Genomic DNA, 55,970 nt, shown 5'->3' with positions numbered 1-55,970 from the left:
GGCTCGCCGGTGGCGGGGTCGACGGCGGTGCCCTTGGCCGACGTGTTGCCGCCCGCGTAGTTCGTCACCCGGGGGTCGGCCCCGAGTCGGTTGCTGCGGGCGATGAGGTCGGCCGCGGCGGTGGAGGTGGTCGTGGTCATGGGTCCGTCTTCTGTCTGGGCCCCCGAGGAGGCGCGGGTCGTGTCGAGCGGGTCGGCTGCGGATCGGCTGCTGCCGGGGCGGCGGCTCAGGTCCAGCTGAGCTGCCTGCCGCCGACGCGCTCCTCGGCGAGGCGCTTTGGGGTGCCGCTGGCGAGGTAGGCCGCCATCGGGTCGCGGGGCAGACCCCGGCCCTCGCGCCAGTCGGCCAGGGCGGGGCGGACGTCGGTGTAGAAGGCGTCCATCAGCACGGCGTTGGCGCCGAGCACGTCGTGGGAGGCTCGGGCGGCGTCGAGCGCGGGCCGGTCGACGAGCAGGGCGCGCGCCGTCATCTCCTGCACGTTCAGCACGCTGCGGATCTGGCCGGGGATCTTGTCCTCGACGTTGTGGCACTGGTCGAGCATGAACTGGACGGGAGAGCCCTCGTCGAGTCCGCCGCCGTCGACGACCTCGAACAGGATGCGGAACAGCTGGAACGGGTCGGCCGCGCCGACGATGAGGTCGTCGTCGGCGTAGAAGCGCGAGTTGAAGTCGAACGAGCCGAGCTTGCCGAGGCGCAGCAACTGCATGACGATGAACTCGATGTTCGTGCCGGGCGCGTGGTGCCCGGTGTCGAGGCAGGTCAGCGCCTGGTCGCCGAGCGCCGAGACCTGGGCGTAGCTGGTCCCCCAGTCGGGGACGTCGGTGTGATAGAACGCCGGCTCGAAGAACTTGTACTCGAGCACGAGGCGCTGCTCGGGGTCGAGCCCGGCGTAGATCTCGGCGAGCGACTCGGCGAGGTGGTCCTGACGCTGGCGGAGGCTGTCCTGGCCGGGGTAGTTGGTGCCGTCGGCGAGCCAGATCTTGAGGTCGCGCGACCCGGTCTCGCGCATGATCTCGAGGCAGCGGAGGTGGTGGTCGATCGCCTTGCGTCGCACCGACGCGTCGCTGTGGGCGAGGCTGCCGAACTTGTACGCGTCGTCCTGGAAGGTGTTCGAGTTCACTGTGCCGAGCGCGACGCCGTGATCGGAGGCGAACGAGCGGAGGGCCGTGAAGTCGTCGACCTCGTCCCACGGGATGTGCAGGGCGACGCTCGGGGCGAGGCCCGTGTGCTCGTGGACGGTCGCGGCGTCGGCGATCTTCTCTTCGGCGGTGCGGGGCGTGCCCGGGGTGCCGAAGACCTTGAATCGCGTGCCCGAGTTGCCGAACGCCCAGCTGGGCAGCTCGATGGCCTGACGCTCGAGCGTGGGGGCGATGGACTCGAAGGTGGTCATGAGGTCTCTTCCGTGATCGTGGTCGTGGTGTCGCCGGGCGTCGTCGATGACGCCGGGGTCGGTGGTGTCGCAGCGGTCGGTGGTGTCGCGGTGGGCTTCGGGGCTGCGTAGCGACCGCCGCCCGGCAGGCCGAGCTGCGCCTCGAGGTTGAAGACCTGCGTGAGCGGCTCGAAGCCCTCATCGGGCGGGGTGCCGTCGAGCGAGGTGAAGAACTCGGCCATCGAGGCCTGCCAGCGGGCGTTGACCTCGGTCTCGGACATGGCGACCTGCGCGGCCTCGAGGGATTCGGCCTCGACGTAGCCGATCAGCAGCCCGTCGGGGGCGGCGAAGAGCGAGTACGAGCGCCACCCGCTGTCGTGCAGCGCCTGGAGCATCTCGGGCCAGACCTCGGCGTGCCGGCGGGTGTACTCGGTCAGCCGCTCGGGTGCGACCTGGAGGCGGAACGCGTAGCGCTCGTGCTCGTCGGCGGTCATCTCTGGGTCTCCGGTTCGTCATTGAATCGTTTCAATACAGCGAGCGTAGCAAGTGCCGCCACACCCGGCAAGCGGTCTCAGGGGAGCGTCGACCCGAGACTCCGCTCGAACCCGTCGGCGTCGTCGAAGGGGGCCGACACGTGCCGGTGGTCGATGCCGAGCAGCGACGCCGCCGCCGCGACGTCCCGGGCGACGTGCCCGACGCAGAGCCCCCAGTGGTGCCCGATGCCGGTGCGCGACCACTCGTCGACCCACTCGCCCGGGTCCCCGCCGAAGTCGACGCGCGACGTCGTGTTGCCGATCCGGAGCAGCGGACCGGGCACGACCTCGCCCTCGCTCGTGACGAACGACAGCGCGCCGTCGCGGTCCTGCCCGAGGCCGAAGGTCGTGACGGGCCCGGGCTGCACGTCGAACTCGACGCTCACGCCGTAGCCGCGCTTGCCGTGGAAGACCCCCAGGCCGCGGAGGATCGGCCGCGACGACGAGATCGCCAGGTGCGCCGGCCCGTCGTGCCCCATCTCGACCACGCCGTCGTCGAAGTGGATCGCCTGGATCTCGGTGAACGAGCCGCCGACGCCGAGCGCCTGCGCGGCCAGCATCGCGACCGACGTCCGGAGCTCGTACTCCCCCACCGCCGGCAGACCGCGGGCGTTCAGCAGAGAGGCGCCGAGGATCATGCCGGCACCGAGCCTCTCGTGCTGCTCGCCCTCGAGACCCCGGTGGTAGTAGGCCAGCGAGTCGAGGTCGAAGTCGGCCACGAGCCGGTCGAGCCCGACAGAGACGCGGGCGCCCCAGTCGAAGTCCTCCTGGTCGACCGACGCGTCGACCTCGAACACCTCGCGGGCCAGAGCCACGCGGTCGCGCACCTGGGCGTCGGTGACGGCGTCGACGCGCACCCGCAGGTCGTCGAACTCGAGCACCTCGACATGCGAGCCGAAGTACGTCGACAGCAGCGTCAGGTCGGTCGAGACGTCGAGCATGCCCGGGTAGAGGTGGCCCATGAGGCCGTGCCGCGCCTCCCTCAGTCTCGCCCTGACTCCGGCGGCGTGCACCCAGCGCTCGATGCGCCGCCAGGCGCGCTCGCTTCGCAGGTGCCCCGTGACCGACCGGAACTCGATGCCGGCCCGGCGGAACACGTTGGCGACCTCGGGCACCGGGCACTGGCCGCAGTACGCCAGCCAGAGTCCGGTGTCGAAGCGTTCGTGGTCCATCCTCTCGGTCGGCTGCAGGTCGATCACGAGCACCGGCACCCCCGCGCGCTGCGCGATCGGGAGCACCATCGACGAGGTGAGGTACGTGGTCAGGAAGACGACGATGAGGTCGCAGTCGGCGGTGCGGAGCGTGTCGGCGGCGACCCGCGCCTCCTGGGCGTCCGAGATGAAGCCGGTGTCGATCACCTCGGCGTCGAGACTCCCGAAGCGGTCGGCGACGTAGCGGGTGGACTCCTGCAGCTGGGGCAGCAGCCCGGGGAACTGCGGCCAGTAGGTGCCGAGACCGCCGGCGACGAGACCGACGCGGGTGCGACGGCGGCGCATCGGGGGCAGCTGATCGGACACGGCGGTGCTGATGCTCATGGGGTGACGACTCCGGTGTCGACGGGGCGCTGGCGCGCCGGATGAGACGAGGAGGCGCGAGGCGCGCTCCGAGGGAGGGCGGGGCCGCCGGGGTGGTCGCCCGGCGGCCCCGCGACGGCGACTAGAAGTCGTAGTCGTCGATGTTGTCGGCGTCGAACTCGGTCGGCGGGCCGACGATCACGATGCCGTCGGCGCCCACGGTGCGCTCACCGAGGTCGCCGGCCTCGAAGGTGTCGCCCTCGGCACCCGTGATGGTGCCGTCGACGAGCGCCTGACCCGCGTAGGCGGCGACGTAGCCGAGCTGCGCCGGGTCCCAGAGGGCGAACGCGGTGACGGTGCCGTCCTTCACGAACTCGCGCATCTCGTTCGGCAGACCGAGCCCCGTCAGGGCGACCTTGCCCTTGTACTCGGAGGTCGAGAGGTAGCGGGCCGTCGCGGCGATACCGACCGTGGTGGGCGAGATGATGCCCTTGAGGTCGGGGTTCGCCTGGAGCAGGCCCTGAGCCTCCTGGAACGACTTCGCGTCGTCGTCGTCGCCGTAGACCTTCGAGACGATGTTAATCCCGGCGTAGTCGGGGTTCGTGTCGACCTCCTCCTCGATGTACTTGATCCACTCGTTCTGGTTCGTCGCGTTCGCCGTCGCCGAGAGGATCGCGATGTCGCCCTCGCCGCCGATCTGCTCGCTCATCTGGCGGATCTGGATGAGCGCGACGTCCTTCGCCTCGACCTGGCTGATGAACACGTCGCGGTAGTCGGGGTTCGTGTCGGAGTCGAAGGCGACGATCTTCGCGCCGCCGTCGCGCGCCTCCTGCAGGGCCGGCCCGACCGCGTCGGGGTCGTTCGCGGCGATGACGATGACGTCGGCGCCCTGCTGCGTGAGCGTGTTGATGAAGGTGACCTGCGACGACGCGCTGGCCTCGAGCGGACCCACGACGCTGTAGTCGTAGCCGATCGCCGTCGAGGCGTCCTCTCCGCCGCCGAGGACGACGTCGGTGTAGGGGTTGTTGAGCTGCTTGGGCACGAACGCGATCGACTGCGCGCCGTCGGACCCGGAGCCCGACGACGAGTCGTCGTCGCCCGAGCCGGCCGTCAGGGCGCAGCCGGAGGCGACGAGCGCGACGCCCGCGAGGGCCGCCGCGGTGGCGAGGGCGCGGCGCGCTCCGCGCTTCGTGGAGGTGGTGAACATCATCGTTCCGTCCTTTGCTGGGTGGGGTGGTGCGGGGCGGTGCTGGGTGGGTAGGGGGGGGGTGGCGGGGGCGGTGCCGTCAGGCCGCGGCGGTCTCGGAGGCGGCGAGGACCTCGCGCGCCGAGCGTCTCGCCCTCCGCTTCGCGCCGATGACGGCGATGAGACTCGGCGTGACGACGCTGCCGACCAGCAACAGGCCGGTGACGACGTTGAGCACGACGTCGCTGATGCCGCCGAGGCGGAGCGCGTAGCTGACGCTCGAGATGACCAGCACGCCGGCGACGACGCCGGGGATGCTGCCGCGTCCGCCGAAGATCGAGACGCCGCCGAGCAGCACGGCCGCGATCACCGCGAGCTCGATGCCGGTCGCGTTGTCGCTGCGGGCGCTGGAGTAGCGGAGGGTCCAGTAGATGCCGACGAGGGCCGACACGACGCCGGTCGAGACGAACATCCAGAACTTGGCCCGGCCGACGTGCACGCCGACGAAGCTCGCCGCCTCTCTGCTGAACCCGATCGCCGGCAGGGTGCGGCCGAACGAGCTGAGGTGCAGCAGCACGCCGAAGAACACGACGATGACGGCCACGCCGATCATGGCGGTCGGGATCCCGGTGGCGCCGATCTTCGAGGTGAAGAACGAGGTCAGGGCGGGCGGGAAGTCCGCGACGGCGTTGTCGCCGATCACCACGAGGGCGAGCCCCCGGTAGAGCGCCAGCGTGCCGATGGTGACCGCGAGCGACGGCAGCCCCACGGTCGTGACGAGCATCCCGTTGAGCGCCCCGCAGGCGACGCCGATCAGAACGCAGACCACGAAGATCTCGGGGATCCCCCAGCCCGCCGCCCAGAGCACGCCCATCGCGGCGCTGGTGAGGCCGGCCGTGCTGGCGACCGAGAGGTCGATCTCGCCGGTGATGATGACGAGGGCCATCGGCATGGCGATCATGAGGATGGGGATGGCGTCGAGCAGCAGGAACCCGGTCGTCTGCACGCTCGCGAAGCGCGGCACCGTCAGCGAGCAGACGATCAGCGTGCCGAGCAGGGCGTAGACCATGATCGCCCCGCGTCCGGTCAGGCGGCGTCGACGACGCAGGCGCCTCTCGGACGCGGACTCGGGGTCGACGCGACCGGCGTCGCGGTGATCGGCGTCGACGGCGCCGGTGGCCGAGGAGGCACGGCGCGGGCCGACCCCGGAGGTCGCGGCCGACGGGGTGGTGGTCTGCTCAGGCATTGGTGGCCTCGCTCGTACGGAGTCTCCGGGCCTTGCGGATCGAGGCGATCCGTTCGACGAGGATGGCGGTCAGGATGAGGACGCCGACGATGGCCTGCTGCCAGAACTTGTCGACGTTGAGGGCGGTCAGGCTGCTCGTGATGGTGGTCAGCAGCACGGCGCCGATCGCGGCGCCGACGACGCTGCCCGAGCCGCCGAAGATCGCGATGCCGCCGACGACGGCCGCGGCCACGATGTCGAGCTCGAGGCCGGTGCCCGTGGTGGCCCCGACCGAGTTGAAGCGCGACGCGTAGAGGACGCCGGCGAGACCGGTGAGCGTGCCGTTCAGCACGAACGCGGTGAGCACGCGGCGGCTGACGGGGATGCCGAACAGGCGCGCGGCCTCGTCGTCGGAGCCGATCGCGTAGAGGTCGCGGCCGGGCCGGGTGCGAGCCAGGAAGACCGCGACGAGCACCACGACGACGATCGCGATGACCGTGATGACGGGGACGCCGAGCACGGTGTCGACCGACAGCCGGCCGAACGCGGCCGGCCGGTCGCCGGCGAAGTACTGCTGGCCGCCGGCCCAGGCGTTGTTGACGCCCCGGTAGATGTAGAGCATGCCGAGGGTGATGACCAGCGACGGCACCCGGGCGACCGTCACCAGGAACCCGTTGATCGCGCCGAGCAGGGCGCCGAGCGCGAGCCCGATCAGGAAGACGAGCACGATGGGGATGTCGGGTGCCGCGGCGAAGACCGACCCCGTGCCGAAGGCCACGAGACCGAGGATCGACCCCACCGAGAGATCGATGTTGTTCGTGATGATGACCGTGCCGAGTCCGACGGCCATGATCACCGTGATCGTCGCGTTGAGCATGAGGTCCTTCACGCCCTGCGACGACACGAAGAGCGGATTGGCGATCGTCGTCACGACGACGAGCACCACGAGCGCCGAGGCGACGGGCACCTCGCGCTGACGGACCAGGGACGCGATCGGGCTCCGCCCGGTGCCGGTGCTCGGAGCGAGGGCGTGCGAGGTGGTCATCGGCTGGTCTCCGTCGTCGTGGTGGTGAGCGCCGGCTCGGCGCCCGTGGCGGCGTTCATGACCGTCTCGGGGTCCGCGGCGGAGCGGTCGAGGGAGGCCGTGAGGCGCCCCTCGCGCATGACGAGCACGCGGTCGGCCATGCCCAGCACCTCCGGCAGCTCGGAGGAGATCATCAGCACCGCGATGCCCCGACCCGCGAGATCGCTGATCAGCCGATGCACCTCGCTCTTCGTGCCGACGTCGATGCCGCGCGTCGGCTCGTCGACGATGAGGAACGTCGGGTCGGTCGCCAGCCACTTCGCCAGCACGACCTTCTGCTGGTTGCCGCCCGAGAGGGTCGAGACGGGGAGCTCCTGGCTGCCGGTCTTGACCTGCAGCCGACGCGACCAGTCGGCGGCGGCCTCGCGCTCACGTCGCGCGCTGACGAGACCGAGGCGGCTGAGCGCAGTCCGGAGGGTGAGCGTCGTGTTGCGGCTCACCGACATGTCCATCACGAGGCCCTGCTTGCGGCGGTCCTCCGGGACGAAGCCGATGCCCGCCTTGATCGACGCCATCGGATCGCGGGGCGCGAGTCGGCGACCGCCGATCGTGACGGAGCCGGCGTCGTAGCGGTCGATGCCGAACAGCGCCCGCGCCACCTCGGTGCGACCGGCGCCGACGAGACCCGCGAGACCGACGATCTCGCCGGCCCGCACCTCGAACGACACGTCGTGGAAGACGCCCGCCCGCGTCAGACCGTCGACGCTGACGACGGTGTCGCCGATCCGCGCCTCCTGCTTGGGGAACAGCTGGTCGACGTCGCGGCCGACCATCGCCCGCACGATCTCGGGGGTGGTGACCTCGCTCGTGGTGTGCTCCGAGATGAACGCGCCGTCGCGCATGACGGTGATGCGATCGCTGAGACCGAAGACCTCGTCGAAGCGGTGCGAGATGAACATGATGGCGCTGCCGCGGTCGCGCAGAGCCCGGGCGACGCCGAAGAGGCGCTCGACCTCGACTCCGCTGAGCGCGGCCGTCGGCTCGTCCATGATCAGCACCTTGGCGTCGAGCGAGATGGCCTTCGCGATCTCGATGATCTGCTGGTCGGCGATCGAGAGGCCCTCGGCGACGCGGTCGGGATCGATCGGCACGCCGAGGCGCTCGAACAGCGCGCGGGCGGCGGCCCGCATGGCCGCGCGGTCGATGAAGCCGAAGCGCGTGGTCGGCTGGCGACCGATGAAGATGTTCTCGGCGACGGTCAGGTCGGGGAAGAGCGTGGGCTCCTGGTAGATCACGCTCACGCCCGCCGCCTTGCTCTCGGCCGGGCTGCGGAACACGATCGGGTGGCCGTCGAAGAGGAAGTCGCCACTGTCGGGCTGGTGCACCCCGGCGAGGATCTTGACCATCGTCGACTTGCCGGCGCCGTTCTCGCCGACGAGCGCGTTGATCTCGCCGGCACGCAGCCGGACGCTGCCGCTCGAGAGGGCCACGACGGCCCCGAACGTCTTGCGCGCACCGCGCAGTTCGAGCACGGTCGCCGTCGGGGAGGGCCCGCCCGGTGTGGGGTCGATCGTCACTGATCGTTCTCCTAGTCGTCTCGTCGTCGAGAAAGTGAATCGTTTCAAATTCGATTCGTGCCGACTGTAGAGGCAGACTCGACTCGACGTCAAGAGGCGCCCGCGGTCGGTGGATCACAGCTCGATCACGGGCATGGCACACTCGTCGGAGGCCACGAGAGCACCGGGGAGGCGCGATGAGGCAGGCCAGCATCCGCGACGTCGCCGAGACGGCCGGGGTCTCCGTCGGCACCGTCTCGAACGTGCTGAACAACCCGGGCAAGGTCAGCGAGTCGACCATCGCCCGCGTCAGCGACGCCATCGCCGCCCTCGGCTTCGTGCGCAACGACGCCGCCCGCCAGCTGCGCGGCGGCGACAGCCGCGTGATCGGGCTGATCATCCTCGACGGCGGCAACCCGTTCTTCACCGACGTCGCCCGCGGCGCCGAGGCCGCCGCCGAGGAGTCGGGGCGCATCATCCTGCTCGGCAACAGCGATCAGCTCGTCGAACGCGAGGCGCACTACCTCGATCTCTTCGACGAGCAGCGGGTGATGGGCATCCTCATCTCGCCCGTCGGCGACGTCTCCGACCGCCTGCGGCGCCTGCGCCTCCGCGGAGTGCCGGCCGTGCTGGTCGACCGACGGGCCGACCTGACCGAGTTCTCGTCCGTCAGCGTCGACGACGTGCGCGGCGGGTACCTCGCCACCGAGCACCTCCTCGGCCTCGGACGACGCCGCATCGCCTTCGTCGGCGGCCCCGCCGATCTGCAGCAGGTGGCCGACCGCCTCGCCGGCGCGCGCGACGCCGTCGCGGCCACCCCGGGCGCCACGCTCGAGGTCGTCGAGATCCCCGCGCTCACCGTGCAGAACGGTCGCGAGGCCGCCGGCGCCATCGCCCGGCGCGACGCCGCCGACCGCCCCGACGCCATCTTCGCCGCGAACGACCTCGCCGCCATGGGCGTGCTCCAGGCCCTCGTCATGCAGGGCGACCTGCGCGTGCCCGACGACGTCGCGCTCATCGGCTACGACGACATCGACTTCGCCCGAGCGGCCGTCGTGCCGCTCACCTCGGTCCGTCAGCCGAGCGCGCTGATCGGGCAGACCGCCGTGGAGATCCTGCGCGACGAGGCCGACGACCCCGAGCGCCCACCCCGCCGGATCGTCTTCGAGCCGGAGCTCGTCGTGCGCGAGAGCACGGCCGCCGGGACGACCCCCGCGGGCTGAGGCGCGCCTCCTCGGCGCTCCCGGGGGTCCGGCGGGTTCGTGTCACCCGTGGCGGGTCAGCGCTGAACCGCCACCGAGGACGGGAACCCGCCGCACCGGCAGCGCGGGCCGGGTCAGCCCTCGAGCAGGAGGCGGCAGTCGCCTTCGCCGTAGACGTCGCGCGGGTCGGGGCAGAGGGTCCCCGACCACGAGCCGACGGCTCCCCCGCCGTACGAGTCGAACGCGGTCGTCGTGTACGTCTCGACGCCCTCGACGCCCGGACGCACGAAGGCGAACGAGACGATCGGGTCGCCCTCGGTCGTCGGGTACGCCCAGGCCAGCTCGGCCGACGCCCCCGCGACGGATGCGTCGGCGAGGCAGTCGAGCGCCGCAGGGTCGAGCTCGACGCCCTGCGGCAGGACGAACTCGCCGCAGGTGGCGGTGGCGTCGCCGGACTTCACGACGCCTCCGGCGTCCACGAGCTCTCGCGCGGCGGCGATCGGGTCGTCGGGGTCAGGCGCCGGCGCGGGGCCCGACGCGCAGCCGGCCAGAGCGAGCACCAGCAGGAGGGCGGCGGTGCCGGCGGCGGCGGGGCGGCAGGGGTCGGCGCGGCGGGGGTCGGCGCGGCGTCGGCGGTCGGCGCGGCCGGACCCGCTCACTGTCTCGCTCGACGGCATCTCGCCCCCCTCTCGGCTCAGGGAACCAAGTCGCGGCCGCTGCGGGCAAGACCCGCGGGCCACTCGTGACCCGTTCGTGACGCGGAGCGCCGGGGCGTCAGCTCAGAGAGTGGATGCTGCCCGACCGCTCGCGCAACGACGCACGCGAGGCGCCCGATCGCACGGCGAGCACCTCGGCGAGGATCGACACCGCGGTCTCCTCGGGGGTGCTCGCACCGAGATCGAGGCCGATCGGGGAATGCAGGCCGGCCAGCGCCTCCTCGGGGACTCCCCGCTCGCGCAGCGCGGCGAGCCGCCGGTCGTGCGTCGTCCGCGACCCCATCGCGCCGACGTAGACGGCCGGCGACGCCAGAGCCGCCGCGACGAGATCGGCGTCGAACCGCTCGTCGTGCGAGAGCACCGCGATCACCGTGCGCTCGTCGACCTCGGTGCGGGCGAGGTAGTTCGGCGGCCACTCGACGACGACCTGCTCGGCCGCCGGGAAGCGCTCACGGGTGAGGAACACCGGCCGCGGGTCGCACACGGTCACCCGGTAGCCGAGCACGGCCCCGGCGCCGCAGAGGGCCACGGCGAACTCGACGGCCCCGAAGACGAGGAGGCGCGGCGGCGGAACGGAGCGCTCGCTGAAGACCCGCAGACCCGCGCAGTCGTCGATCGACGCCGCCACCTCGCCGACGCGGACGGGTCCGACCACGACGTGCGCCGTCGCCTCGCGCCCCGCCGCGGCCTCCCGCAGCGCGGCGATCGTGACGGCGTCGGCGGGGGTGACCAGGCGGGCGAGGATCTCGATCCGTCCGCCGCAGCTGAGCCCGACCTCGAACGCCGTCTCGTCGCTGAAGCCGTACACGTCGAGCTGCGCCACCCCGTCGTCGAGCACCTGCCGGCACGTCTCGTACACGGCTCCCTCGACGCAGCCGCCGGAGATGCTGCCGATCACCGCACCGTCGGCGGTCACGGCCATCGACGTGCCCACGGTGCGCGGCGCGCTGCCGTCGATCGAGACGGCCGTCGCGACGGCGAGCCGTTCGCCCGCGTCGAGCAGGGCGAGCAGGCGATCGGCGATCTCGAACACACGGCTCCTCGGGGTGGACGGGTGGCGTCAATCGTAGGGCGTGAGCGCCCTCGTCGACGGCTAGCCTGTGGCCATGGCGCTCGCACGACCCGGCCCGATCGTGGGGCTCCTGCTCGCGGCGGGCGCGGGGTCGCGCCGGGGCGGACCGAAGGCGCTGGCCGCCGACGAGCACGGGCCCTGGCTGACCCGGGGCGTGGCGAACCTGATGGCCGGCGGGTGCGACCGGGTCGTCGTCGTGCTGGGCGCGGAGGCGGACGATGCCGCGGCGGTGCTGGCGGCCGACCCGCGCCTCCTCGGCTCCGCGGTCGGCGTGGTCGTGGCCGACGACTGGGCGACGGGGCTCTCGGCATCGCTTCGGGCCGGACTCGGGGCGATCGACTCGGACCCCGACCTGCAGGAGGCGCGGGTCGCCGTCGTCTCGCTGGTCGACTACCCGACGCTGCCGGCGTCCGCCGTCGCGCGGTCGCTGTCGGGCGGTCCGGCGGCGCTCGGGGTGGACGCGCTGCGGCAGTCGGTGTTCGGCGGGCGTCCGGGCCATCCCGTGGTCGTGGGGCGGGCGCATTGGCGCGATCTGGCCTCGACGCTCGAGGGCGACCGCGGAGCCGGGCGGTACCTGCGCGAGCACGGCGCCGAGCGCATCGACTGCCTCGACCTCTGGGACGGCCGCGACGTCGACGGGCCCATCGGCTGACGCGAGGGCGGCGGTGGCGGCTGCGGCTGCGGTGGTGGCGGTGGCGGCGCGGTGGCGGCGTCGAGTCTGGCACCGGGGGCACGGCGAACGGCAGGATGTCGATGGCGACCGCCGACGGCTGGCCCTAGCGTCATCTCATGCCGATCACGCCCGACACGAAGAACTGGACCTGGGTGCTCGAGCGCCCGTGCGCGGAGTGCGGCTTCGACGCCGCGACCATCGGGTACCGCGACGTGCCCGAGCTCGTCAGGCGCAACGCCGCCGCCTGGCCCGCCGAGCTCGCCCGACCGGGTGCGCGCGACCGCCCCGACGACGCGACCTGGTCGACGCTCGAGTACGCGGCTCACGTGCGAGACGTGTTCCGGGTCTTCGCGGGGCGGCTGGCGCTGATGCGTGCCGACGACTCCCCCGCCTTCGCCGACTGGGATCAGGACGCCACGGCCCTCGCCGACGACTACGCCGCGCAGCGACCCGAGGCCGTGGCCGCCGAGCTGGTGTCCGCCGCCGAGACCGTGGCGAGCGCCTTCGAGGCGGTGCCCGACGACGAGCTCGGCCGGACGGGCCTGCGCAGCGACGGTTCGGCGTTCACGATCGACTCGCTCGCCCGGTACTTCGTGCACGACCCCCTGCATCACCTGCACGACGTGCGCCGCTGACAGCCCACCGCTCCGACGACCCGGACGCCCCGCCCCCGGCGAGCGCGCTCACGACGGTTCGCACCGGGCGCGGAGCGAGGGGGCTCGACGCGGCGGGGCTGGGCGAGGAGACTGACCGTCATGACCCGCGCCTCCGTCGTCTCCGTCGGCCTCGACTCCGCGCACCGCTTCAGCAAGCGGCCGGTCGACTCGATCACCCTTCTTGAGGGCCTCGGCATCGAGGGGGATGCGCACTTCGGCCGGACGGTCCAGCACCGCTCACGGGTGGCTCGCGACCCCGGCCAGCCGAACCTGCGGCAGGTGCATCTGATGCACGCCGAGCTGTTCGACGACCTCGCGGCCCTCGGGTTCGAGGTCGCCCCGTCGGCGCTCGGCGAGAACGTCACGACGCGCGGAGTCGACCTCCTCGGACTCCCGACCGGCACCGTCCTCGCGCTGGGGCAGGAGGCGCGGGTCGAGATCACCGGCCTCCGCAACCCGTGCCTGCAGATCGACCGGTTCGAATCGGGGCTGCTCAAGGCCGTGGTCGGACGGGACGACGCCGGTGAGCTGGTGCGGAAGGCCGGAGTCATGGGCGTGGTGGTGCAGGGAGGGCGGGTCGCGTCGGGCGACGTGGTCGCGGTCGAACGCCCGCCACGGCCGTGGGCCCCGCTCGAACCCGTGTGAGCGCGGTGGCGCGGACCGTCAGGGGCGGTGGCGGCGGATGCGGATCGGGCCCTTGGCGGTCGACGGGTCGACGACCGAGCCGCCCTGCGTGATGTCGACCTCGCCAGCGGCGACGAGGCGTCGGGCCGCCCGACGGACGGGCTCCATCAGGCCGCGCCAGGCGTCTTCGTCGTCGGGGTGAAGCGAGCGCGCCACGTCGGAGGGGCAGATGCTCGACGACGCCGCCCGAGCGGCGAGCAGGTCGCGGATGCGCTGCTCGAGCTCGCGATCCCGAGCGGTCACCTTGTGCTTGCGGCACGCGTCGCTGCAGTAGGCCACGTCGTCCCAGTTCGACGCCCACTTCTTGCGCCATTCGATGCGTCGACCGCACGAGCGGCAGGTCTTCGATTCGGGTGTCGCAGGGCTCATGCTGACAGTCAACGCGGCGGAGGCTGCGAGCGTTCCCGCTCGGCGCCTCCGCCGCGTCGACGAGGTCGTGCCGGTCGTGCCGGTCAGGCGTCGAGGCCGACGGGCTGAGCGGAGCCGTCGTACTCGCAGATCGCCTGCACCTTCTCGGCCGAGGCGCTCGAGGTGTCGAACTCGTAACCCAGCCACTCGCGCGCCATGCGCCGCGCGACCTCGAGTCCGACGACGCGCTGGCCCATGCAGAGCACCTGCGCGTCGTTCGAGAGCACGCTGCGCTCGACCGAGAACGAGTCGTGCGCCGTGACCGCGCGGATGCCGGGCACCTTGTTCGCCGCGATCGCGACGCCGAGACCGGTGCCGCAGATCAGGATCGCCCGGTCGGCCTTCCCGTCGGCGACCATGCGCGCCGCGTCGACCGCGACATGCGGGTAAGCGGTGTGGCCAACGCGGCCGACGCCGGGAACTGCACGACGGCNCGCCGCGATCGCGACGCCGAGACCGGTGCCGCAGATCAGGATCGCCCGGTCGGCCTTCCCGTCGGCGACCATGCGCGCCGCGTCGACCGCGACATGCGGGTAAGCGGTGTGGCCGTCGGCGTCGACCCCGACGTCGGTGACGATCGACACGCGAGGGTCTTTCATCAGGTCGGCCTTGATGGCCTCCTTGTAGTCGAACCCGGCGTCGTCGGATCCGACGACGAGACGGTAGGTGCGGTCGGTGCTCATGATGATGCTCCTTCTCTCGAGACCGACGACGAGGTGAGGACCTCGCCGACCGTCGTGACGATCATTCCCATCGAGGTGGCCCCGGCGTCGGGGGTGCCGACGCTCTTCTCGGCCAGGGGACGGGCCCGGCCGACCTTCGGTCGCAGCCCGGCGGTCGCGGCGGCGGCGGAGACGGCGACCTCGGCCGCCGACCTCCAGGCCTCGTCGAGCTGGGCTCCTGCGTCGACCCTCTCGCGCAGCGACCGAGCGAACGGCAGGAGGGCGTCGAGCATGGTCTTGTCGCCCTCGCTCGCCCGACCGAGGTCGACGATCGACTCGGCGAACGCATCGACCCCGTCGACGATCAGCGCGGCGGGGTACGCGTCGCGCTCGTCGGTCAGCGACGCCGCGAGCGCCTCGAGGGCCGAACCCCAGAGGACGCCGGAGGTGCCGCCCGCGTGCTCCGCCCAGGCCAGACCGGCGCGACCGAGCAGCCACGCGCCTCCGGCACGACCGTCGACGCCTTCGACGCGCTTGACGGCCGCGCCGATGCCCTTGAGCATGCCGCGCCCGTGGTCGCCGTCGCCGGCCACCGCGTCGATGCGCCCGAGGGTCTCTTCTTCACGGCGGAGCAGATCGTGGATCGCGCCGAGGGCCGTGCGGACCGTGTCGCCGAGACGGACGGCTGCGTCGGTCGCGTCGGGCGCGGTGTCGTCGGCGCCGGCAGCGATCTCGTCGGGAGACGGGACGACCAGCGCGTCGAGCGGCGCCCGCAGCTTGCGGTACGCGGGTGTGTAGGCATCAGCGCGCCACAGACGCTCGAGCTCGTCGTCGAGCCACTGCAGCGTGAGCGAGACCCCGCCCATGTCGAGGCTGGTGACCAGCTCGCCCACCTCGGGCTCGACGACCTCGACCCCGGCGTCGGCCAGACGCCGGGCGATGTGCCCCCACAGCAGGAAGAGCTCTTCGTACTTCGTCGTGCCGAGTCCGTTGAGGATCGGAGCGACCCTCGAGGAGGCGCGGGCCGGCCGGTCGACCAGCAGACGGTCGACGAACAGGTCGGCCAGGTCGGTCGCCCGCATCAGCTCGACGTCGCGGATGCCGGGTTCGCCGTGGATGCCGAGACCGAGTCCGAGATGCCCCTCGGGGACCTCGAAGAGCGGCTCGGTCGCACCCGGCATCGTGCAGCCCGAGAACGCGACGCCGAGGGTGCGGGTCGCCTCGTTCGACGCGACGCCGATGCGCTCGACCTCGTCGAGCGACGCCCCCTCGGCTGCTGCGGCACCCATGGCCTTGAACACCGAGAAGTCGCCGGCGATGCCGCGGCGCTTCGAGACCTCGTCGGCCGACGCGATGTCGTCGGTGACGACGACGATGCGCGTGTCGATGCCCTCTTTGCGGAGGCGCTCGGCGGCGATGCCGAAGTTCATCGTGTCTCCGGCGTAGTTGCCGAAGCTGAAGACGACGCCGCGCCCCTGATCGGCGGCCTTCGCCACCGAGTAGGCCTGGGCGGCCGACGGCGAGGTGAAGATGTTGCCGACGACGGCGCCCGTGGCGAGACCGGGGCCGACGGTGCCGCTGAAGGCGGGGTAGTGACCCGAGCCGCCGCCGATGACGACGGCGACCTGCGGTTCAGCCTGACCGCGATGGGAGACGACGCCGCCCGGGACCCCCCGGAGGCGGTCGGCGTAGAGCGCGAGGAACCCGGTCAGCTGATCGTCGGCGAACTCGTCGGGGTCGTCGTAGATCGTGGTCATGCGGTGACGGCGCTCGAGGTGGTGGCCTCGGTCAGACCGGGGACGATGCTGACCTTGACCGAGCCGCCCTGGCTGTCGGCGACGAGGTCGAGCGCGGCCTGGAACTGGTCGAGGGGGAACTGGTGCGTGCAGATCTCGTCCATCGGGAGCTTGTCGGCTTCGAGCAGCTTGATGGCCGCGGGCCAGCAGTGGGGGCCGAGGTGGGCGCCGAGCACGTTGAGCTCTTTGTCGTCGCTGATGATCGACCAGTCGACCGAGGCGTTCGAACCGAAGACGGAGTACTCGACGTACGTGCCGAGCTTGCGGAGGATGTTGAGACCCTGCGACACGGCCGACGGGTGCCCCGTGGCCTCGATGTAGACGTCGGCGCCGTAGCCGTCGGTGAGGCTCTTGACCGTCGCGACGGCGTCCTCCTCGGTGATGTTGATCGTGAGGTCGGCGCCGGCCTTCTTCGCGAGCGCCAGCTTCTCGTCGGACATGTCGAGGGCGATGACCATCTTCGGGTTCTTCTGGCGGGTGCCGGCGATCGCGCCGAGGCCGATGGGGCCCGCGCCGGCGATGACGACGACGTCGTCGAACTGGATGCTGCCGCGCTCGACCGCGTGCATCGCGCACGAGAGCGGCTCGGCGAACGCGGCGACGTGCGGCGCGAGGTCGCGGCTGACCGGGTGGGTCAGAGCGCGGGTGGGGACGAGGACGTACTCGGCCATGGCCCCGTCGAAGCCCTTGAAGCCGAACATGTCGTGGGGGCCGCACATCCAGTACGCACCCATGAGGCAGTAGCGGCACTCCCAGCAGGGGACGATCTGCTCGCACGCGATGCGGTCGCCGAGGGCGACGCCGCGCTTGGCGAGGGCGCCGTCGTCGCCCTGGACGACCGTGCCGACGAACTCGTGACCGGCGACGCGATCGCGCTCGGCCCAGGCCGGGCGGTTCTCGTCGCCCCAGAACTTGGCGGCGCCGTGGTAGCACTTCAGGTCGGAGGCGCAGACGCCGACGGCGTCGACCTTGAGCAGCAGCTCGCCGGGGCCGGGGGTGGGGACGGGGACCGTGTCGAGCCGGTAGTCCTCAGGCCCGTGGACCACGACCGCCTTCATGGTCGTCGGGATGCCGCCCGTGTCGGGAGCGGACGGGGTCGTGGTCTCAGTGGTCGTCGTCGACATGGGGTCCTCCTGAAGGTGATGGGGCCGTGGCGAGACGACCCGGCCGCGTCGATGCGGCCACGGATCGAGATTACAACGTCCAGAACAGAAGTCAAGAACACAATTTCCGCTACCGGTCGGGAGGATAGGATCGATCATCGTCGAGCAGGCGCCGTCGGGCGCGAGGAGGCCCCGTGAGCGACAGCCCCACCACCGACGTCGAGTCGGACGCCGCCGCGTCGGCGAGCGCCGCCGGTCAGCGCTCGGGCCGTTTCTCGATCGACAGCGTCTACCAGGCCGCCCGCATGTACTACGTCGAGGAGGCCACGCAGGTCGAGATCGCCTCGCGCCTGGGCGTCTCGCGACCGACGGTCAGCCGCCTCGTCGCCGAGGCCCGGCGACTGGGTCTCGTCCGCATCGAGGTCACCGACCCGTACCACGACGAGAACATCGAGCTCGGAGCGCAGCTCAAGTCGGCCCTCGGGCTGCAGGACGTCTGGCTGTCGGCGACGACGCATGCCACCACGCTCGGCGACAACCTCTCGGAGGCCGTCGCCGCGGCTCTCGAGAACATGTCGCTGAAGGCCGGCGACGTGCTGCTCGTCTCGTCGGGTCGCACGATGCACGAGGTCGCGCAGGGGGTGCTGCCGCCGCTGCCGGGCGTGCAGCTCGCCCCGACCGTCGGCGGTCTGACGGAGCCCTCGCCCTGGTTCCAGACGAACGAGATCACGCTCCGCGCGGCCGAGCGCAGCGGCGGGTTCCCGTCGTTCCTGTTCGCTCAGGCCCTGCCGAGCGTCGACATGCGGCGCTCGCTCGACGACGACCCGGCCTTCCAGCACGTCGTCGGCCTGTGGGAGACCGCGAAGGGCGCCCTGCTCGGCATCGGCGCCCCGACCGTGACCCGCGACACCATCTCGCGCTTCATCCCCGTCGCCGAGGGCAGCTTCGACGACGCCGTGGGCGACGTCTGCCTCAACTTCTTCGACGCCGCGGGCGAGGCGCTCGAGTTCCCCGGCAGCGATCGCGTCGTCCGCACCTCCCGCGCGGTGCTGCAGCACATCCCGCACGCCGTCGGGGTCGCGGTCGGTCCCGAGAAGGTGCCGAGCATCCTCGGCGCCGTGCGGGCCCGCCTCGTCAACGAGCTCGTCACCGACACCGTGACGGCCCGCGCCCTCCTGGCCGAGTCGACCCGCGCCTCCTGAGTCGGACGCACCCCTCGAGCCGGGCCGCGCCTCCTGAGCCGGGCCGCGCCTCCTGAGCCTGCCCGCGCCTCCTCAGCCCGTCGCCCCCGACGTCAACGCCGCCCGAGCAGGCGGAAGCGCTCGGGCCCCTCGCCGTCCTCGACCAGATCGACGAGGATCTCGCCGACGAGAGGCGTGAACTTGAACCCGTGCCCCGAGAAGCCGGCGCCGATCACGAGCGGGCCGACGCGGTCGAGCACGAAGTCCTCGCTGTCGGTCGACGTCTACGTGCAGCTGATCGGATCGGCCGTCTCGGCGTCGACCCCGGGCAGCCACTCGCGGGCGTACCGGCGGAGGGCCTCGAACTGCTCGGGCTCGGGCGAGTGGCTGCGGGCGTCGGGGTCGGTGACCGGCCCGGTGCCGTGCCAGCCCGCCTTGACCCCCTCGCCCGGCGTGAGCATGCCGTAGACCGGCCCGTACCACCAGCCGTCGGCGCCGCCGTCGGGATCGGGGCGGTGGTTGAAGCCGGGCCAGACCGCGTCGTCGTCGGTCACGCGGAAGTGCGCGGGCTGCTCCTGCGTGACCACGAGACGAGGGAGGCGCGCGAGACCCCCGACGAGACGCTCCGTCCACGCACCGGCCGTGACGACGACCCGGGGTGCGAGGTACTCCTCGTCGGCGGTGACGACGCGGGCGCGGTCGTCGCCTTCGATCTCGATGCGCTCGGCCGGTGTCGACCAGCGGATCTCGGCTCCCACGCCGGTCGCGACCCGTTCGAAGGCGGCGAGGGCGTCGGCGGCGCGGATGCGACCGCTGTCGGGCACCCAGAGCACGTCGGTCTCGAACCGGAGACCCGTCCATCGCCGACCCGCGTCACCGGGCGTGACGAACTCGCTGTCGACGCCCCGCTCGGCGTGCAGCTCGCGCATGCGGCGCAGCATGTCGGGGCGACCGTGGTTGACGACCCCGACGAGGTCGAGCAGCGGGGTGTCCGACACGAGCGCGAGCTCGTCCCACAGGGTTCGGGCGCGCGCGACGAGGTCGACGTACTCGCCGTCGTCGTAGGCGATGTTGAGATTGCGGGTGGAGCCGTGCGAGGCGCCGTGGTGGTGACCGCGCTCGAAGCGCTCGAGCAGGACGACGTCGTGCCCGCGGATCGCGGCCTGCCAGGCGGTCGCGAGCCCCATCGCGCCTCCTCCGACGACGACGAGATCGACGGTGCGTGCCATGGTGCGCCTCCTGGGGGTGGGTGCTGCGGGTGCGGGTGAGCGTGAGCGTGCGGCTGCGGGGTTCGGTGAGGATGCGGGGGTCGAGTGCGGCGGGTCGGCGTCCTCGACGGCGGGTCGGCGCTGACCCACCCCGGATGACGGGGACCCGCCGCAGCCCGGCCGGGCGCTCGGCCGGGTGCTCAGGCGGATCGGGCGCGGGCGGGTCCGGGAGCCGAGGAGGCGCGGGTCGCCTCGGTCAGTCGAGCGCGTCGACCTCGGCCCGGGTCGGGACGGAGCGCGCGGCCCCCTCGCGCCCGACGGCGACGGCCGCCGCCCGGGACGCCGTCTCGAGTGCGTCGACCCAGAGCTCGTCGTCGGCGAGCGACGCGACGACGTAGCCGATGAACGTGTCGCCGGCCGCGGTGGTGTCGACGGCCTCGATGCGGTGGGCCTCCTGCTCGATGGGGGTGCCCTCGCCGATCAGGACGGAGCCGTCGCCGCCGAAGGTGCAGAGCAGTCGGACTCCGAGCCGGTCGGCGAGCTTGGTCGCTGCGACGCGGAGGTCGTCGGCGGCCGTGCCGGCCTGCCCGTCGGCGGCGGCTGCGGTGGCGTCGGCGGTGGCGGTGTCGGCATCGGCATCGGCGGCGATGAGGTCGGCGAGCTCGCTGCGGTTGACGACGAGCAGGTCGAGGTCGTCGACGAGCGACAGCACGCGCGGGTCGGACGGCGCGGAGTTGAGCACGACCAGCGCACCCCGCTCGTGCCCGGCGCGGGCGGCGGCGGCGTTGACCTCGAACGGCACCTCGAGCTGCAGCACGACGATGTCGCCCTGCTGCACCGCGGCGAGGGAGGCGCGCACGGCGTCGACCTCGATCGCCCCGTTCGCGCCGGGGACGACGGTGATGAGGTTCTCGCCCGACGCGTCGACCGAGACGATCGCGCGGCCGGTCAGCTCGTGCTCGATCCGGGCCACACCCGAGGTGTCGATGCCCTCGGCCTCGAGTGCGGCGACGAGCTCGTCTCCGGCGGGGTCGCTGCCGACGGCCCCGACGAAGCGCACGATCGCGCCGGCACGACGGGCCGCGACCGCCTGGTTGGCGCCCTTGCCACCGAGCTCGCGGCGAGCGCTGGTGGCGGTGATGGTCTCGCCGGGAACGGCGTGCTTGACGACGGTGAGCCGGAGATCGTCGTTGACGCTGCCGACGACGTGGACGGTGTGCGGGGCCATGGTTCCTCCTGGTCGCGGCGCGGTGCGGGCGATCGACGTGGGACCCGTCGAGCCCGCGGGCGCCTCGGTGATGCTATCGCCGCCCGCTGCGCCATGACGCCAGGAGGTGGACACGACGCCACGTTCGACACCGGCGTCGTGTCCCTCTCCTGGCGCCGTGGGGCGGGCCTCCCTCGTCGTCGGCCCGACTCCCCGAAGAGGGCACAAACCGTCCGACCCCGCTGTGGCGAACTCGTGTCGGGTAAGCAATGCAACGGGACAGCCGCGTCGGATTCGGGTTCGGCGGGGTCTCCGGGCCGGTCCGCACGAAGTGATTCGCGCCTCCGGCCCGGCCAAGCCCCCACCGCCGACTCACTCTGCAGTCGCGCCGGAGACGACTCGCGAGGGATTCGCCACCGCCCGCCGGGCGTGAGTCTGGATCGATGAGCACCGTCGATCTGACCCTCCGCAGTCAGCTCCTCTGGTTCGGGGCGCTCCTGCTCGTCTCCGCCTCGATCATCGCCGCGATCGTCGTCGTCCCGATCGTGGCCGTGCAGGCGACGATCGAGGAGCCCGGCGAATACGGCGTCTGCAACGGCCTGGTCCCGAGGTGCCACGACGTGCCCCTCGAGACCATCGCCGACGCGAGCGGCATCGACTTCCCGTCGGGATCGGCGGTCGTGTCGTCCAGCGCGGTGCCGAGCTCGTTCATGGGGGTCGACCACCTCCAGGCGGTGGTCTCGGTGCCCGACGGCTCGATGCCCCTCGAGGCGGTCGTCGACCTGCCGCTGTCCCCGCGCACCGACGATTCGATCGTCGGATCGTCGCTCGAGGAGTGGGGTGCCGAGTCGATCGTGGTGCTCACCGACAGCACCGGATACCTGTCCGTCGGCCTCGGCACCACGCCGGGGGCCCGCCCGGACCTCGTCTCGGTCTGGAAGCGCCTCAGCAGTCGAAGCTGACCCGTCGTCCTCGGGCGCTCTGCCGGGCGACGGCGCCGAGTGGTCAGAAGACGCTCTTCGTCCGAGGATGAAGGGCATCTTCAGACCACTTGCTCTGCGGCCCGGGGCTCGAGGGCGGGGCGGGCAGGCTCGCGGTGCTGTCACGCACCTCCGCGTGATAGCCGGGGAGCGCGCACTCCCCCGAGCGACGGACCGGGCAGCGGCGTCGAGTGGTCAGAAGATGCCCTTCGATCGAGGATGACGGGCATCTTCTGACCACTCGATCTCCGGCCCGGGACTCGAGGGCGGAGCCACGCTCTGGCGGCGCTATTACGCACCTATGCGTAATAGCCGGAGAGCGCGCACTCCGCCTAGGAGGCGCGGGTCGGCTCGATCACGGCCAGCGCGATGACCGCGGCTCGTCCGGTCACCGGCACCGCGCCTCCTGGAGGGATGACGAGTGCGTCGTGCACGATGAGCAGGCCGTGGGCGGCTGACGAGACCTCGCCCTCCACGACGACAGCGACCGTCCAGGCCGAGGCCGAGCCGAGCGAGCCGGATGAGCCGAGCGAGCCGGTCGAGACGGTCGAGCCGGTCGAGCCCGTCGAGCCGGTCGAGCCGGTCGAGCCGGTCGAGCCGGTCGAGCCGAGCGTCAGCTCGCCGTCGAGGCGGTGCGCGGCGAGCGTGCCGACGGCCGCACCTCGGACCGTCATCAGGTTGAGGTCGAGCCCGCGGGTCGTCACGTCGACCGCCTCGACGGCCGACTCCCCGGCGAAGGGGAGCACGTCGAACGCCTCACCCCGCACCCGCCGGCCGTCGATCACGAGATCGAGACCGGCGGGCGAGAGGGGCATGAGGAGGCGGTCGACTCCCGCGAACTGGGAGAACGGAGCCGCGCGGTCGATCGTCGCGATGCTCACGCGCCAGGCCGGCTCAGTCGCCCGACGCGCCCCGACCCTGACGTCGGGCGACGCCTCGGCTACGACGGTCGTCGTGCCCGCACCGTTCCGCCACGGCACGACCTGTCGCTCCAGGGCTCGCAGCACCCGCGGCTCGGCACCCGCAGCACCAGCCCCAGCACCCGCCCCCGCACTCATCAGAACGCGCGCCCCGCCACGCGCTCCCCGCCGCGCCAGACGGCCTCCACCAGCGGCACCCCCGGCCGGTACGCCAGGTGCACGTACGACGGCGCGTCGAGCACGACGAGGTCCGCCGCCGCACCCACCGCCAGGTGCCCGACGTCGGTGCGGCGCAGCGCGGCCGCTCCCCCGGCGGTCGCCGACCAGAGAGCCTCCGCCGGGGTCATCCGCATGTCGCGCACCGCCACCGCGATGCAGAACGGCAGGCTCGTCGTGTAGCTCGATCCCGGGTTGCAGTCGGCCGCCAGGGCCACCGTCGCCCCGGCCGCCAGCAGCCGTCGGGCGTCGGGGTAGACGGCCCGCGTCGAGAACTCGGCCCCGGGCAGGAGGGTCGCGACCGTCGTGGACCCGGCCAGCGCCTCCACGTCGTCGTCGCTCGCGTACGTCACGTGATCCGCCGAGGCCGCGCCGAGCTCGACGGCCAGCTGGATCCCTCCGCCCGGCGCGAGCTGACCGGCGTGGAGGCGCGGTGTCAGCCCCGCCGCCCTCCCCGCCGTGAGGATGGCGCGCGTCTGGTCGACGTCGAACGCCCCGACGTCGCAGAACACGTCGATCCACCTCGCCAGGGGCGCGCAGGCGTCGAGCATCTCGCCGACCACCAGCGCGACGTAGTCGTCGGCCCGCCCGGCGAACTCGGCGGGCACGACGTGCGCCCCGAGGAAGGTCGACTCGGTCGTCACCGTGCGGACGGCCTCGAGACTCCGTCGCTCGTCGTCGACGCTGAGCCCGTAGCCCGACTTGCTCTCGATCGTCGTGGTGCCCTGCCGCAGCGCCTCGTCGGCGAGACGCCGCACCGAGCCGGCCAGGTCGGCGTCGCTCGCCGCCCGCGTGTGCGCGACCGTGCTGCGGATCCCGCCGGCCGAGTACGACTCCCCCGCCATCCGCGCCGCGAACTCGTCCGAGCGGTCGCCCGCGAAGGCGAGGTGGTTGTGACTGTCGACGAACCCGGGGACGACCGCACGACCACCGAGGTCGATCACGTCGTCGGCCGTCGACGAAGGCAGGTCGGCCGCGGGCCCCGACCAGAGCACGCGGTCGCCGTCGAGCAGGATCGCCGCATCGAGCACGACGCCGAGCGGCCCGCTCGACTCCTCGGCGTGGTCGTGCGCGGGGTCGTTCGTGACCAGCTGCGAGATGCCGGTCAGGGCGGTGACGGTCATGCGGAGGGGTCCTCTCAGCGGGGTTCGGAAGCCGTGGAGACGGCGGCGGGCGCAGCATCGCCCCGCGGCGCCTCAGGCGGCAGGACGGCGGCGATCGCGGTGCGCAGGGCCGCGCCCGGAGAGGCCACCCGGGCATGCGCCCCGTCGCGCACGACGACCTCGCCGCCGACGACGACGGTCGCCACGTCGGCCGCGGTCGCGCCGAACACGATCGACTCGAGCAGCGAGCCGCGCCGGGCGTCGGCCAGGCGCACCGAGTCGAGCGACACCGTGACGAAGTCCGCGAGCGCGCCGGGCTCGAGCAGCCCGGCGTCGTCCCAGCCGAGCGACCGGGCGCCCTCGACGGTCGCGGCCGACAGCAGCGCGTCGGCGCCGAACCAGCCGCGCCGGTTGCTGACGAGACGCTGTCCGGTCTCGATGCCCCGCGCCTCCTCGAACAGATCGATCACGGCGTGGCTGTCGCTGCCGACCGTGAGCGGCACGCCGGCCTCGACCAGCGCACCGGCCGGACCGATGCCGTCGGCGAGATCGCGCTCGGTCGTGACGCAGAAGCAGGCCCAGGCGTCGCCGGCCGCGAGGTCGGCCACGTCGTCGGCGGTCAGATGGGTGGCGTGCACGGCGGTGGCCCGGTGGTCGAGCACGCCGTGTCGGCGCAGCACCGCGACGGGGGTGGAGCCGAGGAGGCGCGCGCAGTCCGCGTTCTCAGCCGGCTGCTCCGAGACGTGCACGTGCAGCGGGGCGTCGTGCGCATGAGCCCACGCGGCGATCGTGGCCAGGTCGCGTTCCGGCACCGCCCGCACGGAGTGCACCGCCGCGCCGACCACGACGGCCGGACCGCTGAGCGCCTCGCGGACGGCGGTCGCCCGCTCGGCCCAGGCCGCGCCGGTGCCGTCGCCGAAGCGGATCTGCGCCGGCGAGAGCGGCACGTGCGCCGGCTCGGCGGAGGGATCGGCAGCAGGCTCGGCGGAGGCGTCGGCGGACGCCTCGGCATCGACCTCGGCAGCGGACCCGGTCGCCGGCGCGAACCCGCCGACGAGGTAGCACGTGTCGAGCAGCGTCAGGCGGATCCCCGCGGTCGCCGCCGCCCGGGCGAGGGCCCGCGACATGGCGATCGGGTCGTCGTGGGGGCTGCCGTCGGCGGTGTGGTGGACGTAGTGGAACTCGCCCACGGTCGTCACCCCGGCGAGGACCATCTCGGTGAAGGCGGCGGTCGCGAGGGTCTCGTAGTTCGCGGGGGTCAGGCGCCCGGCGACCGAGTACATCACGTCGCGCCAGGTCCAGAAGCTGCCGCTGCCGACCTGGGTCCGTCCCCGCAGCGCCCGGTGGAACGCGTGCGAATGGGCGTTGACGAGACCCGGGAGCGTCACGCCGCGCAGCTCGATCGAGCCCGCCGGAGGCGCGACCCCGTCGACGCCCGCCGCGACGATGCGGTCGGCGGCGACCTCGATGACGACGCCGTGCCGCACGTCGCCGACCCCGGTCCACAGGTGCTCCGCCCAGAACGTCGCCGTGCCCGCCGCGCTCATGACCCGGACCCGCCCGCTCCCGTGCCCGCGCCCGCGCCGCCGTGGTGCGTCGTCGTCCCGGTCGCCCCGGCCGGCACGACCTCGAGGGGGGCGACGAGCAGGTCGCGCAGCACGATCGTGAGGGCCTCGACGCCGTCGACGCAGTCCTCCGCCTCGGCGTGCTCGACCGGGCTGTGACTGATGCCGGTGGGGTTCCGGACGAAGAGCATCGCCGTGGGCACCCGCGACGCGAGGATCCCGGCGTCGTGCCCGGCCGCCGTCGGCAGGGTGGGCGCCCCGATCGACGCGGCGCCGAGCGACGCCCGCAGCCGATCGCTCAGCGAGGCGTCGAAGTCGACCACGGGGGTGAAGCTGTCGTTCTCGACGGTGAGGCGGACGCCGTGGCCGGCCGCCGCCTCCTCGGCGAACCTCTGCAGGTCGTCGACGAGACGGGTCACCCCGCTCTGCTCGGGCCCGCGGGCGTCGAGCCAGGCGTCGACCCGCGACGGGATCGCGTTCGTGCCGTTCGGGTCGACGCGGACCCGGCCGAAGGTCGTGACCGCCTGAGCCTCGGCCGCGAGGCGGCGGGCGGCGCCGACGACCTCGGCGAACGGCAGCATCGGGTCGTGACGGTCGACGAGTCGCGTGGTGCCGGCGTGGTTGCCCTCGCCCTCGAAGCAGAAGTGCCACCGGCCGTGCGGCAGGATCGAGCTGGCCACCCCGACCGACTCGTCGCCGAGCGCCAGGTGGCGGCCCTGCTCGACGTGCAGCTCGACGAAGACCCCGATGCGGGCGAGCGCCGCCTCGTCGAGACCGACGTGCTCGGGGGCGTGCCCGGCCGCCGACATCGCGTCGGCGAGGGTGGTGCCGTCGTCGTCGGTCAGCGAGAGCGCGTGCCCGGCGTCGACCGCGCCGGTCATCAACCGCGAGCCGAGGCAGGCGAGGCCGAACCGGGCGCCCTCCTCCTCGACGAAGTTGACGACGGCGAGCGGTCGCGCGGGCACCACGCCCGCAGCCCGCAGCGCGTCGACGGCGAGCAGGGCGCTGACGACGCCGAGCGGCCCGTCGAACGCCCCGCCGCCGGGCACGCTGTCGAGGTGGCTGCCGGTGACGACGGCGCCGTCGGCCGGCGCGCCCCACCAGGCCCACTGGTTGCCGTTGCGGTCGACCTCCACCTCGAGCCCCCGCCGGGTCGCCTCGGCGGCGAACCACTCGCGGAGCCCGAGGTCGACGCCGGTCCACGAGAACCGGTCGTAGCCGCCCGAACGCGGATCGCGACCCACGCCCTCGAGGTCGCCCCAGACGCCGTCGAAGGAGGTGCGCAGCCGGGTCCGCTCGACGGTCGCCCCGCTACGGGCGAGGGCCATCGACGGTGCCCTCGGTCGCGTCGGCCGCGAAGCTCTCGGTCGCAGCGCTCTCGGTCGCAGCGCTCTCGGAGACGGCGCCCGCGCCTCCTCGGTCCTGCTCGCGCATCGGGATGCGCACGCCGCGCTCGGCCGCGACGTCGACGGCCCGCTCGTACCCGGCGTCGGCGTGGCGGATGACGCCCATGCCCGGGTCGGCGACGAGCACGCGCCCGAGCTTCTCGGCGGCGAGGTCGGTGCCGTCGGCGACGATGACCTGACCGGCGTGGATCGAGCGGCCCATGCCGACGCCGCCGCCCTGGTGGATCGACACCCAGGTGGCGCCCGATGCGACGTTCACCATGGCGTTCAGCAGCGGCCAGTCGGCGATCGCGTCGGAGCCGTCGAGCATGGCCTCGGTCTCGCGGTAGGGCGACGCGACCGAGCCCGAGTCGAGGTGGTCGCGACCGATCACGATCGGCGCCGACAGCTCGCCCGAGGCGACCATCTCGTTGAACTTGAGACCGGCCAGGTGGCGTTCGCCGTAGCCGAGCCAGCAGATGCGGGCGGGCAGACCCTGGAACGCCACGCGCTCCCCCGCCATCGTGATCCACTTCCGGAGGGACTCGTTCTCGGGGAACAGCTCGAGGATCGCCTTGTCGGTCGCCGCGATGTCGGCCGGGTCGCCCGAGAGCGCCGCCCAGCGGAACGGTCCCTTGCCCTCGGCGAAGAGCGGGCGGATGTAGGCCGGCACGAAGCCGGGGAACGCGAAGGCGCGATCGTAGCCGGCGGTCTGCGCCTCGCCGCGGATGCTGTTGCCGTAGTCGAAGACGACGGCGCCGGCGTCCTGGAACCCGACCATCGCCTCGACGTGGGCCCGCATGGCGGCCCGCGAGCGCAGGGTGAAGTCGGCGGGGTCGGCGGCGGCCTCGGCGGCCATGTCCTCGAAGCGGGTGCCGATCGGCAGGTACGAGAGCGGGTCGTGCGCCGACGTCTGGTCGGTGACGATGTCGATGGGCGCCTTGCGGGCCAGCAGCTCGGGCACCATCTCGGCGGCGTTGCCGACGACGCCGATCGAGAGGGGCCGCTTCTCGTCGCGGGCGGCGATGGCCAGCTCGAGGGCCTCGTCGAGGCTCGACGCGGCGACGTCGAGGTAGCGGTGCTCGACGCGGCGGTCGATGCGGGTGCGGTCGACGTCGATGCAGAGGGCGACGCCGTCGTTCATGGTCACGGCCAGCGGCTGCGCGCCTCCCATGCCCCCCACTCCGGCGGTGAGCGTGATCGTCCCGGCGAGGGTGCCGCCGAAGCTGGCGTCCGCGACGGCCGAGAAGGTCTCGTAGGTGCCCTGCAGGATCCCCTGCGTGCCGATGTAGATCCACGAGCCGGCCGTCATCTGGCCGTACATCATGAGGCCCATGGCGTCGAGCTTGCGGAAGTCCTCCCAGTTGGCCCAGTCGCCGACCAGGTTCGAGTTGGCGATCAGCACGCGCGGCGACCACTCGTTGGTGCGGAAAACGCCGACCGGCTTGCCCGACTGGACGAGCATCGTCTCGTCGTCCTTCAGCGTCTTGAGCGTCGCGACCATCGCGTCGAACGCCTCCCAGCTGCGGGCGGCCTTGCCGGTGCCGCCGTAGACGACGAGGTCGTCGGGATGCTCGGCGACCTCGGGGTCGAGGTTGTTCATCAGCATGCGCAGGGCCGCCTCCTGCTGCCAGCCGAGGCAGCTGAGCTCGGTGCCGCGCGGAGCCCGCACGGGGCGCGGACCCGAGGAGGCGCGGGTCGCGTCGGTCGCCCCGGCGGGAGCCCCGGAGGCCGGGGTCGAGGAGGCGGTGGTGCCGGTGGATGCGGTGTCGATGGTCACGAGTGGTGCTTCCGTTCGGGGTCGATCTGCGGTTCAGGAGGAGGCGACGGGGTCGTCGGGGCGCGACGAGGCGCCGCGTGCCCGCTCAGGGGCACCGGTCGGGCTGTTCGGTTGTGGGTCTCGCGGTGGTGCGGTGGTGCCGGCGACCGGGCGGGAGGCCCGGTCGCCGGCGAGACGACCTAGAGCAGGTCGTACTCGGTCAGGAACTCCTTGGCGACGCTCGCCGAGTCCTGCTTGTCGACCTGGACCTTGGCGAGGTACTCGGTGAGGTTCTCGGTCGTGAGCGCCTCGGAGACCGAGTTGAGGGCGTCCTCGACGGTGCCGTCGCTCTTGTCCTCGCGGACGATGGGGAGGATGTTCTCCGAGAGGAACAGCTGCTTGGTGTCCTCGAGGGTGACGAGGTCGTTCGTCTCGATGGCCGAGTCGGTCGAGAAGATGTTCGCGACCTCGACGTCGCCGTCGGTCAGGGCGGCGAGGGTGAGGGGGCCGCCGGCGTCGAGGGGCACGAACTCCTTGAAGGTGAGGCCGTACTCGGACTCGAGGCCCTTGATGCCCTGGATGCGCTCGGCGAACTCGGGACCGGCGGCGATGCGGAGCTGGTCGGCGACCGGCTCGAGGTCCTCGATGGTCTCGAGGTCGTACTCGTCGGCGGTCTCGCTGGTGACGCTCAGGGTGTCCTTGTCCTCCGCCTCGGACTGCGGCAGCGAGACGATGCCCTCGGGGAGGACGTCCTGCAGCGCGTCGTAGACGTCGTCGGGCGAGGTGACGCCCTCGGGCGCCCCGTCGTCGGACAGCGCGGCGAGCAGCGCTCCGTTGTACTCGGGCAGGAGGTCGATCGAGCCGTCTTCGAGAGCCTGGAGGTAGACCTCGCGGGCGCCGATGTTGAAGCTGCGCTTCACGTCGACGCCGTTGGCCTCGAGCACCTGCGCGTACATCTCGGCGAGCAGCTCGCTCTCGGGGAAGTTCGCCGAGCCGACGGTGATCGTCTCGCTGTCGCCGCCGGAGGCCGAGCCGCCGGTCGACTCGGTGGGGTCGGAGCAGCCGGCGAGCACGAGCATGCCGACGCCGATGACGCCGACGGCGCCGAGGAGGTTCTTCTTCTTCATGATGTGGGGGCTTTCGTTCGGGTGCCGGGACCGGGCTGTCCGGTCGGGGCGGGTGAGGTGGAGGGTGCGGGGACTGTCTTGGTGGGACGGCGGGTGACGCGTCGGCCGGTGAGGCCGGGCGAGATGACGGAGCGCTGGACGACCGCGGCGATCAGGTCGACGAGGATGGCGAGCGCGGCCACGACGACGGCGCCGGCGACGACGCGCTCGTAGGCGTTCAGGGCGATGCCGTCGACGAGCAGACGGCCGAGGCCGCCGATGCCGACGTAGGCGGCGACGGTCGACGTGGCGATGACCTGGAGGAGCGCGTTGCGCAGACCGCTCGAGATGAGCGGCAGCGCCATCGGCACCTCGAGCTTGAAGAGCACCTGCATCGGGCGCATGCCCATGCCCTTGGCCGCGTCGATCGCGGCCGGGTCGACGGCGCGGATGCCGGCGTAGGTCGTCGTGAGGATGGGCGGGATGGCCAGGATGACCAGGGCGATCAGCACGGGCAGGAACCCGCGCCCCATCAGCACGACCAGCAGGATGATCAGACCCAGGGTCGGCAGCGAGCGGCCGGCGTTCGCCGCGTTGATCGCGATGAACGAGAGCTTGCCCGTGTGACCGATGTAGAGACCGAGCGGAAGGGCGATGGCGGCGGCCACGACGACCGCCTGGATCGTGTACCAGAGGTGCGTGAGGATCAGCGACGGGATGGAGCCGGTCGCGCCGAACTGCCAGTTGGACCCGTCGAGCAGGTACGAGAGGAGACCGTCGTTCACGAGGCGATCCTCCCCGCCGCGCGGACCCAGGGCGTCGTCCGACGCTGGATCAGCACGATGATGCCGTCGAGGATCGCGGCGAGCACGACCGAGAGCACGATGCCGACGATGATCGGCGGAGCGTAGTTGAGCTGCTGCCCGCGGGTGAAGAGCGTGCCGAGACCGCCGACGCCGATCAGGGCGCCGACGCTGACGAGGCTGACGTTGGCTACGGTCGCGACCCGGAGGCCCGCCAGCATGACCGGCAGAGCGATCGGGAGCTCGACGCTGACGAGACGACGCAGGCGCCGGTACCCCATCGCCGAGGCCGCCTCGGCGACCAGCGGGTCGACCGACTTGAGACCGTCGGCGACGACCCTGACGAGCAGGGCGACCGTGTAGACGGTCAGCGCGACGATGATGTTCAGCGGATCGAGGATGCGGATCCCGAGCACCGACGGCACCAGCACGATGAGCGCCAGCGACGGGACCGCGTAGAGGATCCCGCTGAGGTTGAGCAGCGGGTGGTACAGGAAGTTGAACCGGACGGCGAGGTAGCCGATCGGCAGCGACACGACGATGCCGAGCAGCACGGGCACCAGCGCGAGGTACACGTGCTGCGACAGGGCGGCCTGGATGACCGGCCCGTTGTTCTGGAGGTACTGGATCACGCGACGTCCACCTCGCGACGGCGGCGCGCCTCCAGCTGCTTCATCAGGCTGGTGTGCCGGATGACGCCGTCGGCCACGCCGTCGGCGTCGACCCGGATGACGATGCCGACGGGCGACGTGATCGCGAGGTCCGTGACGAGACGGAGCGAGTCGCTCGTCGTGTACCAGCCGCCGGGGTGCGTCGGCGCGGCGTCCGAGCCGAGACCGGGGCCCGACCAGCCGAGGGGGCGACCGGCGTCGTCGAGGACCAGGTGCTCGGGCCCGGCCTGGGCCACGGCGACCGGCTCGACCTCGAGACCGGCGGCGGAGTCGAACGACAGGCTGCGGAAACCGCGGTCGCGGCCGACGAAGCCGGCCACGAAGTCGTCGGCGGGGTTCGAGAGCAGTTCGCGCGGAGTGGCGAACTGGGCGAGGTGACCGCCCTCGCGGAACACGGCGACGCGGTCGCCCATCTTGATGGCCTCGTCGATGTCGTGCGTGACCATCGCGATGGTCTTGCCGAGATCACGCTGCAGGCGGAGGAACTCGGCCTGCAGCCCCTCGCGGACGATGGGGTCGACGGCACTGAACGGCTCGTCCATGATCATGACGGGCGGATCGGCGGCGAGCGCCCGGGCGACGCCGACGCGCTGCTGCTGACCGCCGGAGAGCTGGACGGGGTAGCGGTCGGCCATCGACTCGGAGAGCCCGACGCGCTCCATGAGCTCCACGGCCGTGGAGCGCGCCTTCTTCTTGCTCGTGCCGACGAGGCCGGGCACGGTCATGATGTTCTCGACGATGGTGCGGTGCGGGAACAGGCCGGCGGCCTGGATGACGTAGCCGATCCCGCGGCGGAGCGACGCCGCGTCGCCGGTCGCGACGTCCTTCCCGTCGATGAGGACCCGCCCCTTCGTGGGCTCCACCATGCGGTTGATCATCCGCAGCGACGTGGTCTTGCCGCAGCCCGATGGACCCACGAACACGGTCAGCTCGCCGGTGGGCAGTTCGAGGTCGAGACCGTCGACGGCCACCGTCCCGTCGGGGTAGACCTTGCTGACGCCGTCGAAGGTGATCATGGGGCGTTCTCCTGTCGCGATGCCGGGTCTCGGAGGAGGGCGCTCCCGGCGATTCGTGAATAAGTTGATTCATCATGCGGAAGCGATGAATACTTCGTCAATACGCGTCTCAGCCTGTTTACGAGACCGAAACACGAGGGAGGCACAGTGACCGACATGCACGCCAGCGACGACCTTCCCCCGGTCACCCTAGACGGCACTCCCCTGCGAGTGGCCGATCTGGTGGCCCTGGCCGACCGGCGCGCCCGCGTGTCGGTGCCCTCTCACGCGCTCGAGACGGTCGAGCGCTCGCACCGCACGCTGCTGGCCGCGCGCGACTCCGGCATCGTCTACGGGGCCAACACCGGCGTCGGCGCCAACCGCGGCATCTCGGTCGTCGACGACGCGGTCGAGCTCACCCCCGAGGAGGAGCACCGCGAGCAGGCGGCCCACGGTCGACGTCTGCTGCGCAGCCACGCCTCGGGCATCGGCGAGATCGAGGACGACCGCGTCACGAGGGCCGCGCTGGTCGTCCGCCTGAACCAGCTGCTCGCCGGAGGGTCCGGCATCAGCCCGGGCGTCGTGCACGGCCTGCTGGCCGCGGTGCGGAGCGACTCGCTGCCCACGCTGCACCGGACGGGATCCATCGGGACGGGCGACCTGACCGCGCTGGCCGAGGTCGCCCTGACCCTCATCGGCGAGTTCCCGTGGCGCAGCGGAGGCGTCGCCCCGGTCGACTTCGCCGAGACCGACTCGCTGCCCTTCATGAGCTCGAGCGCCGTGACGCTCGCGACGACGGCGCTCGCGGCCGACGTCGCCGCGCGGCAGCTCGACGCGGCGACGGTCGTCGCGGCGCTCAGCTTCCGGGCCCTCCGAGGATCGTCCGAGGCCTTCGACGCCCAGGTGCACGCCGCTCGACCGCATCCCGGCCAGGTCCGCGAGGCGGCGCGGCTGCGGTGGCTGACCGAGTCGGTCACGGGCGATCCTCTTCCGGTGGCGCGCCTCCAGGACCCGTTCGGATTGAGGGCCTCACCCCAGGTGCACGCGCCCGCCCGCACCGCCCTCGGCGTGCTGCTCGACGCGCTCGACCGCGAGCTCGGCGGGCCGGCCGAGAACCCCCTGGTGGTGGTCGACGGCGTCCGGCACCACGGGCAGTTCCACCTGGCGACGCTGGCCTGGTCGCTCGACGCGGCGCGCACCGGCCTGCTGCCCGTGTTCAGCCTGTCGACGAGTCGCCTCGGGCTGCTGATGCGGGCCGACATGACCGGACTGCCGCCGTTCCTGGCCGACGCCCGGCGGAACGCGACGAGCTCGGGGCTGATGATCGTCGAGTACGTCGCGCAGGACGCCCTCGCCCACATGCGCATCGACGCCACGCCGGTGACCAGCGCCAGCATCAGCGTCTCGCTCGGGCTCGAGGAGCACGCGAGCTTCGCCATCCAGAGCACGCGGCTGCTGACGAGCCTGGTGCGATCGTCGGGCGCGGTGCTCGCGGTCGAGCTGTTCGCGGCCGTCCGTGCGCTGCAGATGGCGCCCGACCGCGTGGCCGGGACGCGCCTCCTGCCGGTGTTCGAGCGCCTGGTCGAGCTGATCGACCCGTCGACCGACGACCGGCCGCTCGGAGCGGACATCGCCCGGATGGAAGCCGAGCTGCCGATGCTCGGCGCCGCGCTGCGGGACTGCCCCGCCTAGGGGGTCGGGGGCGCCGGCGTGCATGCCGGGCCCCCGACCGGCGAACGGTCCGACATCGTCCTCCCGCGCGACGGAGGGCGCTCGGATGCCGCTCGCGCCCGAGTGCTCGGGCCCGATCACGGGGCCCGACGCCTCAGGAGTCGATGTCGGACGAGTCGCGGGCGGCCAGCGCGTCGGCGGCGGCCTGCTCGTCGCGGTACTGCTCGATGACGCTGACGTCGTCCATCGGGCGGAGCTCGTCCGCGTAGCTGACCGACTGCCGGCGCATGACGCCGTTCGAGCCGATCGAGTACTGCCCCATCCGCCACAGCGGCGGCGAATAGGCGTGGATCGACACCGAGCCGTCGACGTGTCCGCCCATGCGGTGGATGTGGTCGGGCCCGAAGTGGAACGACCGGCCGGCCTCGACGACGCGGCTGACCGCCTCGCCGCCCATCCGCGGGTTGGCCTCGTTCACGGCGCCCGCGACGACGGCGACCGCGCCCGACGAGATGTCGTGGTCGTGCCAGCCGGTGTCGTCGGTGGTGTCCCAGCAGAGCAGCCAGACGTCGATGTCGCTGTCGCGGTACAGCGACGCGAAGTGGCGCTGCCCGCCGCCGTGCTTGACGAGGTGGCGCCAGAGCTCGGGGCGGGTCGCCATCTCGTCGACCCAGGCCTTCAGCTCGGAGCGCGTGAGGTCGCGGCCGGGCAGCGCGGGCACGTCGGCGGCGGTCAGCGGGGCCGAGGAGGCGCCGGTCGTCGATCCGGGGGCGGTGAGGGTCATCGGGGTTCTCCTGTCAGCAGGGCGCGGGGGTTCGCGGAGACGTGGGCGTGGGTGAAGGCGTGACCGAGACCGGGATCGCGCGGCTGCGCGTACGGGCGGTCGGAGCCGTGGACGACGGGGTCGACGCCGACGACGCGGACGATCGCGTCGATCGCCCTCGTGTCGTACGACGACGTCTCGTAGAAGACGTTCGGGTCGACCGCGCCGAACGTCCCGCCACGGGCGACCAGCCGCTCGTGGTGCAGCGGGGCGAGCCCGGCGAGGGCGACGAAGACGATGCGGAGGGCCGGGTGCGCGTCGCGGCCGACCTGATGCCAGGCGAACCAGGCCGACTGGAGCTGGTTGACGTAGGGCACGACGGCCGGCCACCACGGGGGCGTGTCGGCCACCGCGGGCGCCGGCCCGGGGTGCACCATCACGGGCTTGCCCGAGACCGAGACGACGTCGAGCACGGGGGCCATCCGCTGCACGGCGGCCGGATCGAGGAGGCACGTGGCCGGCAGCTGCAGCCCGACCACCCGGTCGTCGCGCAGGATCTCCGAGAGCCCCGCGAGGTCGTGCTCGACCACGGGGGTGGCCGCCCAGACGCGGAACGGGTCGCCCAGCTCGAGCGCGGAGCGGTGCCACACGTCGATCAGCTCGCGGGCCTCGGCCCCCGGCAGGTGCTCGATGCCGAGCGGGCTCGACAGCGAGACGAGCACGGAGTCCTTGCCCTCGGCGATCTCGCGGGCGCGACGGCGCTCGACGTCGTGGGCGGCCGGATCGACCGCGTACGGGGCCTCGCCCGCGGTGAGCAGGGTCCAGTCGTCGACGAGGCGGGGCGGGGCGACGCGGTCGCGGAGCGCGGCGACGAACGCGGGGGGCCAGACGTGCTGATGGGTGTCGATGCGGCCGGCGGCGATGCGACGGGCGGCGGCGACGCGCGGGGTGGCGGCCGGGGCGGCGGACGCCGGGACGGGCGCGGAGTCGTCGACCCGCGCCTCCTCGGCGATCGTGTCACTGTGAACCGGTTCACTCATGGAACCAGTGAACCGGTTCACACCCGCGGTGTCAAGGGGGTGGACCTCTGGCCGCTGCGCGCTGCATCATGCCGACCGCCGCGCACCGCGACGTATGCTGAGCGCGTGAAGGAGCCCCGCCGTCGCACGCTCCAGGACGTCGCCGACGCGGCCGGCCTGTCGAAGGCGGCGACGTCGTACGCCCTCCGGGGTCTGCGGGGCTCGTCCGAGACGCAGGCGCGCGTCGCCCGCGTGGCCGCCGAGCTCGGGTACACCGTCGACCCCGTCGCCCGTGCCCTGGCCGGCGGGCGGAGCAGCAACGTCGTGATCGTCGGCACGCTCCGGGACCTCTGGCAGCAGGACCTCGCCGTGATGCTCAGCCGCGCGCTCGGAGGCCTGTCGCTCAACGCGTCGATCGCCGACGTCGACGCGTCGCCCTCCCGCGAGGAGGCGGTGCTCGCGGGCCTCAACAGCCGACAGGTCGAGGCCGTGGTCGCCCTGCCCGTCGACCCGTCGGCGGCGTACTGGGCCGACGTCCCCGACGAGATCCGCGTCGTCTCGATCGGCGACGCGCTGACGCACCGGCCCGAGTCGCCGGTCGTGCTCTTCGACAACACCACCGGAGTCGGCACGGGGCTGCGGCACCTCGCCGACCTCGGACACCGGTCGGTCGGCGTCCTCGCCCCCGCGATGCCCGCCACGCCCGGCCGCCCCGCCGAGATGCTGGCCACCTCGCTCGGGGCCGAGCTCGGACTCGACGTCACGGTGACGGCGACCCCCGCCGCCGTCGAGGAGGCGGCCGAGGCCACCGAGCGGCTGCTGCGCTCGCCGGCGCGCCCGACGGCGCTGCTCTGCCTCAGCGACTCCATCGCCTTCGGCGCCTACGCGGCCGCCCGCCGGGTCGGCCTCGAGGTGCCGCGGGAGCTCTCGGTGCTCGGCTACGACGACAGCGCGATGGCGCCGCTCGTCGAGCCGCAGCTGAGCACGTTCGCCTGGGACGAGGCAGCCATCGTCGCCGCCGCGGTCGACGCCCTGCACACCCCCGCCGACGAGCTCGACGACGCCTCGCGCCGGCGCATCTTCCGACCCGGGTTCGTCAGCCGCGCGTCGACGGCGGCTCCCGGGCGCTGACGGGCCCCGCGACGCGACGGCGCATCACGTCGGGAATAGCCGACGGAAATGCACCCGTGGCGATTATCGGGCCGGCGCTCTATCACCGGGGAATCTCGCGGATGCACCTGCGCAATCGGTCGGCGGATTTCACTCGTCGCCTATACCGGGAAGGTAATTGAGCATGCCTCCGGATGTATTCTCGGGCGGATTCCGACATAGTGAGTGCGGATAGCAATCCACCGCACCGACCAGCACCGAACGGATCACGTCATCATGGCCCAGAAGACATTCATCCAACTCGTCGACGACATCGACGGAACCCCCATCGCCGACGGCGAGGGCCGCACGGTCACCTTCGCGATCGACGGGGCGTCGTACGAGATCGACCTCACCGACGCGCACGTCGCCGAACTCGTCTACGCCCTCGAGCCCTTCACCTCGGGTGGCCGCCGCACCGGCCGCAGGACGAGCGCCCCGGCCGCACGCGCCGGCTCGCCCCGCCCGAAGTCCGACCCCGCCGAGCTGCAGCGGATCCGCGAGTGGGCGCGCGAGAACGGGCACGACGTGTCCGACCGCGGTCGCGTCTCGGGCGCGATCCGCGAGGCGTACGACGCGGCTCACTGAGACGGGCCCTGCCGGCTCCGATCCCTCTGCCGGGTTCGCGTTCGCGGGCCTGAGGAGAATGCGGGGATAAGCATCCCGAGGTGATTCCCGCGCATTCTCCTCCATTGCCCGCAGATGCCGAGATGATCGACGGGTGCCGCCCAACAGGAATCCGTCGCGGGCGGCGGAACCGCATTGAGCGGATCGAACCGCAAAAGAATCCGCGGAGGCGACGGAACGCGGTTTCACACCGGTTCGACGCACCGGGCCTAGGCTCGACCCGATGAGAGACGATGACGTCCCGGCGGACCCGAGCCGCCCCTCCTGGTCGTCCCGGCGCGGCACCATCCTGACGGTCGCGTTGATCGTCGGCATCTCGCCCTTCGCCACGGACATGTACATCCCGGCCCTGCCGGCGATCGCCCGCGACCTCGGAGCCTCGACCGCGCAGGTGCAGCTCAGCCTCACCGCGTTCCTCGTCTCGTTCGCCGTCGGTCAGATCGTCATCGGACCGATCAGCGACGGGACCGGCCGGAGGCGCATCCTCCTGGGCGGGACGGCCGTCTTCGCCCTCGCCTCCCTCGCCTGCGCCATCGCCCCCGACGCGACCACGCTCGTCGTCGCCCGCGTCGCGCAGGGACTCGGCGGCGCGGCCGGCTCCGTGGCGGCCCGCGCCATGGTCGGCGACACCACGACCGGGGTCGTCCGCAGCCGGCTGTTCGCGACGCTCGCCGCCATCAACGCCGTCGGCCCGGTCGTCGCCCCGCTCGTCGGCGGCGTCGTACTGTCGGTGTCGAGCTGGCGGGCGACGTTCGTGGTCCTGGCCGTGCTGGGAGTCGCACTCACCGCGGCGGCCGCGGCGCGCCTCCCCGAGACCCTCGTCGACCCCGAGCCGGGAGCCGGCTCGCTGTCGGCCTCGCTCCGGCGGATGGGCGCGCTGCTCGCCATGCCGCGGTTCCGCTGGTACCTCGTCACGGGGTGCGCGGCGACGATCGGCTTCTTCTCGTACATCGCGACGTCGTCGTTCGTGTTCCAAGAGCAGTACGGGTTCGGCGAAGGGCTCTACACGCTCGTCTTCGCCTCGAACGCGTCGTGCATGATCGCGTCGACCCTCGTGTTCCGCCGGCTCGTGGGGCGCATCGCCGAGAACCGGCTCTTCACGATCGGGCTCGTCACGTGCACGACGGGCTCGGCCCTGGTGCTCGTCGGGGCCGTGAGCGGGATCGGACCCGCACTGATCTGGCCCGCGCTCGCTCTCGTCACGGCGGGATGGGGCTGGGTGATCCCCGGATCGATCACGCTGACGCAGGCGCTCGGACACCGGTCCCCCGGCACCGCCGCCGCCCTCGCGGGCGGGCTGCAGTTCGGGCTCGGCGGAGCCGCCACCCCTCTCGCCGGGGCGCTCGGCGGAACGGCCACGGTGATGGGCGGGCTGATGCTCGGCTTCATCGCGGCGGGCCTTGTGGTGCAGCTGCTCGCGTCGTCGCGACGCGGGGCCGGAGCGGGTGCGCGCACGGGCACGGGCGGCGGCACGGGCACGGGCGGTGCGTAGCGAGGTTCAGCCCGCCCACGGTGGTCGGAAGACGCCCCTCACGACCCCACGAAGGGCCGCTTCCGCCCACCGTGCGCCGCGCACACCGCCCGAAGCGCTGAGCACTCAGCACTCAGCACTCAGCGCTGAGGGCTCAGCGCGGCTCCGCGAGCGCCCCGGCGTCGAGCGCCCGCACGAGTGCCGCCACGTCGCGACCGAACGGCCGGTCGACGACGCCGTCGGGCACGACCGCGTCCAGCGTCGCGAGCTCGTCGTCGAGCGGCGTCGGCGCTCCCGCCCCGCCGAGCACGACGCGCAGCCGCCGGGCGTGCAGCACGGCGAGCAGCTCGCAGGCGACGACGTCGGTCAGCCCGTCGAGGGCGCGGGCGAGCAGTTCGGCCGCCTCGAGCGAGAACGACTGGGCGTCCTCCTGCCCGAGCGAGGTCTCGATGAGGCCGAGCGACGCCGGCCGGGCGGACGTCAGCAGGCCGTGCACGGTCCCCACCGCGCGCTTGTGCACCGTCACCATGCCGGCCTCGGCTCCGGGCGACGACGAGAGCTGACGCGGCAGCCCCGTGATCGCGCCGTCGAGCAGCCGGTGCAGCCGCGCGGTGCCGAGCTCGGCCAGATGCAGCGCGGCGAAGCGGACCGCGTCGAGCGACGCCGCCAGGTCGAAGCCGTCGAACCCGGCCGTGCCGACGAAGGCCCCCTCGAGTCGGGCGGGCGAGTCGGTGACGCCGTCGAGCGCCCGTGCCACGGCGGCGTCGAGGGCTCCGAGCACGCGCTCGAGATGCGCGAGCGCCGGCCCGCTGACCCGGAACGACACGGGCGACTGCAGCGCCGCCGACCTCCGTTCGGCGCCGAGCAGCCCGTCGAGCCGCTCGAGCACCCCGGCGAAGGACTCGTCGGCACGAGCGACCACCGGTCGGAACGGGTCGCGGTTCGCCCCCACCAGCTCGAGCTCGGCGGCCAGGGTCGCGAGCGCCTGCCGTGCCACACGGCGGGCGTGGTCGGCCAGCACGATCGCCCGAGCCGTCGTGACGGGCACGCCCTCGATGAGGGCCACGCCCTCCTTCGCGGCGAGGAGGTGCGGGTCGAGTCCCGACGCGGCCAGCGCCTCCTGGGCGGGCACCACCGCGCCGTCGGGCGTCAGCAGCTCCCCCGAGGCGGCTCCGGTCGCCGCGGCCCCGAGGTGGGCCAGCGGCACGATCTCGCCCGCCGTGCCCAGTCGGGTGGTCGGCACGGCCGGCACGAGGTCGAGGCGCAGCAGGTCGACCAGCCGGAGGCAGAGGGCCGACGAGACGCCGGCGTCGCCCGAGAGGAAGGTCCGGAGGCGCACCGCGAGCGCCGCCCGCACCTCGCGTCGACCCAGCCACGGCTCGGATCCGGTGGCGCGCGCGATCAGGAGGCGCGCCTGGTGCCCGGCCCGCGCCTCCTCGTCGAGCACGATCGTGCTGGCGGCGCCCATGCCGGTCGTGACGCCGTAGACCGGGTCGCCCGAGTCGAGGGCGGCGAGGGTCTCGACCCGGGCGGCGTCGAGCTCGGCGATCAGGCGGTCGGTGAGCCGCAGCCCGCGACCGTCGGCGATCTCGAGGCACGAGTCGGCGTCGAGATCGGTCGCGCGGTCGACGACGAGCGGTGGACGAGCGCGCGACGGGCGACCGGAGGAGGCGCCGGGCGGGGCGGCGTGCAGACCGGCCATCTCAGCGGTACCGGAGCATCGTGCCGACCTCGGCCTCCTCGGCCGTCGTCAGCACGAGGTGGGCGAGGGCCACGTCGAGGATCGACAGCCCGCGGTGCCAGAACAGGATGCGCTCGTCGGCGTTCTCACGACCCGCCTTCGCCCCGCTGGCGATCTCGCCGAGCTGCGCCCAGAGCGTCTCGGGGCTGAGCAGACCGGTGTCGACGTGGTGCCGCAGGGCGCCGAACCGACCCGATCGCGACTCGGCCCAGTCGTCGACCACGACCTTGTCGATCACGTCGAGCAGCTCGGGCTCGACGGCGCTCACGGTGCCGTAGGGCACGACGAAGGCGCCGGGCCGGATGTGCTCGCGTCGGAGGAGCGGCGTCGGCTCCGTCAGCCGCGTCGCCTCGACGATGACGTCGGCCCCGTCGAAGGCCTCGTCGGCGGTGTCGACGACCACCACCGGGGTGTCCGTCACGGCCCGCAGCCGCTCGCCGAACGCCTCCCGCGACTCGACCCGGCGGCTCGTGACCCGGATCTCGTCGAGGTCGAGCATCGCGTCGAGCATCGTCACGTTCGAGAACGCCGTGCCGCGCGCGCCGGCGTGGGCCAGCACCTTCGAGTCGGGGCGGGCGAGGTGGCGCGCGCCGACGGCGGTCATCGCGCCGGTGCGGGCCTCGGTGACGAACGTGGCGTCCATGACGGCGAGGGGCGTGCCGTTGTACGGGTCGAAGAGGGTCGCCATCGCCATCTCGCTCGGCAGACCCTCGAGGTAGTTGGGCACGAAGTCGCCGACGACCTTGATCCCGCTGACCCCGCGCTCGCCGAGGGTCGAGACGTGCCCGCGCAGGACGTTGAAGTGCCCGACGCCCCCGTTGTCGGGCACGAGGTGCATGCGGGGCTCGAAGACGGTCTCGCCACGGCCGTGGGCGGCGACGACCGAGTCGATCGCGTCGACGATGGCGCCGGAGGGGATCTCGAGCGAGTCGATGTCGGGGCCCGAGAGGAAGCGCAGCCAGATGGGTCGTTCGGTGGTGGTCACGGTTCTCCTCGGGTCGCCGGCGTGGCATCGCCCTGTCGGACGTCCTGCCGTGAATTGAACCATGCGGCGTGTGACGGTCGTGTTTAATGATGTTCAGGAGGCGCGGTGCCGGTCTCGTCGGCCGCTACCGTGAGCAGCACACCACCGAGAGGCCCGACCGTGAGCATGCCCCACCTCGACGACGATCAGCTCGAGGGCGTGCGCGGCTGGCTCATCGACCGGGTCCACGAGCACCGGCTCTCGCCCACGCAGCGCCGGGTCGTGCAGCACATGCTCGACTCGATGCCTCAGGTCGCCTTCGCGTCGACGATCGACATGGCCGAGGCGGCCGGTGTGAGCCAGCCGACGGTCACCCGCATCGCGACCGCACTGGGCTTCACGGGCTACGCGGAGTTCCGCAACGCGGCCCGCGACGCGGTGCTGTCGGCGACTCCCCCGGCGGCGGCGGGCGCGGGCAGCACCTCGGCGACCACTCCGGGCGCCGCGCTGGCGCACGAGCGGCAGAACCTCCGCACCCTCGAGGCGACGATCTCGTCGGACGCGATGCGGCGCGCGGTCGGCCTCCTCGCCGACAGCAGGCCGCTCGGCGTCGTCGGGCTGCGGGTGTCGGCGGCGCTGGCGAACTACCTGGGCTATCTGGCGCAGCGGATCATGCCCGACGTCCACGTGCTCGACGACGCCTCGGCCCTCGATGACGGCCTCACCCAGCTGCATCTCGACGGGGCCACGACGCTGCTCGTCTTCGCGATGCCCCGCTATCCGGCCGCGACCGTGCGGGCGCTCGTCCGCGCCCGCGAGCTCGGCATGACGACCATCGGGGTCGTGGACACGCCCCTCGTGCCCTTCGCCGACCTCATCGACGTCCGACTCGTCGCCCCGGTCGGGCAGGATCTCGTCTTCGACTCGCACGCCGCCGCGGTCACGCTGTCGATCGCGCTGCTCGAGGGGGTCGCCGCGCAGGACGCCCGCCGCACCCGGACGCGCCTCGAGGCCCACGAGGAGCGCGTGGGCGAGTGGGAGCACCGCACCCCCTGACGCGGACGAGGAGGCGCGGGTCAGCTCGCCGGGGCCGGGCCCGACGCGGTGATGCGGGCGACGGCCTCCTCCGTGAAGGCCCGCGAGGGCGGCTCCGGATCGAGCACGCGGTGGATCGACAGCCCCTCGATGAGCGCGTCGACGCGGCGGGCTGTGTCGGGGTCGAAGTGCCGTTCGAGCTCGACGCGGCTGCGGCGCATCCACTCGCGGGTGATGGCGCGGTAGCGCGGCTGGCGTGCGGCGAGCGTGTACAGCTCGTACGACAGCACCTGGTCGCGGAGGCTCCCCTCGGAGGCGAGATCGTCGTGGATGAGCGAGACGACCGCGGCCCGCGCCTCGTCGGGCGTCGTCGCGGCGCCGAGGCTCCGCTCGAACCGCTCCACGATCGTGCCCGCGAAGCGCGTGAACGCCTCGTGCAGCAGGTCGTCCATGCCGTCGAAGTGATAGGTCATCGAGCCGAGGGGCACGTCGGCGCGCGTGGCGATCCTGCGGTGGGAGATCCCGGCGACGCCGTTCTCGGCGATGAGGTCGAGGGCGACGTCGATCAGACGGTCGCGTCGTCCGGGGTCGCTGCGCCGGGCTGTCATGGCGACCACCCTAGTCAGCGTGCGTACGGACGTACGCTGGGCGCCCGGCGACGGGCGCCCGATCTCAGCGCAGCACCGAGCTGAGCAGCAGACTCGTCTCGGAGTTGATGACGCCCTCGACGCTGCGGATGCGCGCGAGCACGCGGTCGAACTCGCCGAGCGATGCGGTGCGGTACTCGGCGACCAGATCCCATCCGCCGTTCGTCGTGTGCAGCGAGACCACCTCGGGGAACCCGCGCAGCTGCCGGATGACGTGGTCGGTCGACCGCCCCTCGATCTCGATGAAGCCGATCGCGCGGATCAGGTCGGGATCGTGATCCTCGCGCACCCGCACGGTGTAGCCGAGCACGGTGCCCGACGCCTCGAGCCGATCGAGGCGGGACGTGACGGTGGCCCGTGTCACCCCGAGTCGACGGGCCAGAGCGGCGGCGGACTCGCGGGCGTCGACCCGGAGGGCGGCGAGGAGGCGCCGGTCGAGTTCGTCGAGATCGGCCATGCATCGGAATGTACAGCACGAGCATGCGATCAGCGCACTCAGCCGTGCGGATTCACGCTGGCTGATGATTGCCGGTGCACATCGCCCAGTCCTAGCGTGGAGCCGTCACGGGCGCTCGTCGCCCGCGACGACGACGACGGCGGCCGATCCGGCCGCGGAACGAGCAGAGGGGAGGCGCCCGTGGTGCGCTTCGTGGACGTCCGGAACATGATCCGCTGGGTGACCGACCGCGGAGTCGGCCCGATCACCACCGGCATGGTGGCCGCCCTCGAACGGGACTTCGCGCGCTGGCCCGCGTTCGACAAGTCGCCGCGCGTGGCCTCGCACTCGCCCATCGGCGTGATCGAGCTCATGCCCGCGAGCGACAGCGAGACCTACGGCTTCAAGTACGTCAACGGCCACCCGTCCAACCCGGGTCGCGGGTTCCAGACGGTGACCGCGTTCGGCGTGCTCTCCGACGTCGACACCGGGTATCCGACCTTCCTCGCCGAGATGACGATCCTGACGGCGCTGCGCACGGCCGCCACCAGCGCGATGGCCGCGAAGCGCCTCGCGCGGAGCGACGCCCGCGTGCTCGCCCTGATCGGGTCGGGCTCGCAGGCGGAGTTCCAGGCCCTGGCGATGCGCGCCTCCCTGGGGATCGGCACCCTGCGCGTCTACGACGTCGACCCGCGGGCGACCGGGAAGCTCGTCCGCAACCTGGGCCCCCTCGGCTTCGACATCACCGTCTGCGCGAGCCCGCTCGAGGCGGCCGACGGCGCCGACGTCATCACCACGTGCACCGCCGACAAGCAGAACGCGATCGTGCTGCCCGACGAGGCCGTGCGACCCGGCGTGCACGTCAACGCGATCGGCGGGGACTGCCCCGGCAAGACCGAGCTCGACCCCGCGACGCTCCGCCGGGCCGACGTGTTCGTCGAGTACCCCGAGCAGACGCGCGTCGAGGGCGAGATCCAGCATCAGGCGGCGGACTTCGCCGTGACCGAGCTGTGGGAGGTCGTCGCCGGCCGGCTGCCCGGCCGCACGAGCGACGAGCAGATCACGATCTTCGACTCCGTCGGCTTCGCCATCGAGGACGTCTGCGCCCTCAAGTACCTCCGGGACGACGTCGTCGGCACCGACTACGCGGTCGGGATCGACCTCGTCGCCGACCCGGACGACCCGAAGGATCTGTTCGGCCTCGTCGCCCGTCAGCCCGTCGGGGTCTGAGGCCGACGTGACGAGCGTCGCCCCATCGCGCCGCGCCTCCTCGTCCGGGGACCCGGCGGACGCCGCATCGCCCGTCGCGATCCGACGACGGGACGGCGACCCCGAGGAGGCGCGGCTCGCCCTCCAGTCGCCGGCCGCGGTCGTGATGGTCCGCCCGCGGTTCTTCGCGCCCAACCCCGAGACGGCCGCCGACAACGCGTTCCAGACCGACCCGGCCGAGGTCGACGCGTCGCGCGCCGAGATCGCCGCCCGGGCACGGGCCGAGGTCGAGGGCGTCGCGGAGGCGCTGGCGGGCGCGGGCGTGCGGGTGCACCTCGTCGAGGACGAGCGCGCCGACCGCCCCGACGCGGTGTTCCCGAACAACTGGTTCTCGACCCACGCCGACGGTCGTCTGCTGCTCTACCCGATGCACTCCCCCAGCCGGCGGGCCGAGCGGCGGGGCGACGTGGTCGAGCTGCTCCGCGCCTCCTACGGGGTCTCGTCGGTGATCGACCACTCGGGGCTCGAGTCGCACGGTCTGCACGTCGAGGGCACGGGCGCGCTGGTGTTCGACCACGTCGACCGGGTCGCCTACGTCGCCCTCTCGCAGCGCGCCGACCGGGCGGCCGTCGAGCTCGTCTGCCGCGGACTCGGCTACGACGTCGAGGCGTTCACCGCGACCGACGCCGACGGCGTGCCGATCTATCACACGAACGTCATGATGAGCGTGGCGTCTCGACTCGCGCTGGTCGGTCTCGAGGCCGTCGCATCTCAGAGCGAGAGGAGGCGCGTGGCCGAGCGCCTCGCCGCCTCCGGGCGCGAGGTGGTCGCCCTCGACCGGGCCCAGCTCGCCGAGTTCGCCGGGAACGCCCTCGAGCTGCGTGGCGCCGACGGGCCCGTGCTGGCGGTGTCGTCGCGCGGCTGGGCCGCTCTCACCCGCCGTCAGCGCGCCACCGTCGAGCGGCATGCGCGGCCGCTGCCGCTCGATGTGCCGACGATCGAGCTGGCCGGCGGATCGGTGCGCTGCATGCTCGCCGGCGTGCATCTGCCGGGGCGCGGCGCCGTCGCCGGCGGCTGAGCCGTCAGCGGCAGCGGAGCCCGTTGAGGAGCGACACGGTGACACCCGTCGTCGCGTCCGACGTCGAGGTCCAGAGGGTGCCCGTCGCCCCGAGCACGGCCTTGACCTTGACCGTCGAGGCGAGATTGAGGCTGAGGCCCGCGGTCGGGGTGAACGTGACCGACTTCGTCGAGTTCGGATTCGACGTCGCCGACGACGCGGCGGTGCTCCCGTAGGTCACCGTGCCGCCGAGCAGGCCGGGCCCCTGGAGCTCGAACGAGTCCGCGTCGGCACCCGCCGGGTAGGCGAACGTGATGGTGACGCCGTTGCTCCCCGCGTTGACGCATCCGAGGGTCGTCGTGCTCGGCACGGCCGCCGGCTGACCGACCATGCCGGCCGTCCACGACGACTTCGGGTTGACGGTCGTCGCGAGGAACGGCGCCGCGATCGCCGTCGCGGGCAGCACGAACCCGATGCCCGCGGTCGCGATGACGAGCGCGCTGAGACCCGAGCCCCAGAGCAGGCGTCGGCGCCGGCGCACCGCGCGACGCTCGACCAGCACGAGCCGGCGGGCGCCGACGCCGTCGCGACCGGGGATCCGAGGAGGTGCGGTGCGGGAGAGCCCGCCGCGCGCCTCCTCGACGTGGGCGGCCGGAGCGACGACCCGCAGCATCCGGCCAACGGCGACCCCGGCGCGGTGCAGACCCGCGCGGGGCGTTCGGACGCGCTCCCGGTCCGCTCCCGTCGAGCCGCCGCCGCCGTGACGGCCGTGACGGCGGTCGGTCCGGTCGGCGGGATCGGGGTCGGGGCGGCGTCGCAGCGGACCGTCGAGGAGCGTGATCGACAGCAGCACCAGGAAGGCGAGCCCCGCGAGCACGAGGTGCGCCGTGTCGCCGTCGTGCATCCAGACGATCGGCATCCCGATGTAGGGCACGCGCAGCACGCCGATGCCGTGGACGTCGTCGGGCGGGACCTCGGACGAGTCGGCCGAGGCGTTCGCGTCGCCCTTCGTGACGAGCATGCCGTCCGGGGCGGTCGAGTCGACCCGGTGCAGTCGCAGCGCGCCCTCGCGGTCGGGGTCGTCGAAGAGCAGCACCTGCCCGGGGGCCAGCCGCTCTTGCTCGATGGGACGCGCGATCACGATGTCGCCGACGGCGACGCGCGGCATCATCGACCCGGTCATCACGGTCGTGGGCTGCCACCCGACGACGGCCGGGGCCGCCGCCCAGAAGGCGAGGCCCAGCAGCAGCGCGACCAGCCCGCGGGCGAGCGTCGCGGCCACGATGCGCGACCAGTCGGCCACGGTGGCGGCGTCGACGCTCGACGCCCGGGGTGCCGCGGCGACGGTGGCATGCGACGTGTTCACGACGACGGCCTCTCGCTCGGAGCGCCCGGAGGCCCGGCTCAGCTGTTCTGGGCCTCCCAGGTGAAGCCGAGGGCCGCGGTGCCGCCCTGGACGGTGGTGGGGGCGTTGGAGGGCAGCGTGTAGGTGAAGCGGAAGACCTTCGACTCGGAGGCCGTGCCGGTGGGCGACCAGGTCGCGAGGCCGTTGGCGAACGTCGAGTACGTCGACCCGAAGGCGGCCACGGTGCCGTTGTAGAGCTGGCCGCCCGTGCCCTGCGCCACGAAGCCGGTGCAGTCGGAGAACGTGCCGCCGGTGCCCTGCTCGACCTGGAGGTTGAGGCTGCCCGCGAGCGCGTTCGTCGTGGCCGGGGCGGTGCCGTACAGCTTGACGGACGACGCCAGCGAACCGGTCGACGTGACGACGATGCACTTCGTGCCGGTCGAGCCCGGCTTCAGCCCCGTGGCGGTGAACATCGCCGTGTTCGCGTCGTCGTCGGACAGGGCGACGTTGCCGGCCGTCCAGTTGTTCGTCGGGTTCGACGTCGTCGCCGTGAAGGCCGAGTAGGAGGCCGTCGAGACGACGATCCCCGAGGCGACGAGGGCGAGGGGGACTCCGACGAAGGCGGCGATGCGAGCGGCGCGGGTGGCGGCGATGGACATGACGGGACTCCTGATCCGAACGAGAGACGGAGCGCCACGATCGACGAGGGCGGCGGCGCGAGTGGTGAGGTCGCGGGGCCGGGTCGTTCGGAGCTGGTGAGGATCCGATGACGCTCCGTTGGTACGAACATGAAGATACGTCAGACTCGGCGACCGCACAAGACGGTCCGGTGGCCCCCGTTGACGGGTGGCCTACGCCCCCACGCCGGGCACGTCGGCCACGGCGATGTCGGCGCCGTCCGCCCCGCGGATCTCGACGGCCGCGACGTCCTCGCGCAGCACGGCGGCGTTCAGGCTGCAGTCGATCTCGACGTCCGTTCCGAGGAACGTCCCCGACTCGTACTCGCGCCCGTCGTCGCCCACGACGACGACCGTGAACGCGTCGCCGGCGGGCAGACCCGTGACCGTCAGCAGCGTCTCGGTGCCCCAGGTGTGGGCCACGACGTCGCCGTCGACCGCGACGCCCGAGGGCGCCCCGGCGAAGGCCACCGGCTCGACGGCGCCGAGGGTGCCGGGCGGGCCGTCGACGTGCGGGTCGCGGGGCGCGGCGACGAGCGCACCGGCACCGGCGCCGACCGCGAGGCAGGCGGCGGCGCCCAGGGCGGTGACGAGGGCGCGCCGACCCGGGCCGCGGCGTCCCCGAGCAGCGCGGCCGGGGCTCGCCGACAGGGGCGTGACGGGGGCGACGGCGGGAGACGAGGAGGCGCGGGTCGGCCCGGGCGCAGCACCCCGGACGGACTCGGACTCGGGCTCGGACGCGGCGATGCCCGCGATGCGGCGGCGCAGGTCGTCGCTCGGTTCGAGATCGACCCAGCCCGCGCCTCCTCGGCCGTCGGACGGGTCGCCGAGGTCGCCGAGGCGGGTCGTGAGGGCGGCGAGCTCCGCCAGCTCGACGTCGACCGTCGGGTCGGCGGCGCGGAGGGCGTCGAGCTCCGCCTGCTCCGCCGACGAGAGGTCGTCGGCGAGCGCCGCCGCGATCAGCTCGTCGCGGCGCGAGGGCGTCGGATCAGTCATCGGTGGTGCCGCCTTCGTCGAGGTGGGTTCTGAGGGCGCGCAGGGCGTAGTGCACGCGGGTGCGGAGGGTGGCGACGGGCACCCCGGTGGTCTCGCTGACGTCGCGGTAGGTCCGGCCGCGCAGATGCACGGCGACCACGGCGGCGCGGTGCTCGTGGCTGAGCCGCGCGAGCCCCTCGACGAGGCCGAGGCGGTCGAGGGGGTCGGGGTCGTGGCTGGCGGCGTCGGGCGCGTCGTCAGGGGTGACGAGGTGCGGGGTGCGCTGCCGGGCGCGAAGCACGTCGATGACGACCCGGCGCTCGATCGCGAACAGCCAGGTGCGGGTGGAGGCGCGGGCCGGGTCGAAGCGGTCGCGGGCCCGCCAGGCCCGCAGGAACGTCTCCTGGACGCAGTCCTCCGCCTGACCGCGGTCGCCCAGAGCGTTGACGGCGAAGCCGAGCAGCGCGGAGCCGTGCTCGGCGAAGGCCGCGTCGACGTCGAAGCGCGACGGGGGTGCGGTCATCGGGCTCCGCTCGGCGGTCGGGGTGCGGTGCGGCGTCAGGAGGGCCGTCACGGGCGTTCCTCTCAGACTAGGCGGGACTGCGGTCTCCAGGGGATACGTCGGGAGGCGCGGTTCCGTTCATCGACGACCCGCGCCTCCTCGGCGGGGTCGCGACGGTCCTGCCCCGCGGCCGACGGGGACGGTGGGAGCCCTCTGCGGACGACGGACGCCCCGCCCGGAGCGGATCCGGGCGGGGCGTCGGCGGGGTGACGGGTCGGCGGGTCAGGCCGCCGGACCGCGCGAGGCGCGACGGCGACGCGAGACGACCAGCGACCCGAGACCCAGGGCGACGAGCAGGGCCGCGAGCAGCCCGGCGGTCGCGGTGCCCTCGGAGCCGGTGAAGGCGAGCGAGTCGTCGGCGACGGGGGCTGCGGCGGCCGGGGCTGCGGCCGGGAGCGTCGTGCCGCCCGACCCTCCGACGGTGGACCCCGGACGGGGAGCCGTCCCGTCGACGCCCGCCGGAGCGGTGCCGGGACGCTCGCCGGGGAGGACGACCGACACGCGGGTGATCACCGAGGCGGAGCCCGCGTTCACACCGCGGACGCCGTCGGGGCTGGTGGTCGGCACGTCGATCTGACGCGACGACAGGACGTACTCGCCGGGCTCCAGGAAGGGGACGACCCGCCAGGTGCCGTCGGCGGCGACCACGGCGATCAGCTCGCCGCGGAAGTCCACGTCGTCGCTCGTCACCATGATCAACACGGTGGCGCCGGGGGTGCCGGTGCCGACGAGCTCCTCGGTGACCGCGGGGCGGGGTCCGAAGACGGCGTCCTGCGGGTACTGGCCCGCGGCGACGAGCACGCCGCCGTCGGCGACGGAGGTGACCGCGGGGGCGGGCAGCGTGACCGGGCGCACCGTGAAGTCGCGCCCGCCCGAGACAGCGGAGCGCGAGCTGATGCGGCGGCCGGTGTCGTCGACGAGGTACTGGCGTGCGCTGAAACGCCACTCGCCGGTGGGGATCGTCGCGACGTGGGTCAGAACGCCCGACGCCGGGACGGTGATGTCGCCCGACGGCCCGCGCTGCGAACCCGAGGCGTCCCGCCACGACATCTCGACCTTCGCACCGGGGGTGGCGCGGACGACGATCGTCACGGGGCCGCCGAGACGGGTGGCCCCGGAGGCGCGGGTCGGCTCGTACAGGGCGCCGACCGTCGGCGAGACGACGGACACGGGGCCCGGCGCCGCCAGGTAGGCCACGACGTGCTGGAAGCGGATGCGCGACTCGGGCGAGGGGGTGCCGCTCGGCCGCCCGTCGGCGCCGGGGGCGGACTGACGGACGGTGGTGATCCACTCGATCGAGCCCAGCTCGAGCGTCGCCGTCCACCGACCGTCGGAGCCGACGGGCGCGAGGGCGTACTTCGTGGGGCTGTACCAGCCGCGGATCGGGTCGGCGCGGACCGTGACGACGGCGCCGGGCTGCCCGGTGCCGGTGAAGGTGACGGGGGCCGCGGTGTCGCTCTCGCCTCGAGCGGCGGAGCGGACGACCGAGCCCGCGGTGGGGCTCGTGAGGATCGGCGCCGTGGCGATGGGGGCGGCCTCGGCAGCGGCGTCGGCGGCGGTCTCGTCGGCCACGGGCTCGGCGGTCTCGTCGGCCACGGGCTCGGCGGCGGCGTCGGGCACGGGCTCGGCGGCGGCAGGCTCGGCGGCCACGGGCTCGTCGAGCGCGGGCGTCTCGGCGACGGGGGCCTCGGCCGCAGGCACGGCGGCGGGCGTCTCGTCGACCGGGACCTCGACGGCCGGGGTCTCAGCGGCCGGGGTCTCAGCGGCCGGCGCCTCGACCGGAGGGGCCGGGGTGGCCGGGGTGTCGGCGGCGGGTGTCTCGACGACCGCGGCGGACGTCGGGTCGGCGACCAGCGCCTCCTCGGTGACGGTCGACTCGGCGGGCGTGGCGGCGGTGGCGGTCGGGACGACCAGCAGCACCCCTCCGACGGCCAGTGCGAGCGTCGTCGGGATCGCCGCCGCCTTCTTCCAGGTGGTGTTCGTGTGCGCGTGCACGGTGGTGCCTCTCTGCGTGGGTCGAACACGCCGGTCCGCTCTGACCCACCCCGAGCGCCGGACGTCCGGCGTGGTGATCTCCCTGCCGACATCGCTCAATCTAGGAGGCCGCAGGGCGCCGTGACCGCGGCGAGATGCTTCCGTGATGCAACATCGTCCTGCAGGATGACGAGCCCTCATCTATGCGGGTGAGGGCGTCCACCGGAGGGTGTCGTCGTCCTTCGCCCAGGCGGTCGGAGCGGCATCGGACCCGGGCATTTCGGTGAGCCAGTAGGTCTGGTCGGGACTCCATCCCGCCATGACCGAGGCGGTGCGATCGGCGACGGCGATGGCGCGGCCGGCGGTGAGCAGATAGCCCGCGACGGAGACGTGCACGGCGTCGGCGACCTCGGCGACGGATGCCCAGTCGGGCGACACCCAGTCGCCGTCACGGCCCGTGGTGCGATACCAGTCGCCTCGGTGGACGCCGCTCACCTCGAGAGGGTGCTCGCGGCAGAGTCGAGCCCAGTCGTCGGGGCCGGCGACCTCGATGACGCGGGCGTCGGGCGGGACGACGAGCGGCACGACCCGCGCGCCGTCCTCGCCGAATCCGTCTTCGACGAGGCGCAGCCCGAGGGGGACGCCGTCGGGGCCGGCGTGCGTCGAGACCGGCCCGACCCGGTTCGGCGTCGACCACCACTCGCCGCTCGTGGCGCGAGCGGGGTGCCCCGACCGTCGCCCCCGTCGTGGCCGTGATCGGATCTCGTCGGCGACGACCCCGTCGCGCCACTGCTGCAGGGCCGCCCGCGTGCCGATGATGCTCCAGCTCGGCGGTTCGCGGCTCTCGGCCCAGGGGGTGTCGAACGCGACCAGATGCTGTCGGGCTGCGAGGCCGTCGCCCCACCAGGCTGTGGCCGGGGTCGAGACGACGTGCTCGGCGATGCGGCGGAGGGAGGCCGTGACGGCGGGCTCGAAGAGCAGCAGGTCGTCTCCGTCGGGCTCCTGCCAGTAGGCGGCGGCGTCGACGGTCGCCTCGAGGGCGGCCATCAGCGTGTCGTCGTCGAGGTGCGGCAGCTCGACCTCGTCGAGTGCTGCGCCGAGTTCGGCGGGTGTCGGATCGGGCAGGGGCTCGTCGGCGCCCGGACCGAACAGGACGATGGAGGTGCCCGCCCCACTCGCCTTCGCCGCCCGGTACGACGCGGCGAACAGCAGATGCCCGAAACGCAGCCCCGCCTCGGTGATCGGCTCCGCCTGCTTCACGAGCTCGAGACAGAACCGGCGCCCGCGCGGTCCGGCGAGCAGGGAGTCGGGATCGAGGCGCACGGCGCTCAGCCTAGGGACGACCTAGGCCCACGCGATCACGGCCGTCTCTCTCGACGGCGCGCAACCCGAGCCGGGCCGGACGCCCGAGCGTCGCGCCCGAGGACGATCCACGCGACGATCGCCACCGGGGCGATGACCACGAGCAGGACGATCCACAGGGCCTTGGCCGCGTCGCTGAGTGAGGAGCGGACGACGCTCACGACGAACCACGTGGCCGCGGCGACCAACGCCACGACGATCACCGTCCAGCCGAGGTCGTACGACGCCGGGAAGACGACCGCGGCTCCTTCGGGGCCGGCGAGACTGAGCGGTGCGAGCATGCGCTGAGGCTATCGGTGACACGCGATCCACCGCACCGGCGGCGCCTGCGGCACAGTGTCCTGGTGACCGATGCGACTCCCCCGCCCCGCCCCGCTCCCGACCGCGACGTCGAGGTCCTGCGCCTCACGGCGTTCTCGTCCGACCCCGCGGGTGGCAACCCGGCCGGTGTCGTGCTCGACGCCTCGCCTCTCGGTGACGACGACATGCAGCGCATCGCAGCCGAGGTCGGCTACGCCGAGACCGCGTTCGTCGTCGACCCGGGCACGGACTCCCGCTCCCGCCGAGTGCGCATCCGCTACTTCTCGCCCGGTGCCGAGGTCCCCTTCTGCGGCCACGCGACCATCGCGACGGCCGTGGCGCTCGCCGAGCGACGCGGCGTCGGCCCGTTCACGATCGACACCGCCGTCGGTCCCGTCGTGATCGACACCGCCCGAGGAGGCGCGGCGGACGCCCCCGAGACCGCGCTCACCGCCTCCTTCACCAGCGTCGAACCCCGCGTGCGGAGTCTCGACGCCGACGTCGCCGCGCGTCTGCTCGCACTGCTCGGACTCTCCCCCGACGACCTCGACGAGCGCTGGCCGGCACGGGAGGCCTACGCCGGCAACCGGCACCCGATCGTCGCGGTGCGCGATCAGGCCGTCTTCGACGGGTTCGGCTTCGATCCGGTCGCGGTCCGCGGGCTGATGGACGAGCAGGGCTGGGCCGGAACGGTGACCGTCGTCCACCGCCGGAGCGGCGCCGACGAGCCGCTCGTCGTCGAGGCGCGCAACCTGTTCCCCGTCGGCGACCTCACCGAGGATCCGGCCACGGGGTCGGCGGCCGCCGCACTCGGGGCGTATCTCCGCGCGCTCGATCTGATCGCGCCTCCTGCCCGCTTCGTGGTCCACCAGGGTCGGCACATCGGCCGCCCGGGGGTGCTGCTCGTCGACGTCCCGTCGCATGGCGGCATCACCGTCACCGGCACGGCGGTCGCGATCAGCTGACCGCTGACCCCGAGGCTCCGCCCTGCTTGTCAAGCCCCCGGGGATGAACATCGAGTGGAATTTGCATGAACTGCAACCTTGTGGTCGTCTATGAGTTCCCACAGCGTTGTGAAAGAGAGAATCCGTGACGAGCAAGACCTCACCCGCCGACGCGCCCGCACGACGCGGGCTGACCGCGTTCCTCGCGGCCCCGCCACCCGCGCCCCGCCTCGACGAAGCGACCGTCGCACGCCGGTACCCGCGCCTCCGGCTGCAGGTGTTCGTCGGCATCTTCATCGGCTACGCCGCGTACTACCTGATCCGCAACAACGTGCCGCTGGTGTCGACGATCCTCAAGGACGAGAACGGCTTCAGCACCGTCGGCCTCGGAGTCATCACGAACGGCGTGCTGCTCGCCTACGGGTTCAGCAAGTTCCTCAGCGCGATCGTCAGCGATCGCAGCAGCGCGAGGTTCTTCCTGCCCATCGGACTGGCGCTGTCCGCATTGGCGAACCTGTTCATCGCATTCGTCCCCGCCGTCGGGGCGAGCGTCGCCTTCTTCGCGGTCGTGATGATATTCAACGGGTTCTTCCAGGGGATGGGCTGGCCGCCGAGCGGGCGCACGCTCGTCCACTGGTTCTCGACCTCCGAGCGAGGCGGCAAGACCGCCATCTGGAACGTCGCCCACAACGTCGGAGGCGCGGGTGCCGGTGGTCTCGCCGGTCTCGCCCTCGCCTGGTTCGGCGGGTGGCAGAGCGTGTTCTGGTTCCCCGCGATCGTCTGTCTCGTCATCGCCGTCGTCGCCCTGGTCCTGCTGCGTGACACCCCCGAGTCCGAGGGTCTGCCGCCCATCGAGGAGTACCGCGACGACCCGGCTCCGGTCGAGACCGACGCCTCGGACGAGGGTGCGTCCACGTGGACGACGATCCGCCGCTACGTCCTGACGAACCGCACGATGGTGAACCTGGCGCTGGCGAACGTGTTCGTCTACACCCTCCGGTACGGAGTGCTGGTCTGGGCGCCGGTGTACCTCGCCGAGGTGCGCGGGGCGAGCCTCGGTGAGGGGATCGCCGGGTTCTCGCTGTTCGAGCTCGCCGGGATCCCGGGCACCCTGCTCTGCGGCTACATCAGCGACCGGGTGTTCACGGGCCGCCGCTCGCCCACGGGCATCCTCTTCATGGCTGCCGTCGGCGTCGCCGTGGCCGTGTACTGGCTCTCGCCCGTCGACGGCCCGCTCTGGGTCTCGCTGGCGATGCTCGTCGCCATCGGCGGCCTGATCTACGGACCGGTCATGCTGATCGGGCTGCAGGCCCTCGATCTCAGCCCGCGCAGCGTCGCCGGCACGGCCGCCGGCTTCACCGGACTGTTCGGCTACGTGCTCGGGGCGACTCTCGCCTCGACGGGCATCGGCCTGTCGGTCCACGCCTTCGGCTGGGACACCACCTTCGTCCTGATCCTCGTCTGCGTCGTCCTCGCGATCGTGCTCCTCGCCATCGTCGGACGCGACGAGAAGGCGCTCAAGGCCCGCCACGAGACACGTGACGAGGCCCGCCGGGCGTCGAGC

54 protein-coding genes and 1 pseudogene (2 of these 55 running past the window's edge) are annotated in these 55,970 nt (G+C 73.0%); 15 read left to right on the top strand and 40 right to left on the bottom strand.

All coding sequences use genetic code 11. The features are described from left to right. The 8 genes from ASF89_RS04370 to ASF89_RS04335 form a co-directional block, all read right to left on the bottom strand. Positions 1-140, bottom strand: the 5' portion of a protein-coding gene (locus ASF89_RS04370) for a bifunctional rhamnulose-1-phosphate aldolase/short-chain dehydrogenase (protein WP_055812303.1). The gene continues 1,906 nt to the left of window position 1, outside the view; the window shows 140 of its 2,046 coding nt (coding positions 1-140); it begins with the start codon at positions 138-140; its stop codon lies beyond the left edge, outside the window. An 86-nt stretch (positions 141-226) separates the two neighbouring features. After that, a complete protein-coding gene (gene rhaI, locus ASF89_RS04365) occupies positions 227-1,390 on the bottom strand; it encodes an L-rhamnose isomerase (RefSeq protein WP_055812301.1) in 1,164 nt (387 codons plus the stop codon). Further along, positions 1,387-1,863 (bottom strand): L-rhamnose mutarotase, encoded by a 477-nt coding sequence (locus tag ASF89_RS04360; RefSeq protein WP_082489772.1) that lies wholly within the window; start codon positions 1,861-1,863, stop codon positions 1,387-1,389. Before ASF89_RS04360 ends, rhaI begins: the two co-directional genes overlap by 4 nt. 77 nt (positions 1,864-1,940) lie before the next feature. Continuing rightward, positions 1,941-3,437 (bottom strand): L-fucose/L-arabinose isomerase family protein, encoded by a 1,497-nt coding sequence (locus ASF89_RS04355; protein ID WP_055812299.1) that lies wholly within the window; start codon positions 3,435-3,437, stop codon positions 1,941-1,943. 121 nt (positions 3,438-3,558) lie between these two features. Beyond that, complete coding sequence (gene rhaS / locus ASF89_RS04350; protein ID WP_082489771.1) at positions 3,559-4,626, bottom strand: rhamnose ABC transporter substrate-binding protein; 1,068 nt, start codon at positions 4,624-4,626, stop codon at positions 3,559-3,561. 76 nt (positions 4,627-4,702) lie between these two features. Next, positions 4,703-5,848 (bottom strand): ABC transporter permease, encoded by a 1,146-nt coding sequence (locus tag ASF89_RS04345; protein WP_082489770.1) that lies wholly within the window; start codon positions 5,846-5,848, stop codon positions 4,703-4,705. Next, positions 5,841-6,872: an ABC transporter permease gene (locus ASF89_RS04340; RefSeq protein WP_055794071.1), complete on the bottom strand. Its 1,032-nt coding sequence runs from the start codon at positions 6,870-6,872 to the stop codon at positions 5,841-5,843. Before ASF89_RS04340 ends, ASF89_RS04345 begins: the two co-directional genes overlap by 8 nt. Then, positions 6,869-8,428 (bottom strand): sugar ABC transporter ATP-binding protein, encoded by a 1,560-nt coding sequence (locus ASF89_RS04335; protein WP_235483978.1) that lies wholly within the window; start codon positions 8,426-8,428, stop codon positions 6,869-6,871. Before ASF89_RS04335 ends, ASF89_RS04340 begins: the two co-directional genes overlap by 4 nt. Before the next feature lie 176 nt (positions 8,429-8,604). Here ASF89_RS04335 and ASF89_RS04330 point away from each other — a divergent pair, with 176 nt between their 5' ends. Beyond that, the gene (locus ASF89_RS04330) at positions 8,605-9,630 is read left to right on the top strand and encodes a LacI family DNA-binding transcriptional regulator (protein ID WP_200913393.1); all 1,026 of its coding nucleotides are present in this window, start codon (positions 8,605-8,607) and stop codon (positions 9,628-9,630) included. 113 nt (positions 9,631-9,743) lie between these two features. On the opposite strand, the gene ASF89_RS04325 is transcribed toward ASF89_RS04330, so the two are convergent. Both ASF89_RS04325 and ASF89_RS04320 read right to left on the bottom strand, forming a co-directional pair. Continuing rightward, entirely contained in the window at positions 9,744-10,286 is a 543-nt protein-coding gene (locus tag ASF89_RS04325; RefSeq protein ID WP_055812296.1) for a hypothetical protein, read from the bottom strand. 97 nt (positions 10,287-10,383) lie between these two features. Then, positions 10,384-11,358, bottom strand: a complete 975-nt coding sequence (locus ASF89_RS04320) for an XdhC family protein (RefSeq protein ID WP_055794066.1) — start codon at positions 11,356-11,358, stop codon at positions 10,384-10,386. A gap of 73 nt (positions 11,359-11,431) precedes the next feature. Here ASF89_RS04320 and ASF89_RS04315 point away from each other — a divergent pair, with 73 nt between their 5' ends. From ASF89_RS04315 to ASF89_RS04305, 3 genes are all read left to right on the top strand, one after another. Beyond that, positions 11,432-12,049: an NTP transferase domain-containing protein gene (locus ASF89_RS04315; RefSeq protein WP_055812292.1), complete on the top strand. Its 618-nt coding sequence runs from the start codon at positions 11,432-11,434 to the stop codon at positions 12,047-12,049. Positions 12,050-12,186: 137 nt separating this feature from the next. Next, complete coding sequence (locus ASF89_RS04310) at positions 12,187-12,705, top strand: DinB family protein (protein WP_055794061.1); 519 nt, start codon at positions 12,187-12,189, stop codon at positions 12,703-12,705. 120 nt (positions 12,706-12,825) lie between these two features. After that, entirely contained in the window at positions 12,826-13,371 is a 546-nt protein-coding gene (locus ASF89_RS04305; RefSeq protein ID WP_055812285.1) for an MOSC domain-containing protein, read from the top strand. Between the two features lie 18 nt (positions 13,372-13,389). Here ASF89_RS04305 and ASF89_RS04300 read toward each other — a convergent pair whose 3' ends face one another. The 5 genes and pseudogenes from ASF89_RS04300 to ASF89_RS04285 all read right to left on the bottom strand — a co-directional run bounded on the left by ASF89_RS04300 (position 13,390) and on the right by ASF89_RS04285 (position 17,400). Next, on the bottom strand, positions 13,390-13,779 hold the full coding sequence (locus ASF89_RS04300) for a DUF2256 and DUF3253 domain-containing protein (RefSeq protein ID WP_055812283.1): 390 nt from the start codon (positions 13,777-13,779) through the stop codon (positions 13,390-13,392). A gap of 83 nt (positions 13,780-13,862) precedes the next feature. Then, positions 13,863-14,251: pseudogene (locus ASF89_RS04295) on the bottom strand (RpiB/LacA/LacB family sugar-phosphate isomerase); the annotation flags it as partial. Between the two features lies 1 nt (position 14,252). Next, on the bottom strand, positions 14,253-14,501 hold a 249-nt coding region (locus ASF89_RS16060), incomplete at its 3' end, for an RpiB/LacA/LacB family sugar-phosphate isomerase (RefSeq protein ID WP_235483976.1). Beyond that, positions 14,498-16,237 carry a dihydroxyacetone kinase family protein gene (locus tag ASF89_RS04290; RefSeq protein WP_055812278.1) on the bottom strand — a complete coding sequence of 580 codons (1,740 nt, stop codon included), beginning with the start codon at positions 16,235-16,237 and terminating at the stop codon, positions 14,498-14,500. The genes ASF89_RS16060 and ASF89_RS04290, both read right to left, overlap by 4 nt. Further along, the gene (locus tag ASF89_RS04285; protein ID WP_055800563.1) at positions 16,234-17,400 is read right to left on the bottom strand and encodes a zinc-binding dehydrogenase; all 1,167 of its coding nucleotides are present in this window, start codon (positions 17,398-17,400) and stop codon (positions 16,234-16,236) included. The genes ASF89_RS04290 and ASF89_RS04285 overlap by 4 nt, the downstream gene beginning before the upstream one ends. A 173-nt stretch (positions 17,401-17,573) precedes the next feature. On the opposite strand from ASF89_RS04285, the gene ASF89_RS04280 reads away from it, so the two are divergent. Beyond that, positions 17,574-18,581: a sugar-binding transcriptional regulator gene (locus ASF89_RS04280; RefSeq protein WP_200913486.1), complete on the top strand. Its 1,008-nt coding sequence runs from the start codon at positions 17,574-17,576 to the stop codon at positions 18,579-18,581. A 92-nt stretch (positions 18,582-18,673) separates the two neighbouring features. Here the strand turns inward: ASF89_RS04280 and ASF89_RS16280 are convergent, their stop codons facing one another. From ASF89_RS16280 to ASF89_RS04270, 3 genes are all read right to left on the bottom strand, one after another. Further along, a complete protein-coding gene (locus ASF89_RS16280; RefSeq protein ID WP_369814527.1) occupies positions 18,674-18,820 on the bottom strand; it encodes a hypothetical protein in 147 nt (48 codons plus the stop codon). A gap of 24 nt (positions 18,821-18,844) precedes the next feature. Beyond that, positions 18,845-19,789, bottom strand: coding sequence for an FAD-dependent oxidoreductase (locus ASF89_RS04275; protein ID WP_369814526.1), 945 nt, complete (start codon positions 19,787-19,789; stop codon positions 18,845-18,847). A gap of 235 nt (positions 19,790-20,024) precedes the next feature. Beyond that, entirely contained in the window at positions 20,025-20,996 is a 972-nt protein-coding gene (locus tag ASF89_RS04270) for a ribokinase (RefSeq protein WP_055812275.1), read from the bottom strand. 422 nt (positions 20,997-21,418) lie between these two features. On the opposite strand from ASF89_RS04270, the gene ASF89_RS04265 reads away from it, so the two are divergent. After that, a complete protein-coding gene (locus tag ASF89_RS04265) occupies positions 21,419-21,937 on the top strand; it encodes a hypothetical protein (RefSeq protein ID WP_055812272.1) in 519 nt (172 codons plus the stop codon). Positions 21,938-22,287: 350 nt separating this feature from the next. On the opposite strand, the gene ASF89_RS04260 is transcribed toward ASF89_RS04265, so the two are convergent. The 9 genes from ASF89_RS04260 to ASF89_RS04220 form a co-directional block, all read right to left on the bottom strand. Further along, a complete protein-coding gene (locus ASF89_RS04260) occupies positions 22,288-23,013 on the bottom strand; it encodes a HutD family protein (protein ID WP_082489769.1) in 726 nt (241 codons plus the stop codon). Continuing rightward, positions 23,013-24,215: an imidazolonepropionase gene (gene hutI / locus ASF89_RS04255; RefSeq protein WP_055812265.1), complete on the bottom strand. Its 1,203-nt coding sequence runs from the start codon at positions 24,213-24,215 to the stop codon at positions 23,013-23,015. Before hutI ends, ASF89_RS04260 begins: the two co-directional genes overlap by 1 nt. A gap of 14 nt (positions 24,216-24,229) precedes the next feature. Further along, positions 24,230-25,741: an amidohydrolase family protein gene (locus ASF89_RS04250; RefSeq protein WP_082489768.1), complete on the bottom strand. Its 1,512-nt coding sequence runs from the start codon at positions 25,739-25,741 to the stop codon at positions 24,230-24,232. Next, positions 25,738-27,087, bottom strand: coding sequence for an allantoate amidohydrolase (locus tag ASF89_RS04245; RefSeq protein ID WP_082489767.1), 1,350 nt, complete (start codon positions 27,085-27,087; stop codon positions 25,738-25,740). The genes ASF89_RS04250 and ASF89_RS04245 overlap by 4 nt, the downstream gene beginning before the upstream one ends. After that, the gene (gene hutU / locus ASF89_RS04240) at positions 27,071-28,816 is read right to left on the bottom strand and encodes a urocanate hydratase (RefSeq protein WP_082489830.1); all 1,746 of its coding nucleotides are present in this window, start codon (positions 28,814-28,816) and stop codon (positions 27,071-27,073) included. The genes ASF89_RS04245 and hutU overlap by 17 nt, the downstream gene beginning before the upstream one ends. A gap of 287 nt (positions 28,817-29,103) precedes the next feature. Continuing rightward, positions 29,104-30,030, bottom strand: a complete 927-nt coding sequence (locus tag ASF89_RS04235) for an ABC transporter substrate-binding protein (protein WP_055800542.1) — start codon at positions 30,028-30,030, stop codon at positions 29,104-29,106. After that, complete coding sequence (locus tag ASF89_RS04230; RefSeq protein ID WP_055800538.1) at positions 30,027-30,794, bottom strand: ABC transporter permease; 768 nt, start codon at positions 30,792-30,794, stop codon at positions 30,027-30,029. The genes ASF89_RS04235 and ASF89_RS04230 overlap by 4 nt, the downstream gene beginning before the upstream one ends. Then, on the bottom strand, positions 30,791-31,444 hold the full coding sequence (locus tag ASF89_RS04225) for an ABC transporter permease (protein WP_055812263.1): 654 nt from the start codon (positions 31,442-31,444) through the stop codon (positions 30,791-30,793). The genes ASF89_RS04230 and ASF89_RS04225 overlap by 4 nt, the downstream gene beginning before the upstream one ends. Next, positions 31,441-32,499, bottom strand: coding sequence for an ABC transporter ATP-binding protein (locus ASF89_RS04220; protein WP_055800531.1), 1,059 nt, complete (start codon positions 32,497-32,499; stop codon positions 31,441-31,443). The genes ASF89_RS04225 and ASF89_RS04220 overlap by 4 nt, the downstream gene beginning before the upstream one ends. A 156-nt stretch (positions 32,500-32,655) precedes the next feature. Between ASF89_RS04220 and ASF89_RS04215 the strand changes: the two genes are divergently transcribed. Then, positions 32,656-34,170 carry an aromatic amino acid ammonia-lyase gene (locus ASF89_RS04215; protein WP_055800869.1) on the top strand — a complete coding sequence of 505 codons (1,515 nt, stop codon included), beginning with the start codon at positions 32,656-32,658 and terminating at the stop codon, positions 34,168-34,170. 133 nt (positions 34,171-34,303) lie between these two features. Here ASF89_RS04215 and ASF89_RS04210 read toward each other — a convergent pair whose 3' ends face one another. Both ASF89_RS04210 and ASF89_RS04205 read right to left on the bottom strand, forming a co-directional pair. Beyond that, positions 34,304-34,933 (bottom strand): cysteine dioxygenase, encoded by a 630-nt coding sequence (locus tag ASF89_RS04210; RefSeq protein ID WP_055800528.1) that lies wholly within the window; start codon positions 34,931-34,933, stop codon positions 34,304-34,306. Then, a complete protein-coding gene (locus tag ASF89_RS04205) occupies positions 34,930-35,952 on the bottom strand; it encodes an amidohydrolase (protein WP_235476611.1) in 1,023 nt (340 codons plus the stop codon). Before ASF89_RS04205 ends, ASF89_RS04210 begins: the two co-directional genes overlap by 4 nt. 105 nt (positions 35,953-36,057) lie before the next feature. Here ASF89_RS04205 and ASF89_RS04200 point away from each other — a divergent pair, with 105 nt between their 5' ends. The 3 genes from ASF89_RS04200 (at position 36,058) to ASF89_RS04190 (ending at position 39,199) form a co-directional block, all read left to right on the top strand. After that, entirely contained in the window at positions 36,058-37,062 is a 1,005-nt protein-coding gene (locus tag ASF89_RS04200; protein ID WP_055812260.1) for a LacI family DNA-binding transcriptional regulator, read from the top strand. Between the two features lie 255 nt (positions 37,063-37,317). Then, positions 37,318-37,668 (top strand): Lsr2 family protein, encoded by a 351-nt coding sequence (locus tag ASF89_RS04195; protein WP_055800522.1) that lies wholly within the window; start codon positions 37,318-37,320, stop codon positions 37,666-37,668. Positions 37,669-37,930: 262 nt separating this feature from the next. Next, positions 37,931-39,199, top strand: a complete 1,269-nt coding sequence (locus tag ASF89_RS04190) for a multidrug effflux MFS transporter (RefSeq protein WP_082489765.1) — start codon at positions 37,931-37,933, stop codon at positions 39,197-39,199. A gap of 133 nt (positions 39,200-39,332) precedes the next feature. On the opposite strand, the gene ASF89_RS04185 is transcribed toward ASF89_RS04190, so the two are convergent. Together ASF89_RS04185 and ASF89_RS04180 are read right to left on the bottom strand one after the other, a co-directional pair. Next, entirely contained in the window at positions 39,333-40,880 is a 1,548-nt protein-coding gene (locus ASF89_RS04185) for an aromatic amino acid lyase (protein WP_055812256.1), read from the bottom strand. Position 40,881: 1 nt separating this feature from the next. Then, on the bottom strand, positions 40,882-41,904 hold the full coding sequence (locus ASF89_RS04180) for an ornithine cyclodeaminase family protein (protein WP_235476607.1): 1,023 nt from the start codon (positions 41,902-41,904) through the stop codon (positions 40,882-40,884). Positions 41,905-42,069: 165 nt separating this feature from the next. Here ASF89_RS04180 and ASF89_RS04175 point away from each other — a divergent pair, with 165 nt between their 5' ends. Next, on the top strand, positions 42,070-42,939 hold the full coding sequence (locus ASF89_RS04175; RefSeq protein WP_055800517.1) for a MurR/RpiR family transcriptional regulator: 870 nt from the start codon (positions 42,070-42,072) through the stop codon (positions 42,937-42,939). A 20-nt stretch (positions 42,940-42,959) separates the two neighbouring features. Here the strand turns inward: ASF89_RS04175 and ASF89_RS04170 are convergent, their stop codons facing one another. Together ASF89_RS04170 and ASF89_RS04165 are read right to left on the bottom strand one after the other, a co-directional pair. After that, positions 42,960-43,526 carry a TetR/AcrR family transcriptional regulator gene (locus ASF89_RS04170; RefSeq protein ID WP_055800514.1) on the bottom strand — a complete coding sequence of 189 codons (567 nt, stop codon included), beginning with the start codon at positions 43,524-43,526 and terminating at the stop codon, positions 42,960-42,962. 64 nt (positions 43,527-43,590) lie between these two features. Beyond that, a complete protein-coding gene (locus ASF89_RS04165) occupies positions 43,591-44,022 on the bottom strand; it encodes an Lrp/AsnC family transcriptional regulator (RefSeq protein ID WP_055800511.1) in 432 nt (143 codons plus the stop codon). Between the two features lie 180 nt (positions 44,023-44,202). Between ASF89_RS04165 and ASF89_RS04160 the strand changes: the two genes are divergently transcribed. Both ASF89_RS04160 and ctlX read left to right on the top strand, forming a co-directional pair. After that, the gene (locus ASF89_RS04160; protein WP_055813074.1) at positions 44,203-45,231 is read left to right on the top strand and encodes an ornithine cyclodeaminase; all 1,029 of its coding nucleotides are present in this window, start codon (positions 44,203-44,205) and stop codon (positions 45,229-45,231) included. 7 nt (positions 45,232-45,238) lie between these two features. Then, the gene (ctlX, locus tag ASF89_RS04155; RefSeq protein WP_200937089.1) at positions 45,239-46,288 is read left to right on the top strand and encodes a citrulline utilization hydrolase CtlX; all 1,050 of its coding nucleotides are present in this window, start codon (positions 45,239-45,241) and stop codon (positions 46,286-46,288) included. Between the two features lie 4 nt (positions 46,289-46,292). Here ctlX and ASF89_RS04150 read toward each other — a convergent pair whose 3' ends face one another. From ASF89_RS04150 to ASF89_RS15610, 7 genes are all read right to left on the bottom strand, one after another. Continuing rightward, positions 46,293-47,633, bottom strand: a complete 1,341-nt coding sequence (locus tag ASF89_RS04150) for a signal peptidase I (protein WP_055812253.1) — start codon at positions 47,631-47,633, stop codon at positions 46,293-46,295. Positions 47,634-47,671: 38 nt separating this feature from the next. After that, a complete protein-coding gene (locus ASF89_RS04145; RefSeq protein ID WP_055800504.1) occupies positions 47,672-48,271 on the bottom strand; it encodes a hypothetical protein in 600 nt (199 codons plus the stop codon). Between the two features lie 192 nt (positions 48,272-48,463). Beyond that, a complete protein-coding gene (locus ASF89_RS04140; protein WP_055812249.1) occupies positions 48,464-49,285 on the bottom strand; it encodes a hypothetical protein in 822 nt (273 codons plus the stop codon). After that, a complete protein-coding gene (locus tag ASF89_RS04135) occupies positions 49,278-49,838 on the bottom strand; it encodes a sigma-70 family RNA polymerase sigma factor (protein WP_235483974.1) in 561 nt (186 codons plus the stop codon). Before ASF89_RS04135 ends, ASF89_RS04140 begins: the two co-directional genes overlap by 8 nt. 210 nt (positions 49,839-50,048) lie before the next feature. Further along, positions 50,049-51,821, bottom strand: coding sequence for a hypothetical protein (locus ASF89_RS16170; protein WP_055812246.1), 1,773 nt, complete (start codon positions 51,819-51,821; stop codon positions 50,049-50,051). A gap of 180 nt (positions 51,822-52,001) precedes the next feature. Further along, positions 52,002-53,123: a hypothetical protein gene (locus tag ASF89_RS04125; RefSeq protein WP_055812243.1), complete on the bottom strand. Its 1,122-nt coding sequence runs from the start codon at positions 53,121-53,123 to the stop codon at positions 52,002-52,004. Positions 53,124-53,158: 35 nt separating this feature from the next. After that, positions 53,159-53,443 carry a hypothetical protein gene (locus tag ASF89_RS15610; RefSeq protein ID WP_055812241.1) on the bottom strand — a complete coding sequence of 95 codons (285 nt, stop codon included), beginning with the start codon at positions 53,441-53,443 and terminating at the stop codon, positions 53,159-53,161. A gap of 63 nt (positions 53,444-53,506) precedes the next feature. Here ASF89_RS15610 and ASF89_RS04115 point away from each other — a divergent pair, with 63 nt between their 5' ends. Continuing rightward, a complete protein-coding gene (locus ASF89_RS04115) occupies positions 53,507-54,427 on the top strand; it encodes a PhzF family phenazine biosynthesis protein (RefSeq protein WP_055812238.1) in 921 nt (306 codons plus the stop codon). 124 nt (positions 54,428-54,551) lie between these two features. After that, positions 54,552-55,970: the 5' portion of an MFS transporter gene (locus ASF89_RS04110; protein ID WP_055812235.1), read on the top strand. The gene runs 3 nt beyond the window's last position; the window shows 1,419 of its 1,422 coding nt (coding positions 1-1,419); the start codon lies at positions 54,552-54,554; the stop codon falls past the right edge of the window.

It is taken from the genome of Frigoribacterium sp. Leaf172 (assembly GCF_001424285.1).
Lineage (GTDB): Bacteria > Actinomycetota > Actinomycetes > Actinomycetales > Microbacteriaceae > Frigoribacterium.
The sequence above is the reverse complement of the archived record's forward strand: the minus strand, read 5'-3'. Positions and strand labels throughout refer to the sequence as shown.

What these genes read in the sequence shown, in the direction of transcription:
- ASF89_RS04275 (WP_369814526.1), bottom strand. Translation starts at nt 19,789, where the DNA reads ATGGCACGCACCGTCGATCTCGTCGTCGTCGGAGGAGGCGCGATGGGG.
- ASF89_RS04265 (WP_055812272.1), top strand. Translation starts at nt 21,419, where the DNA reads ATGAGCACCGTCGATCTGACCCTCCGCAGTCAGCTCCTCTGGTTCGGG.
- ASF89_RS04170 (WP_055800514.1), bottom strand. Translation starts at nt 43,526, where the DNA reads ATGACAGCCCGGCGCAGCGACCCCGGACGACGCGACCGTCTGATCGAC.
- ASF89_RS04285 (WP_055800563.1), bottom strand. Translation starts at nt 17,400, where the DNA reads ATGTCGACGACGACCACTGAGACCACGACCCCGTCCGCTCCCGACACG.
- rhaS (WP_082489771.1), bottom strand. Translation starts at nt 4,626, where the DNA reads ATGATGTTCACCACCTCCACGAAGCGCGGAGCGCGCCGCGCCCTCGCC.
- ASF89_RS04325 (WP_055812296.1), bottom strand. Translation starts at nt 10,286, where the DNA reads ATGCCGTCGAGCGAGACAGTGAGCGGGTCCGGCCGCGCCGACCGCCGA.
- ASF89_RS04340 (WP_055794071.1), bottom strand. Translation starts at nt 6,872, where the DNA reads ATGACCACCTCGCACGCCCTCGCTCCGAGCACCGGCACCGGGCGGAGC.
- ASF89_RS04245 (WP_082489767.1), bottom strand. Translation starts at nt 27,087, where the DNA reads ATGGCCCTCGCCCGTAGCGGGGCGACCGTCGAGCGGACCCGGCTGCGC.
- ASF89_RS04220 (WP_055800531.1), bottom strand. Translation starts at nt 32,499, where the DNA reads ATGATCACCTTCGACGGCGTCAGCAAGGTCTACCCCGACGGGACGGTG.
- ASF89_RS04360 (WP_082489772.1), bottom strand. Translation starts at nt 1,863, where the DNA reads ATGACCGCCGACGAGCACGAGCGCTACGCGTTCCGCCTCCAGGTCGCA.
- rhaI (WP_055812301.1), bottom strand. Translation starts at nt 1,390, where the DNA reads ATGACCACCTTCGAGTCCATCGCCCCCACGCTCGAGCGTCAGGCCATC.
- ASF89_RS04330 (WP_200913393.1), top strand. Translation starts at nt 8,605, where the DNA reads ATGAGGCAGGCCAGCATCCGCGACGTCGCCGAGACGGCCGGGGTCTCC.
- ASF89_RS04140 (WP_055812249.1), bottom strand. Translation starts at nt 49,285, where the DNA reads ATGACTGATCCGACGCCCTCGCGCCGCGACGAGCTGATCGCGGCGGCG.
- ASF89_RS04145 (WP_055800504.1), bottom strand. Translation starts at nt 48,271, where the DNA reads ATGTCCATCGCCGCCACCCGCGCCGCTCGCATCGCCGCCTTCGTCGGA.
- ASF89_RS04195 (WP_055800522.1), top strand. Translation starts at nt 37,318, where the DNA reads ATGGCCCAGAAGACATTCATCCAACTCGTCGACGACATCGACGGAACC.
- ASF89_RS04205 (WP_235476611.1), bottom strand. Translation starts at nt 35,952, where the DNA reads ATGAGTGAACCGGTTCACAGTGACACGATCGCCGAGGAGGCGCGGGTC.
- ASF89_RS04190 (WP_082489765.1), top strand. Translation starts at nt 37,931, where the DNA reads ATGAGAGACGATGACGTCCCGGCGGACCCGAGCCGCCCCTCCTGGTCG.
- ASF89_RS04165 (WP_055800511.1), bottom strand. Translation starts at nt 44,022, where the DNA reads ATGGCCGATCTCGACGAACTCGACCGGCGCCTCCTCGCCGCCCTCCGG.
- hutI (WP_055812265.1), bottom strand. Translation starts at nt 24,215, where the DNA reads ATGACCGTCACCGCCCTGACCGGCATCTCGCAGCTGGTCACGAACGAC.
- ASF89_RS04300 (WP_055812283.1), bottom strand. Translation starts at nt 13,779, where the DNA reads ATGAGCCCTGCGACACCCGAATCGAAGACCTGCCGCTCGTGCGGTCGA.
- ASF89_RS04305 (WP_055812285.1), top strand. Translation starts at nt 12,826, where the DNA reads ATGACCCGCGCCTCCGTCGTCTCCGTCGGCCTCGACTCCGCGCACCGC.
- ASF89_RS04175 (WP_055800517.1), top strand. Translation starts at nt 42,070, where the DNA reads ATGCCCCACCTCGACGACGATCAGCTCGAGGGCGTGCGCGGCTGGCTC.
- ASF89_RS04215 (WP_055800869.1), top strand. Translation starts at nt 32,656, where the DNA reads ATGCACGCCAGCGACGACCTTCCCCCGGTCACCCTAGACGGCACTCCC.
- ASF89_RS04315 (WP_055812292.1), top strand. Translation starts at nt 11,432, where the DNA reads ATGGCGCTCGCACGACCCGGCCCGATCGTGGGGCTCCTGCTCGCGGCG.
- ASF89_RS04235 (WP_055800542.1), bottom strand. Translation starts at nt 30,030, where the DNA reads ATGAAGAAGAAGAACCTCCTCGGCGCCGTCGGCGTCATCGGCGTCGGC.
- ASF89_RS04270 (WP_055812275.1), bottom strand. Translation starts at nt 20,996, where the DNA reads ATGGCCCCGCACACCGTCCACGTCGTCGGCAGCGTCAACGACGATCTC.
- ASF89_RS04250 (WP_082489768.1), bottom strand. Translation starts at nt 25,741, where the DNA reads ATGAGCGCGGCGGGCACGGCGACGTTCTGGGCGGAGCACCTGTGGACC.
- ASF89_RS04355 (WP_055812299.1), bottom strand. Translation starts at nt 3,437, where the DNA reads ATGAGCATCAGCACCGCCGTGTCCGATCAGCTGCCCCCGATGCGCCGC.
- ASF89_RS04290 (WP_055812278.1), bottom strand. Translation starts at nt 16,237, where the DNA reads ATGACCACGATCTACGACGACCCCGACGAGTTCGCCGACGATCAGCTG.
- ASF89_RS04185 (WP_055812256.1), bottom strand. Translation starts at nt 40,880, where the DNA reads ATGGCCGGTCTGCACGCCGCCCCGCCCGGCGCCTCCTCCGGTCGCCCG.
- ASF89_RS04345 (WP_082489770.1), bottom strand. Translation starts at nt 5,848, where the DNA reads ATGCCTGAGCAGACCACCACCCCGTCGGCCGCGACCTCCGGGGTCGGC.
- ASF89_RS15610 (WP_055812241.1), bottom strand. Translation starts at nt 53,443, where the DNA reads ATGCTCGCACCGCTCAGTCTCGCCGGCCCCGAAGGAGCCGCGGTCGTC.
- ASF89_RS04310 (WP_055794061.1), top strand. Translation starts at nt 12,187, where the DNA reads ATGCCGATCACGCCCGACACGAAGAACTGGACCTGGGTGCTCGAGCGC.
- ASF89_RS04210 (WP_055800528.1), bottom strand. Translation starts at nt 34,933, where the DNA reads ATGACCCTCACCGCCCCCGGATCGACGACCGGCGCCTCCTCGGCCCCG.
- ASF89_RS04260 (WP_082489769.1), bottom strand. Translation starts at nt 23,013, where the DNA reads ATGAGTGCGGGGGCGGGTGCTGGGGCTGGTGCTGCGGGTGCCGAGCCG.